At 60.1% G+C, this 56,862-nt stretch carries 51 protein-coding genes and 3 tRNA genes (2 of these 54 cut by a window edge); 22 read left to right on the top strand and 32 right to left on the bottom strand.

From position 1 onward, the window contains the following. Nucleotides 1–199, top strand: the 3' portion of a protein-coding gene (locus ASE94_RS16225) for an aldo/keto reductase (protein ID WP_062631244.1). It extends 644 nt beyond the left edge of the window; the window shows 199 of its 843 coding nt (coding positions 645–843); its start codon lies beyond the left edge, outside the window; the stop codon is at nt 197–199. A gap of 8 nt (nt 200–207) precedes the next feature. Here the strand turns inward: ASE94_RS16225 and ASE94_RS16220 are convergent, their stop codons facing one another. The 9 genes from ASE94_RS16220 to secE form a co-directional block, all read right to left on the bottom strand. Further along, the gene (locus ASE94_RS16220) at nt 208–1,014 is read right to left on the bottom strand and encodes a GGDEF domain-containing protein (RefSeq protein WP_062631243.1); all 807 of its coding nucleotides are present in this window, start codon (nt 1,012–1,014) and stop codon (nt 208–210) included. Between the two features lie 127 nt (nt 1,015–1,141). Beyond that, nucleotides 1,142–5,326: a DNA-directed RNA polymerase subunit beta' gene (gene rpoC / locus ASE94_RS16215; RefSeq protein ID WP_061906846.1), complete on the bottom strand. Its 4,185-nt coding sequence runs from the start codon at nt 5,324–5,326 to the stop codon at nt 1,142–1,144. 79 nt (nt 5,327–5,405) lie between these two features. Continuing rightward, nucleotides 5,406–9,539: a DNA-directed RNA polymerase subunit beta gene (gene rpoB, locus ASE94_RS16210; RefSeq protein WP_062631242.1), complete on the bottom strand. Its 4,134-nt coding sequence runs from the start codon at nt 9,537–9,539 to the stop codon at nt 5,406–5,408. A 455-nt stretch (nt 9,540–9,994) separates the two neighbouring features. Then, complete coding sequence (rplL, locus tag ASE94_RS16205) at nt 9,995–10,369, bottom strand: 50S ribosomal protein L7/L12 (protein ID WP_061906848.1); 375 nt, start codon at nt 10,367–10,369, stop codon at nt 9,995–9,997. Between the two features lie 57 nt (nt 10,370–10,426). After that, nucleotides 10,427–10,945, bottom strand: coding sequence for a 50S ribosomal protein L10 (rplJ, locus tag ASE94_RS16200; RefSeq protein ID WP_061906849.1), 519 nt, complete (start codon nt 10,943–10,945; stop codon nt 10,427–10,429). Nucleotides 10,946–11,253: 308 nt separating this feature from the next. After that, the gene (gene rplA / locus ASE94_RS16195; protein WP_061906850.1) at nt 11,254–11,946 is read right to left on the bottom strand and encodes a 50S ribosomal protein L1; all 693 of its coding nucleotides are present in this window, start codon (nt 11,944–11,946) and stop codon (nt 11,254–11,256) included. Between the two features lie 5 nt (nt 11,947–11,951). Continuing rightward, complete coding sequence (gene rplK / locus ASE94_RS16190; protein ID WP_061906851.1) at nt 11,952–12,380, bottom strand: 50S ribosomal protein L11; 429 nt, start codon at nt 12,378–12,380, stop codon at nt 11,952–11,954. A 176-nt stretch (nt 12,381–12,556) separates the two neighbouring features. Continuing rightward, nucleotides 12,557–13,087 (bottom strand): transcription termination/antitermination protein NusG, encoded by a 531-nt coding sequence (gene nusG, locus ASE94_RS16185; RefSeq protein ID WP_035080778.1) that lies wholly within the window; start codon nt 13,085–13,087, stop codon nt 12,557–12,559. Between the two features lie 36 nt (nt 13,088–13,123). Beyond that, complete coding sequence (secE, locus tag ASE94_RS16180; protein ID WP_061906852.1) at nt 13,124–13,318, bottom strand: preprotein translocase subunit SecE; 195 nt, start codon at nt 13,316–13,318, stop codon at nt 13,124–13,126. A 258-nt stretch (nt 13,319–13,576) separates the two neighbouring features. On the opposite strand from secE, the gene ASE94_RS16175 reads away from it, so the two are divergent. The 4 genes from ASE94_RS16175 (at nt 13,577) to ASE94_RS16160 (ending at nt 15,081) form a co-directional block, all read left to right on the top strand. Beyond that, on the top strand, nt 13,577–13,843 hold the full coding sequence (locus ASE94_RS16175) for a hypothetical protein (RefSeq protein WP_062631241.1): 267 nt from the start codon (nt 13,577–13,579) through the stop codon (nt 13,841–13,843). Nucleotides 13,844–13,923: 80 nt separating this feature from the next. Then, nucleotides 13,924–13,999, top strand: a tRNA-Trp gene (locus tag ASE94_RS16170). Between the two features lie 122 nt (nt 14,000–14,121). Beyond that, nucleotides 14,122–14,757, top strand: coding sequence for a hypothetical protein (locus ASE94_RS16165; protein ID WP_062631240.1), 636 nt, complete (start codon nt 14,122–14,124; stop codon nt 14,755–14,757). A 120-nt stretch (nt 14,758–14,877) separates the two neighbouring features. After that, nucleotides 14,878–15,081 carry a hypothetical protein gene (locus tag ASE94_RS16160; protein WP_062631239.1) on the top strand — a complete coding sequence of 68 codons (204 nt, stop codon included), beginning with the start codon at nt 14,878–14,880 and terminating at the stop codon, nt 15,079–15,081. A 67-nt stretch (nt 15,082–15,148) separates the two neighbouring features. On the opposite strand, the gene ASE94_RS16155 is transcribed toward ASE94_RS16160, so the two are convergent. Beyond that, nucleotides 15,149–15,233: transfer RNA gene (locus tag ASE94_RS16155), tRNA-Tyr, on the bottom strand. A gap of 198 nt (nt 15,234–15,431) precedes the next feature. Between ASE94_RS16155 and ASE94_RS16150 the strand changes: the two genes are divergently transcribed. The 3 genes from ASE94_RS16150 (at nt 15,432) to ASE94_RS16140 (ending at nt 16,785) form a co-directional block, all read left to right on the top strand. Then, nucleotides 15,432–15,505: transfer RNA gene (locus ASE94_RS16150), tRNA-Gly, on the top strand. A gap of 138 nt (nt 15,506–15,643) precedes the next feature. Beyond that, a complete protein-coding gene (rlmB, locus tag ASE94_RS16145; RefSeq protein ID WP_062631238.1) occupies nt 15,644–16,399 on the top strand; it encodes a 23S rRNA (guanosine(2251)-2'-O)-methyltransferase RlmB in 756 nt (251 codons plus the stop codon). Beyond that, nucleotides 16,396–16,785 (top strand): hypothetical protein, encoded by a 390-nt coding sequence (locus ASE94_RS16140; protein ID WP_061906857.1) that lies wholly within the window; start codon nt 16,396–16,398, stop codon nt 16,783–16,785. Before rlmB ends, ASE94_RS16140 begins: the two co-directional genes overlap by 4 nt. Before the next feature lie 186 nt (nt 16,786–16,971). On the opposite strand, the gene ASE94_RS16135 is transcribed toward ASE94_RS16140, so the two are convergent. The 3 genes from ASE94_RS16135 to ASE94_RS16125 all read right to left on the bottom strand — a co-directional run bounded on the left by ASE94_RS16135 (nt 16,972) and on the right by ASE94_RS16125 (nt 19,535). Then, nucleotides 16,972–17,592 carry a hypothetical protein gene (locus ASE94_RS16135; RefSeq protein WP_156352176.1) on the bottom strand — a complete coding sequence of 207 codons (621 nt, stop codon included), beginning with the start codon at nt 17,590–17,592 and terminating at the stop codon, nt 16,972–16,974. 468 nt (nt 17,593–18,060) lie between these two features. Then, complete coding sequence (locus ASE94_RS16130; protein WP_062631236.1) at nt 18,061–19,029, bottom strand: TerC family protein; 969 nt, start codon at nt 19,027–19,029, stop codon at nt 18,061–18,063. Nucleotides 19,030–19,031: 2 nt separating this feature from the next. Further along, a complete protein-coding gene (locus tag ASE94_RS16125) occupies nt 19,032–19,535 on the bottom strand; it encodes a TerB family tellurite resistance protein (protein ID WP_062631235.1) in 504 nt (167 codons plus the stop codon). Nucleotides 19,536–19,892: 357 nt separating this feature from the next. Between ASE94_RS16125 and ASE94_RS16120 the strand changes: the two genes are divergently transcribed. The 3 genes from ASE94_RS16120 (at nt 19,893) to ASE94_RS16110 (ending at nt 23,583) form a co-directional block, all read left to right on the top strand. Next, nucleotides 19,893–20,588, top strand: a complete 696-nt coding sequence (locus ASE94_RS16120) for a superoxide dismutase (RefSeq protein WP_061906861.1) — start codon at nt 19,893–19,895, stop codon at nt 20,586–20,588. 241 nt (nt 20,589–20,829) lie between these two features. Further along, the gene (locus ASE94_RS16115; protein WP_244484134.1) at nt 20,830–22,008 is read left to right on the top strand and encodes a PQQ-dependent sugar dehydrogenase; all 1,179 of its coding nucleotides are present in this window, start codon (nt 20,830–20,832) and stop codon (nt 22,006–22,008) included. 174 nt (nt 22,009–22,182) lie between these two features. Next, the gene (locus tag ASE94_RS16110) at nt 22,183–23,583 is read left to right on the top strand and encodes an FAD-containing oxidoreductase (protein ID WP_244484074.1); all 1,401 of its coding nucleotides are present in this window, start codon (nt 22,183–22,185) and stop codon (nt 23,581–23,583) included. A 31-nt stretch (nt 23,584–23,614) separates the two neighbouring features. Here ASE94_RS16110 and ASE94_RS16105 read toward each other — a convergent pair whose 3' ends face one another. The 9 genes from ASE94_RS16105 to murQ all read right to left on the bottom strand — a co-directional run bounded on the left by ASE94_RS16105 (nt 23,615) and on the right by murQ (nt 33,135). Further along, nucleotides 23,615–24,733, bottom strand: coding sequence for an anhydro-N-acetylmuramic acid kinase (locus ASE94_RS16105; protein ID WP_062631233.1), 1,119 nt, complete (start codon nt 24,731–24,733; stop codon nt 23,615–23,617). Nucleotides 24,734–24,743: 10 nt separating this feature from the next. Next, on the bottom strand, nt 24,744–25,736 hold the full coding sequence (locus tag ASE94_RS16100; RefSeq protein WP_062631232.1) for a serine hydrolase domain-containing protein: 993 nt from the start codon (nt 25,734–25,736) through the stop codon (nt 24,744–24,746). 9 nt (nt 25,737–25,745) lie between these two features. After that, nucleotides 25,746–26,654, bottom strand: a complete 909-nt coding sequence (locus tag ASE94_RS16095) for an ATP-binding cassette domain-containing protein (RefSeq protein WP_062631231.1) — start codon at nt 26,652–26,654, stop codon at nt 25,746–25,748. Beyond that, nucleotides 26,651–27,469: an ABC transporter ATP-binding protein gene (locus tag ASE94_RS16090; protein WP_062631230.1), complete on the bottom strand. Its 819-nt coding sequence runs from the start codon at nt 27,467–27,469 to the stop codon at nt 26,651–26,653. Before ASE94_RS16090 ends, ASE94_RS16095 begins: the two co-directional genes overlap by 4 nt. Further along, nucleotides 27,466–28,344: an ABC transporter permease gene (locus ASE94_RS16085; RefSeq protein WP_062631377.1), complete on the bottom strand. Its 879-nt coding sequence runs from the start codon at nt 28,342–28,344 to the stop codon at nt 27,466–27,468. The genes ASE94_RS16090 and ASE94_RS16085 overlap by 4 nt, the downstream gene beginning before the upstream one ends. Before the next feature lie 13 nt (nt 28,345–28,357). Continuing rightward, complete coding sequence (locus ASE94_RS16080; RefSeq protein WP_062631229.1) at nt 28,358–29,335, bottom strand: ABC transporter permease; 978 nt, start codon at nt 29,333–29,335, stop codon at nt 28,358–28,360. A 135-nt stretch (nt 29,336–29,470) separates the two neighbouring features. Further along, nucleotides 29,471–31,138, bottom strand: a complete 1,668-nt coding sequence (locus ASE94_RS16075; RefSeq protein WP_062631228.1) for an ABC transporter substrate-binding protein — start codon at nt 31,136–31,138, stop codon at nt 29,471–29,473. A 30-nt stretch (nt 31,139–31,168) separates the two neighbouring features. Further along, the gene (locus ASE94_RS16070; protein WP_062631227.1) at nt 31,169–32,188 is read right to left on the bottom strand and encodes a glycoside hydrolase family 3 N-terminal domain-containing protein; all 1,020 of its coding nucleotides are present in this window, start codon (nt 32,186–32,188) and stop codon (nt 31,169–31,171) included. An 11-nt stretch (nt 32,189–32,199) separates the two neighbouring features. Further along, nucleotides 32,200–33,135 carry an N-acetylmuramic acid 6-phosphate etherase gene (gene murQ, locus ASE94_RS16065; protein WP_062631226.1) on the bottom strand — a complete coding sequence of 312 codons (936 nt, stop codon included), beginning with the start codon at nt 33,133–33,135 and terminating at the stop codon, nt 32,200–32,202. A gap of 204 nt (nt 33,136–33,339) precedes the next feature. Here murQ and ASE94_RS16060 point away from each other — a divergent pair, with 204 nt between their 5' ends. The 7 genes from ASE94_RS16060 to ASE94_RS16030 all read left to right on the top strand — a co-directional run bounded on the left by ASE94_RS16060 (nt 33,340) and on the right by ASE94_RS16030 (nt 40,114). Continuing rightward, nucleotides 33,340–34,191, top strand: coding sequence for a MurR/RpiR family transcriptional regulator (locus ASE94_RS16060; RefSeq protein WP_061906871.1), 852 nt, complete (start codon nt 33,340–33,342; stop codon nt 34,189–34,191). A 126-nt stretch (nt 34,192–34,317) separates the two neighbouring features. Then, complete coding sequence (gene ugpC, locus ASE94_RS16055) at nt 34,318–35,382, top strand: sn-glycerol-3-phosphate ABC transporter ATP-binding protein UgpC (protein WP_062631225.1); 1,065 nt, start codon at nt 34,318–34,320, stop codon at nt 35,380–35,382. Between the two features lie 51 nt (nt 35,383–35,433). Beyond that, nucleotides 35,434–36,672: an extracellular solute-binding protein gene (locus tag ASE94_RS16050; RefSeq protein WP_062631224.1), complete on the top strand. Its 1,239-nt coding sequence runs from the start codon at nt 35,434–35,436 to the stop codon at nt 36,670–36,672. Between the two features lie 67 nt (nt 36,673–36,739). Next, complete coding sequence (locus tag ASE94_RS16045; protein ID WP_062631223.1) at nt 36,740–37,660, top strand: sugar ABC transporter permease; 921 nt, start codon at nt 36,740–36,742, stop codon at nt 37,658–37,660. Next, nucleotides 37,657–38,520, top strand: a complete 864-nt coding sequence (locus ASE94_RS16040; RefSeq protein ID WP_061906875.1) for a carbohydrate ABC transporter permease — start codon at nt 37,657–37,659, stop codon at nt 38,518–38,520. Before ASE94_RS16045 ends, ASE94_RS16040 begins: the two co-directional genes overlap by 4 nt. Then, the gene (locus ASE94_RS16035) at nt 38,517–39,182 is read left to right on the top strand and encodes an N-acetylmannosamine-6-phosphate 2-epimerase (RefSeq protein ID WP_062631222.1); all 666 of its coding nucleotides are present in this window, start codon (nt 38,517–38,519) and stop codon (nt 39,180–39,182) included. The genes ASE94_RS16040 and ASE94_RS16035 overlap by 4 nt, the downstream gene beginning before the upstream one ends. Further along, complete coding sequence (locus ASE94_RS16030) at nt 39,179–40,114, top strand: BadF/BadG/BcrA/BcrD ATPase family protein (protein WP_062631221.1); 936 nt, start codon at nt 39,179–39,181, stop codon at nt 40,112–40,114. The genes ASE94_RS16035 and ASE94_RS16030 overlap by 4 nt, the downstream gene beginning before the upstream one ends. Nucleotides 40,115–40,189: 75 nt before the next feature. Here ASE94_RS16030 and ASE94_RS16025 read toward each other — a convergent pair whose 3' ends face one another. Genes ASE94_RS16025 through ASE94_RS16015 form a run of 3 tightly spaced genes read right to left on the bottom strand, consistent with a single transcriptional unit; the run spans nt 40,190 to nt 42,689 of the window. Next, nucleotides 40,190–41,017, bottom strand: coding sequence for an inositol monophosphatase (locus ASE94_RS16025; protein ID WP_062631220.1), 828 nt, complete (start codon nt 41,015–41,017; stop codon nt 40,190–40,192). Continuing rightward, nucleotides 41,014–41,838 carry a glycerophosphodiester phosphodiesterase family protein gene (locus ASE94_RS16020; protein WP_062631219.1) on the bottom strand — a complete coding sequence of 275 codons (825 nt, stop codon included), beginning with the start codon at nt 41,836–41,838 and terminating at the stop codon, nt 41,014–41,016. The genes ASE94_RS16025 and ASE94_RS16020 overlap by 4 nt, the downstream gene beginning before the upstream one ends. A gap of 23 nt (nt 41,839–41,861) precedes the next feature. Continuing rightward, nucleotides 41,862–42,689, bottom strand: a complete 828-nt coding sequence (locus ASE94_RS16015; protein ID WP_062631218.1) for a glycerophosphodiester phosphodiesterase family protein — start codon at nt 42,687–42,689, stop codon at nt 41,862–41,864. 152 nt (nt 42,690–42,841) lie between these two features. Here ASE94_RS16015 and ASE94_RS16010 point away from each other — a divergent pair, with 152 nt between their 5' ends. Both ASE94_RS16010 and ASE94_RS16005 read left to right on the top strand, forming a co-directional pair. Next, a complete protein-coding gene (locus tag ASE94_RS16010) occupies nt 42,842–43,897 on the top strand; it encodes a family 43 glycosylhydrolase (RefSeq protein ID WP_062631217.1) in 1,056 nt (351 codons plus the stop codon). Between the two features lie 7 nt (nt 43,898–43,904). Next, entirely contained in the window at nt 43,905–44,240 is a 336-nt protein-coding gene (locus tag ASE94_RS16005) for a hypothetical protein (RefSeq protein WP_062631216.1), read from the top strand. A gap of 2 nt (nt 44,241–44,242) precedes the next feature. On the opposite strand, the gene ASE94_RS16000 is transcribed toward ASE94_RS16005, so the two are convergent. Continuing rightward, nucleotides 44,243–46,306, bottom strand: coding sequence for an ATP-dependent helicase (locus ASE94_RS16000; RefSeq protein WP_062631215.1), 2,064 nt, complete (start codon nt 46,304–46,306; stop codon nt 44,243–44,245). 162 nt (nt 46,307–46,468) lie between these two features. On the opposite strand from ASE94_RS16000, the gene ASE94_RS15995 reads away from it, so the two are divergent. Beyond that, nucleotides 46,469–47,218 (top strand): exonuclease domain-containing protein, encoded by a 750-nt coding sequence (locus ASE94_RS15995; RefSeq protein WP_062631376.1) that lies wholly within the window; start codon nt 46,469–46,471, stop codon nt 47,216–47,218. Nucleotides 47,219–47,248: 30 nt separating this feature from the next. Here ASE94_RS15995 and ASE94_RS15990 read toward each other — a convergent pair whose 3' ends face one another. The 5 genes from ASE94_RS15990 to ASE94_RS15970 form a co-directional block, all read right to left on the bottom strand. Beyond that, complete coding sequence (locus ASE94_RS15990; RefSeq protein WP_061907258.1) at nt 47,249–48,061, bottom strand: carbohydrate ABC transporter permease; 813 nt, start codon at nt 48,059–48,061, stop codon at nt 47,249–47,251. 68 nt (nt 48,062–48,129) lie between these two features. After that, a complete protein-coding gene (locus tag ASE94_RS15985) occupies nt 48,130–49,011 on the bottom strand; it encodes a sugar ABC transporter permease (protein WP_062631214.1) in 882 nt (293 codons plus the stop codon). 151 nt (nt 49,012–49,162) lie between these two features. Continuing rightward, on the bottom strand, nt 49,163–50,437 hold the full coding sequence (locus ASE94_RS15980; RefSeq protein WP_062631213.1) for an extracellular solute-binding protein: 1,275 nt from the start codon (nt 50,435–50,437) through the stop codon (nt 49,163–49,165). 75 nt (nt 50,438–50,512) lie between these two features. Next, the gene (gene ugpC / locus ASE94_RS15975) at nt 50,513–51,595 is read right to left on the bottom strand and encodes a sn-glycerol-3-phosphate ABC transporter ATP-binding protein UgpC (protein WP_062631212.1); all 1,083 of its coding nucleotides are present in this window, start codon (nt 51,593–51,595) and stop codon (nt 50,513–50,515) included. A 272-nt stretch (nt 51,596–51,867) separates the two neighbouring features. Continuing rightward, nucleotides 51,868–54,648: a glycoside hydrolase family 2 gene (locus ASE94_RS15970; protein ID WP_062631211.1), complete on the bottom strand. Its 2,781-nt coding sequence runs from the start codon at nt 54,646–54,648 to the stop codon at nt 51,868–51,870. A gap of 208 nt (nt 54,649–54,856) precedes the next feature. On the opposite strand from ASE94_RS15970, the gene ASE94_RS15965 reads away from it, so the two are divergent. Continuing rightward, nucleotides 54,857–55,882: a LacI family DNA-binding transcriptional regulator gene (locus ASE94_RS15965; RefSeq protein WP_061906887.1), complete on the top strand. Its 1,026-nt coding sequence runs from the start codon at nt 54,857–54,859 to the stop codon at nt 55,880–55,882. Here the strand turns inward: ASE94_RS15965 and ASE94_RS15960 are convergent. Beyond that, a protein-coding gene (locus ASE94_RS15960; RefSeq protein ID WP_061906888.1) for a LacI family DNA-binding transcriptional regulator crosses the window boundary here: on the bottom strand, nt 55,879–56,862 show its 3' portion. The gene runs 105 nt beyond the window's last position; only the last 984 of its 1,089 coding nucleotides appear in the window; the start codon falls outside the window, past its right edge — the gene reads right to left on this strand; its stop codon occupies nt 55,879–55,881. The two genes, ASE94_RS15965 and ASE94_RS15960, sit on opposite strands and share 4 nt — an antisense overlap.

The following is a 56,862-nucleotide window of genomic DNA, read 5'->3' as shown; positions in this document are numbered from 1 at the left end:
AGCGCAGGTGATCATCCGCTGGCATTTGCAGCAGAACCTCATCGTCCTGCCAAAGAGCAGCAAGCCGGAGCGGGCCAAGGACAATTTCGATGTTTGGGATTTCGTGTTGTCCGGCGATGACATCGCCAAGATCGATGCGCTTGATCGGCCCGATGGGAAAACTTTGCCGCAGCCGGACGAGAACAACCAGTTGTTCTAGGTTTTAGGTTATGACGGTTGGGAGGCCGCGAGGAGACGATTGCGGCCTTCTCTTTTGGCGCGATAAAGCGCGTGGTCGGCGTCGCGCAGCATCATTTCGGCGGTTCCCTGCGTCGGGAGCGCTGCAGCACCGCCACTGGCGGTGACGGAAAGCGTCTCGCCATCCGGTAGCGACACGGGCGCCATCGCGATCTCCTCGATGAGGCGCATGCCGAGAGCGGCCGCTTCGGCCTCGGAGGAATTGGGGGCGATGATGACGAACTCCTCCCCCCCATACCGGATTACAGTATCGGAGAGGCGCGCCTTCTGGACCAGCAACGACGAGATGTGGCGCAGGACGATATCGCCGATCGCGTGGCCATAGACGTCGTTGACGTGCTTGAAGTGATCGACGTCAAACATGAGCGTTGCGAGCGGATGACCCTCACGCCGAGCGCGGGACACTTCCTCGTCGAGCTTCATGGTGAGGTAGCGCCGATTGAAGACCCCGGTCAGAGGATCGACGAGGGCGTCCCGTTCGAGCGAGGCGATGCGGACGACATCGGTTGTGGTTGTCAGAGACAGCCGCGTGACGATGAAGACGAAGATGCTACCGCCGAAGAGAATGGTTTCAACGATCAGCGTGATGAGCGTCGGGCCGCCTGACGGCCGCACGGCGAGAAACGCGGCATAGCCGATGATGAAGCCGACGATCAGAACGCCGAGCGCAATCCATTGGCGGCGGAGCGAACCGCCGCGCACCAGTTGAATGATCCGCCTGATCGGCCACAACGAGAGGGCCAAAAAGACGATTCCGATAGCGACGAGAATCTGCATGGGCCGATCATCCCTGCCAAGCCTGAACAGAACCCTGACAGAATAGATAAACCTTTACGGATGTCCCTGTCATCCAACAAAAAAAGGGGCCCCGGAGGCCCCCTTACGTATTGGTCTTAGGCTTAGCTTATTCGGCGGCAGGCGCCGAGAGCTTGACGCTCTCTGCCTGACGGCGGCGTTCCTCGAGAATGAGGTCGTCGCGCTTGGCGGCGATAAGCTTGGCCTTGGTCTGGCCCGCGCCGGTACCGGCCGGGATGAGACGGCCGACGATGACGTTTTCCTTGAGGCCTTCGAGAAGGTCGGCCTTGCCGGAAACGGCAGCTTCAGTGAGGACGCGCGTGGTTTCCTGGAAGGAAGCCGCGGACACGAAGGAGCGAGTCTGCAGTGACGCCTTGGTGATGCCGAGCAGAACCGGGTTAGCGGTTGCCGGCTTCTTGCCTTCGGCGATGAGCGCGTCGTTGAGTTCATCGAAGTCGAGCTTGTCGAGCTGCTCGTCCTTGAGCAGACCCGAGTCACCCGGCAATACGATCTCGACCTTCTGCAGCATCTGGCGAACGATCACCTCGATGTGCTTGTCGTTAATCAACACGCCCTGCAAACGATAGACTTCCTGAATCTCGTTGACGAGATAGCGTGCCAGTTCCTCGACGCCCTTGATGGCAAGGATGTCGTGCGGAGCGGGATTGCCGTCCAGGATGTATTCGCCCTTTTCGATGGTGTCGCCTTCCTGGAGGTGGAACGGCTTGCCCTTCGGGATCAGGTATTCAACCGGATCGCCACCGGCCTCGGTCGGCTCGATAATGACTCGACGCTTGTTCTTGTAGTCGCGGCCGAAGCGGATGGTACCATCGATCTCAGCGATGATGGCGTGATCCTTCGGACGACGCGCTTCGAAGAGTTCAGCAACGCGCGGCAGACCGCCGGTGATGTCCTTGGTCTTGGCCGATTCGAGAGGAATACGGGCCAGGACGTCACCCGGAGCAACCTTTTCACCCGGCTCGACGGCGATAACCGCGTCAACGGAGAGCAGGTAACGGGCATCGCCACCACGGTCGACCTTGGCAACCGAACCGCCGCGGGCAATGGCGAGTGCGGGCTTGAGGCCCTCACCACGCTGGTTGCCGCGCCAGTCGATGACCACGCGCTTGGTGAAGCCGGTGGCTTCGTCGGTGTTTTCCGCAACGGAAGCACCGTCGACCAGATCCTCAAACAGGACCTCGCCTTCGACTTCGGCCAGGATCGGACGGGTGTACGGATCCCATTCAGCCAGACGCTGGCCACGGCGAACCGTGTCGCCTGCCTTGACGAGGAGCTTGGAGCCGTAGGTCACCTTGTGGGTCGCACGTTCCTTGCCTTCGCCATCGAGGATGGCGAGGGAGACGTTACGGGCCATGACGACCTGCTTGCCGCCTTCGACATTAGCGAGGTTCGGGTTGCGAACTTCGATCGTGCCCTCAGCACCGGCTTCGAGGAACGAAGAGTCGACCACCTGAGCCGTACCACCGATGTGGAACGTGCGCATGGTGAGCTGGGTGCCGGGTTCACCGATTGACTGCGCGGCGATAACGCCGACAGCTTCACCGATATTGACCGGGGTACCGCGAGCAAGGTCACGACCATAGCACGCAGCGCAGCAGCCCTGGCGGAGATCGCAGGTCAGCGGCGAACGAATGCGGATCGACTGGATGCGAGCCTCTTCGATGACGTCGACATGCTTTTCTTCGAGCAGCGTGCCCTTCGGCGCGATCAGGTCACCCGTCAATGGGTGGAACACGTCGTCGGCCGTGGTACGGCCAAGCACGCGCTGACCGAGCGAAGCCACGATCTGGCCTGCGTCAACGATCGGCTCCATGGTGAGGCCGCGTTCGGTACCGCAATCCACCTCGATGATGATGGCATCCTGTGCCACGTCAACGAGACGACGGGTCAGGTAACCCGAGTTTGCGGTCTTCAGAGCGGTATCAGCCAGACCCTTACGGGCACCGTGGGTCGAGTTGAAGTACTCGAGAACGTTGAGGCCTTCCTTGAAGTTCGCGGTGATCGGCGTTTCGATGATGGAGCCGTCGGGCTTGGCCATGAGGCCACGCATGCCGGCGAGCTGCTTCATCTGTGCCGGTGAACCACGAGCACCGGAGTGGCTCATCATGTAAACCGAGTTGATCGGCTTCTGACGACCCGTTTCCTTATCGAACTGAACGGCAGCGATGCCCTTCATCATTTCTTCGGCGATCTTGTCACCGCACTTGGCCCAGGCGTCGACAACCTTATTGTACTTTTCGCCCTGGGTAATCAGGCCGTCATTGTACTGCTGTTCGAATTCTTCGACCAGCTTACGGGTTTCTTCGACGATGGTGTACTTGGACTGCGGGATGACCATGTCATCCTTGCCGAACGAGATGCCGGCGTCGCAAGCGTTCTTGAAGCCAAGCTGCATGACGCGATCACAGAAAATGACCGTCTCCTTCTGACCGCAACCGCGATAAACGGTGTCGATCATCTTGGAGATCATCTTCTTGGTCATGAGCTGGTTTGCCGTCGCAAACGGCACAGCCGGGTGCTTTGGCAGGATCTGACCGATGAGCATGCGGCCCGGGGTCGTTTCCACGATCTCGGTGATCTGGTTGCCATTCTCGTCCCAAGACGGCACGCGGGCCTTAATCTTGGTGTGGAGCGTGACGACCTTATTGTCGAGCGCGTGTTCAAGCTCGGCATAGGAGCCGAACGCCATGCCTTCGCCCGGCTCGCCATCTGCAATGATCGACAGATAGTAGAGACCGAGAACAATGTCCTGGCTCGGCACGATGATCGGCTGACCATTCGCGGGATGCAGGATGTTGTTGGTCGACATCATGAGAACGCGCGCTTCGAGCTGGGCTTCCAGCGAAAGCGGAACGTGCACGGCCATCTGGTCGCCGTCGAAGTCAGCGTTGAAAGCCGAGCAGACGAGCGGGTGCAGACGAATAGCTTTGCCTTCGATCAGGATCGGCTCGAACGCTTGGATGCCAAGACGGTGCAGCGTCGGCGCACGGTTCAGAAGAACCGGGTGCTCGCGGATGACCTCGTCGAGGATATCCCAGACTTCGGGCTTTTCCTTCTCAACCAGCTTCTTGGCCTGCTTGACGGTCGAGGACAGACCCTTGGCTTCAAGACGCGAGTAGATGAACGGCTTGAATAGCTCGAGCGCCATCTTCTTGGGAAGACCGCACTGGTGGAGCTTGAGGTATGGACCAACGGTGATCACCGAACGGCCGGAATAGTCGACGCGCTTGCCGAGAAGGTTCTGGCGGAAGCGACCCTGCTTGCCCTTGAGCATATCGGACAGCGACTTGAGCGGACGCTTGTTGGCACCGGTGATGGTGCGGCCACGACGGCCGTTGTCGAACAGCGCGTCCACAGCTTCCTGCAGCATGCGCTTTTCGTTGCGGATGATGATGTCTGGGGCACGGAGCTCGATCAGACGCTTCAGGCGGTTGTTGCGGTTGATCACACGACGATAGAGGTCGTTGAGATCGGACGTGGCGAAGCGGCCGCCGTCCAGCGGGACGAGCGGGCGGAGTTCGGGCGGAATGACCGGAACGATGGTCATGATCATCCATTCGGGCTTGTTGCCCGAAACGATGAACTGCTCGACGATCTTGAGGCGCTTGGCCAGCTTCTTTGGCTTGAGCTCGGTGGTCGATTCAGCGATTTCGACGCGCAGATCAGCCGCGATCTTTTCAAGATCGAGGTTGAGGAGGATATCGCGAATGGCTTCGGCGCCGATCTTGGCGGTGAAGCTATCGGCACCGTATTCGTCCTGCGCATCCAGATACTGTTCTTCGGTCAGAAGTTCGTTCTGGGTGAACGGGGTGAGGCCGGCATCGAGAACGACATAGTTCTCGAAGTAAAGGATGCGTTCGATATCCTTGAGCGTCATGTCGAGCAGCAGTGCGATGCGGCTCGGCAGGGACTTCAGGAACCAGATGTGGGCAACGGGAGCGGCCAGTTCGATGTGGCCCATGCGCTCGCGACGAACGCGGCTCAGGGTGACTTCAACACCGCACTTTTCGCAGATGACGCCCTTGAACTTCATGCGCTTGTACTTGCCGCAAAGACATTCGTAGTCCTTCACGGGGCCAAAGATACGCGCGCAGAAGAGACCGTCACGCTCAGGCTTGAACGTACGGTAGTTGATGGTCTCGGGCTTCTTGATCTCGCCATAGGACCAGGAAAGGATCTTTTCCGGGGAGGCGATGGAGATCTTCATCTGATCGAAGGTCTGCACCGGGACGGCCGGGTTGAACGGGTCCATGACGTGGGAATGATGGTTCATCAATTCTCTCCTCTATCCGCCCCGACCGCAGCCAAGCTGACGGTCGGTTTGGAAGGTGAATGGGGGTGGAAGTGCCGGATTATTCCGCCGCTTCCTGAGGAGGTGCGAGCTCCGCCTGATCGGGGTCTACCACTTCGCGCATGTCGAGTTCGACATTGAGACCGAGCGAACGGATTTCCTTGACCAGAACGTTGAAGCTCTCGGGGATGCCCGCTTCGAAGGTGTCGTCGCCACGGACGATCGCTTCGTAGACCTTGGTACGACCAGCAACGTCGTCCGACTTGATGGTGAGCATTTCTTGGAGCGTGTAGGCGGCGCCATACGCTTCGAGGGCCCATACTTCCATCTCGCCGAAACGCTGACCGCCGAACTGCGCCTTACCACCAAGCGGCTGCTGGGTGACGAGCGAGTAAGGACCAATCGAACGCGCGTGGATCTTGTTGTCCACGAGGTGGTCGAGCTTGAGCATGTAGATGTAGCCAACCGTCACCTGACGATCGAACTGTTCACCCGAACGGCCGTCATAGACGGTCGACTGACCCGAAGCCTTGAGGCCTGCCTTTTCGAGCAGAACCACGATGTCGGCTTCCTTGGCACCGTCGAAAACCGGCGTCGCGATCGGAACACCCTTGGAGAGGTGCTCGCCGAGACGGACCATGCCATCGTCATCGAGATCGGTGATGGCGGTATCGCCAGCAAAGAGCTCCTGAACTTCAGTCCGCAGCGGCTTCAAGTCGCCATTGCGCTGATAGGCGCGGACCATCTGGTCGATCTTCTTGCCCATGCCGGCACAGGCCCAACCCAGATGGGTTTCAAGGATCTGGCCGACGTTCATGCGCGACGGCACGCCGAGTGGGTTCAGCACGATATCAACCGAGGTACCGTCTTCGAGGTACGGCATGTCTTCGACAGGAACGATGCGGGAAACCACACCCTTATTGCCGTGACGGCCGGCCATCTTGTCGCCTGGCTGGATCTTGCGCTTGGTCGCGATGAAGACTTTCACCATCTTCATGACGCCAGGAGGCAGCTCATCGCCACGCTGGAGCTTGTCGACCTTGTCGATGAAGCGCTGTTCGAGCAGACGACGGCTTTCTTCATACTGAGCATGGAGAGCTTCCATTTCAGTCATGACCTTGTCGTCTTCGATGGCGAACTGCCACCACTTCGAACGCGGCTGCGCTTCAAAGATCGAGTCATTGAGCTTGGTGCCAACGACATAGCCCTTCGGACCTGCCGTCGCGGCCTTGCCGAACAGCATTTCCTTGAGACGGGCATAGACGTTACGGTCGAGGATCGACTGTTCGTCGTCGCGGTCCTTGGCGAGACGCTCGATTTCTTCGCGCTCGATGGCCATGGCGCGCTCGTCCTTGTCGATGCCGTGGCGATTGAACACGCGCACTTCAACGACAGTACCAGCATCGCCCGGCGGAACGCGGAGCGAGGTATCACGAACGTCCGAAGCCTTTTCACCGAAGATGGCGCGGAGGAGCTTTTCTTCCGGCGTCATCGGGCTTTCGCCCTTGGGGGTGATCTTGCCGACGAGGATGTCGCCCGGCTGAACTTCAGCACCGATGTGAACGATACCGGCTTCGTCGAGGTTCTTCAGCGCCTCTTCCGACACGTTCGGAATGTCGCGCGTGATTTCTTCAGGACCAAGCTTGGTGTCGCGGGCCATGACTTCATATTCCTCGATGTGGATCGAGGTGAAGACGTCCTGCATCGCGATTTTTTCGCTCAGCAGAATGGAGTCTTCGAAGTTGTAGCCATTCCAGGGCATGAAGGCGACGAGCACGTTGCGGCCGAGAGCGAGATCGCCCAGTTCGGTCGAGGGACCATCGGCGATGATGTCGCCCTGGTTGACGTGATCGCCGACGACGACCAGCGGACGCTGATTGATACAGGTCGACTGGTTCGAACGCTGGAACTTCATCAGGTTGTAGATGTCGACGCCCGACTTCGACGCATCGGTTTCTTCCGTTGCGCGAATAACGATACGGGTCGCGTCCACCTGATCGACGACACCCTTGCGCTTGGCAACGATGGCGGCGCCGGAGTCACGGGCAACCACTGGCTCCATGCCGGTGCCCACGAACGGGGCTTCGGCGCGCAGCAGCGGCACAGCCTGACGCTGCATGTTCGAGCCCATGAGAGCACGGTTAGCGTCGTCATTTTCAAGGAACGGGATCAGCGAAGCAGCGACCGACACCATCTGCTTGGGGGAAACGTCCATAAGGTCGACGTTTTCCTTGGGCGTCAGGCCGTTGTCACCGGCGTGGCGAGCCACGACCAGGTCATCGGACAGCGTGCCGTCAGCATTCACCTTGACGTTGGCCTGAGCGACGTAGTGCTTGGCCTCTTCCATTGCGGAAAGGTAGACGACGTCGTCCGTAACCTTGCCATCGACGATCTTGCGATACGGGGTTTCGATGAAACCGTACTTGTTGACGCGCGCAAAGGTCGAGAGCGAGTTGATCAGACCGATATTCGGGCCTTCTGGCGTTTCGATCGGGCAGATACGGCCATAGTGCGTCGGGTGCACGTCGCGGACTTCGAAGCCAGCGCGCTCACGGGTGAGACCACCAGGTCCAAGAGCCGACAGACGGCGCTTGTGGGTGATTTCGGAGAGCGGGTTGGTCTGGTCCATGAACTGCGACAGCTGGGACGAACCGAAGAACTCGCGCACAGCGGCGGCAGCCGGCTTGGCGTTGATCAGGTCCTGGGGCATGACCGTGTCGATTTCGACCGAGCTCATGCGCTCCTTGATGGCACGTTCCATGCGGAGCAGGCCAAGACGATAGGAGTTTTCCATGAGTTCGCCGACGGAGCGAACGCGGCGGTTGCCGAGGTTGTCGATGTCATCGATTTCGCCACGGCCATCGCGCAGATTGACGAGGGTGCGAACGACTTCGACGATGTCTTCCTTGCGCAGAATGCGCATGGTGTCCGGAGCATCGAGCTCGAGACGCATGTTCATCTTGACGCGACCAACGGCCGAAAGGTCGTAGCGTTCGGCATCAAAGAACAGCGACTGGAACATCGCCTCAGCGGTGTCGACGGTCGGCGGCTCACCCGGACGCATGACGCGGTAGATATCGAAGAGCGCGTCTTCACGGCTCTCGTTCTTGTCCACGGCCAGCGTGTTGCGCAGGTACGGCCCAATGGTGATGTGGTCGATATCGAGGATCGGCAGCTCGTCAAAGCCGAGGTCGACCAGCTTGGTCAGCAGCTTTTCGTCGAGCTCGTCGCCGGCTTCAGCGTAGATTTCACCGGTCTTGAGGTTGACGATGTCCTGGGCGATGTAGGCGCCAAAAAGATCGGCATCGGTCGCGAGGAGGTGGGTCAGGCCGTTTTCAGCCAGCTTCTTGGCCTGACGGGCCGAAAGCTTCTTGCCACCTTCATGAACGACGTCGCCGGTCTTGGCGTCGATGAGATCGTGGCTTGGCTTGGCGCCCTTCCACTTCTCGGCGTCGTAAGGCACGCGCCAGCCATTGTCGGTCTTTTCGTAGTTCAGCGTGGTGTAATAGGTGTCGAGGATTTCCTCGGCATCCATGCCCAGCGCCTTGAGCAGCGAGGTGACCGGAATCTTGCGGCGACGATCGATACGCGCATAGACGATGTCCTTGGCGTCGTATTCAATATCGAGCCAGGAACCGCGGTACGGGATGATACGGCCAGCGAACAGGAGCTTGCCCGAAGAGTGGGTCTTGCCCTTGTCGTGATCGAAGAACACGCCAGGCGAACGGTGCATCTGCGAAACGATGACGCGCTCGGTGCCGTTGACGATAAAGGTGCCGTTCGACGTCATGAAGGGCATGTCGCCCATATAGACGTCCTGCTCCTTGATGTCCTTGACCGAGCGCGCGCCGGTTTCTTCGTCCACTTCGAACACGATCAGGCGCAGCGTGACCTTGAGCGGGGCAGCGAAGGTGATATCGCGCGCACGGCACTCGTCGATGTCATACTTGGGCTGTTCGAATTCGTAGCGCACGAATTCGAGCGATGCGGTGTTCGAAAAGTCGGTGATCGGGAAGACCGAACGGAAGACGGACTGAAGCCCTTCATCACCGCGACCGCCCTTGGGCTCGTCGACCATGAGGAACTGATCATAGGAAGCCTTTTGGACTTCGATCAGGTTGGGCATCTCCGTGACTTCGTGGATGGAACCGAAGGACTTGCGTACCTTGCGGCGGCCGTTGAACGTGGTAGCCATGAAAGCTCCTGTTTCTGGTTTCGCGCCCTGCCCTTTCAGGCTCAGCGCTCCACTTTTTTGCTTTGTCTCGGAGGCAGATATCCAAAGACCCGACTATCAGCCGTCGGCGCTCGGGATATATGCCTGGTAGTCATTTTGCAGCGACGTCATTGCGGGAACCAGTTTCCCACCAAGACGGTTTAGTCAGGCCCGGTCGATATCGCATTCAAGCGACCCGGCAGACCCAGCCAGATCGATCACAGCTTCGTGAGAAACAGCTATAGACCCGATTTGGGAACGGCCCAAAGCGAGGTCAACAGAGGCTCCACGAGGCCCGCGACATCAAAAATCGTCATATATTTCCGCAAATTGGCGCCAGACCCATCCAATCGGCCCGGCGAATCGTCCCGTAGAAAACGGGAAAGCGAGATGGCACATATAGCGCCACCTCGCTCAAATCAAGTGCTAAAGCGAACTTACTTGAGTTCGACCTTGGCGCCAGCGTCTTCCAGCTTCTTCTTGATGTCTTCGGCTTCGGCCTTGGTGGCGCCTTCCTTGACAGCCTTCGGAGCGCCTTCAACCAGAGCCTTGGCTTCGCCGAGACCCAGGCCGGTGATGGCACGGACTTCCTTGATGACGTTGATCTTGTTGTCGCCGAACGAGGCGAGGATCACGTCGAATTCAGTCTTTTCTTCAGCGGCCGGAGCAGCAGCGCCACCGCCAGCAGCGGCAACAGCAACTGGAGCGGCGGCGGAAACGCCCCACTTTTCTTCCAGCATCTTGGACAGTTCGGAAGCTTCCAGAACGGTCAGGGCAGAGAGATCATCAACGAGCTTGGCGAGATCGGCCATTTTTTACTCTTTCCAGAATGTGTTTCAGTTCGAACAGATAGTGTTTGTCGGAACGGCTTATGCCGCTTCGCTCTTTTCGGCGTGAGCCTTGAGTACACGGGCGATGCCGGCACCTGGCTGCACGAGAATGGAAGCAATGTTGGTCGCCGGCTGCTTGACGAGACCTGCGAGCTTGGCGCGCAGTTCGTCGAGAGACGGAAGAGTTGCCAGAGTCTTGACGCCATCGACATCAAGAGCGGTCGCACCCATTGCACCACCGAGAATGACGAACTTTTGGTTCTTCTCGGCGAAAGCTGCTGCGATTTTCGGCGCAACGATGGGATCTTCCGCATAGGCAATCACGGTCGGGCCTGTGAACAGACCCGAGATGTCCGCGACATCGACTTCCTTAAGAGCGAGCTTGGCAAGGCGGTTCTTGGCGACCTTGACCTTGCCGCCTGCCTTCTTGACCTGCACGCGCAGATCAGTGAACGCAGCAACGGAAAGACCAACGTTCTGCGCGACGACGATCGATCCAGCGCCCGCGAGGGCTTCCTGGAGCGAAGAGACGACTTCGCGCTTTTCCGCTTTTTCCATGCTAGTCTCCACTAGACTAGGCCCAGTATGCCCGAGGGCATGCAGGGACCATTGCCAATTGCTGCCCCCTCCCCTTTTCAGGTTCGGAGAGCAACGGTTAGTGCCTGCCAACCAGGAGTCACGGTGGACTATGGTCTAGGTTCGAACCGAAACCGAAATTTCGGTGTCTCACCCCGTCTATTGCTGGCTCCGGATGGAATTATCGACCCGAGGGGCGACCGGCAGTCTCGGACAGGACTTCTGCCACTCTATTCGAGAGGCGACACCGGGCGGCCTAGACCGCCCGGAATTCTTGAATGCTCTAAAACTTAGAGCGCGGTACCGGGCTCGACATGGACGCCAGCGCCCATGGTCGAAGAGACGGCGACCTTCTTGACGTAGGTGCCCTTGGCGCCAGCAGGCTTGGACTTCACGACAGCGTCGGTGAAGGCCTTGATGTTCTGGAGAAGTGCTTCTTCCGAGAACGAAACCTTACCGATACCAGCGTGGATGATGCCGGCCTTTTCGACGCGGTATTCAACAGCGCCGCCCTTGGCTGCACCGATCGCACCCTTGACGTCCATGGTCACGGTGCCGACCTTGGGGTTCGGCATCAGGTTGCGTGGCCCGAGGATCTTACCGAGACGGCCGACGAGCGGCATCATGTCCGGGGTGGCAATGCAGCGATCGAAATCGAGCTTGCCGGACTGGATGGTCTCGAGCAGGTCTTCTGCACCGACGATGTCGGCGCCAGCGGCCTTGGCTTCGTCAGCCTTGGCGCCACGGGCGAACACGGCGACGCGAACGGTCTTGCCGGTGCCGTTTGGCAGGGAAACAACGCCACGAACCATCTGATCGGCGTGACGCGGGTCAACGCCCAGGTTCATCGCGATCTCGACGGTTTCGTCGAACTTGGCCGAAGCCTTCGACTTGACGAACTTCACCGCTTCTTCGAGCGAGTAGAGCTTGGTGCGGTCCAGGCCTTCACGACCAGCGGCGACCTTCTTTGCGATCTTTGCCATAACTATCAGCCCTCGACCTGGATGCCCATGGAACGGGCGGAGCCGGCGATCATCGAGATTGCGGCCTCGACGTTGTCGGCGTTGAGATCAACCATCTTCTTCTCGGCGATTTCACGCAGCTGAGCCGTCGTGATCGTGCCAGCAGAATCCTTGCCCGGAAGCTTGGAGCCGGACTTGAGGTTTACGGCCTTCTTGATGAAGTAGGTTACCGGCGGCTGCTTCATCACGAAGGTGAAGCTCTTGTCGGCATAAGCGGTGATCACGACCGGAATCGGAGCACCCTTTTCGATCTCCTGCGTGGCCGCATTGAAGGCCTTGCAGAATTCCATGATGTTCAGGCCGCGCTGACCGAGCGCAGGGCCGATCGGCGGAGATGGGGTTGCCGAACCAGCGGCAACCTGCAGCTTTACGTAGCCAACGACTTTCTTTGCCATTTTCTATCCTCTTAATGCCGAAACCGGCAGTTGAGCCGTGGTGCGGTTTCCTGACGCCGGCAAAGCGCCATCCCCTTCCACGGGTTTCAGCACTCAGCTTGCGCTGAACACTGGTGCGATTTCGGCTTGAGCCGAAACGCTGACGCGATTTTTGGCTGACGCCAAAAACGCTGAGATCAGACTTTTTCAACCTGACCGTATTCGAGCTCCACCGGAGTGGGGCGCCCGAAAATCGAAACTTCCACCTTGAGGCGGGAGCGCTCTTCGTCGACTTCTTCCACGATGCCGTTGAAGCTGGCAAATGGACCATCGGACACGCGAACGCTTTCGCCAACCTCGAAGCTGACGGAAGGCTTTGGATGCTCGACGCCTTCCTGCACCTGCTGCAGGATCGACATGGCTTCCTTTTCGGAGATCGGCATGGGCTTGTTATCAGCACCAAGGAAGCCGGTCACCTTTGGAGTATTCTTGATCAGATGGAAGGTCTGATCGGTCAGGTCCATCTTCACCAGCACATAGCCGGGGAAGAACTTGCGCTCCGTATCGACCTTACGGCCGCGACGGATCTCAACGACCTTTTCGGTCGGCACGATGACGTCGTCGAACAGATGCTCGAGCTTGGTCTGGGCGACCTTTTCCTTGATCGCGTCCGCAACCTTGCGCTCGAAGTTCGAGTACGCCTGAACAATGTACCAGCGCTTGGCCATACCGCCTCGCCGCTCCTCGTTAGTCGCCTGATCCGCTTAGCGGATCGAAAGCATCAAAGACACCAGCCACGAAATGATCTGATCGGCGGCCAGGAAGAAGAGGCTCGCGAAGATCACCAGTACCAGGACCATGATGGTCGAGATGACAACCTCGTTGCGACTCGGCCAAGTGACCTTCGATACTTCCGTGCGAACCTGCTGGAAGAAGGTGATCGGATTGGTGCGGGCCATAGGCAGTCGATTCCGGTTGTCTTGGTGCAAAACCAAAGGCCGCGCAGGACTCCCGCACGGCCGGATCGGGGCTATCTAGTCAATCTTGGCGGCAAATGCAACCGTCATTAACGGAGCCTCCACCTTTGCCGGACCCCGCGGCTCATCATTTGTGTAAAGCATATCAGCAGAAAACTGTGGAATCTTCTTGCTTCCCCAAGCTGGTTGGATTTGGATCGAATTGCGGCCAAAACGTGACGCCTGAGGAGAGGCGGATCAATGTCGTTCGAGATCAAAAACTGCCAGCTCATGCACTTTGGCCCTCACAGGACCATTGCTGGCCGCATTGTGGGCGTCGTCCGCGTCAAGATCGCCGAAGAGTTTCTGGGCACGTTCACCAACTATACGCTCGATCTCAAGGTCAAGGCGGATGTGGGGGTCGTCAGCTCCGAAGCCGTGCGCCATGCCCTCCTCGCCCATGCGGCGCGACAACTCAACAAGCTCAAAGTCCGGCACCAACAGCGGCTGCCCGCAGCCGCTGAATAGAAGTCCTATTCAAGCCTGTGCAAGTTGGTCCGCCCCACTTGCACAACACACGGTTTGCCGTTAGACACACCCTCGCCTGAAGGGGTTTAGCTCAGTTGGTAGAGCATCGGTCTCCAAAACCGAGGGTCGTGGGTTCGAGTCCCCCAGCCCCTGCCAGGCACTCAGTTCGGACATTGCCGAACCCGATACTTCCAGAACATCGCTGAAATTCTCTCGAAGACGGATGTCGTTTTCGTGCGTTGCGTTGAACTGCGCATCCAAAACCTTATCTTAAGCCCATGCCCGCGAAGAAAAAGCCCTATGACGGTCCCGTCCTGACAGCGGAATGGCCCCTGCCCGCTGCGGCGACGCTCGGATCGTCCGTGCGGGCCAAAGGCATCCTGCTAGAGGTGCGCGCCAAGCTTGCGTCTGCCGCTAAGAAATCGATCGATGTGCGCGGCAATGTCCTGGTGCTGACAGTGCCGGAAAACGAGCCGCAGCAGTTCAAGGCGACGTCCGCTATCGTGACGCGCACGCTCGACGGCATCGAGAACCTTCAGGTCATTCCGCGCGAAATCGAGGATATCCTCACCATCAAGACCAGCGAGCGGCATCGGTGGCTGAAGGATGGCCGGCTGCAAAGCGCCGGCACGCGGACGGTAAAGCTGCGCGGGCGAGCTCGAAAAATCACGTTTCATGTCTTCGACCCGCGCTTTGTCGAAGCCGTTCTCAACGACGACCTCGTGACCACCTGGCGCGAGGATGACATCGAAACCAAAGCAGAGAATCGACGGCGGGCGAGCGAGATGCGGGCGCTGATGCGACGCCCCAAGACATCTTCGGCCAAGCCCGCGCCGGCAGATAGCCCGGAGGATGCGGCTGCTGGTGAGCTACGCGGTCTCGCAGAATTTCTGCGTGAAGGCTTTCTGCGCTGACCGGACCGCACCACTTCGGGACGATCTTAACCTTATTGCTTAAGCGCGATTTAAGGGACCGATAGACGAGCGCAACCGTGCGGCTATCATTGCATCTCCTCCAACGGAGTTGGCAGCACCATGGAAACGGCATTGCCAGTCATCATGCTGGTTTTGGGCGCGTCGGGTTTGGCCTGCCTCGTCTGGGTGCTGCTGCGCAGCCTTGGGCACAAAAGCGAGCCCTTTGTGACCCCGCCCAAGCGTAAATATGAGCCACCGCCGAATGACGAGGACGTCGATCGCATGGTCGCTGCCCTGCAGGCAAAGGCGCATCAGAAAGATTGATTTGGTGTTATTTCGCCGAGAAGGGCTATATCCCTAAGGCCGTGCAGTGGCTGAACTTTTCAGCCGGTGGTGGAGGGGACTGGATTCGAACCAGTGTACGCTAAGCGAGCAGATTTACAGTCTGCCGGATTTAACCACTCTCCCACCCCTCCACATTCTCGGGTGAGAACCGAAGCGCCTTGGCGTTTCGTCGGGGCGGTTTATGGTTGGCTGTCGCAAAGGTGTCAACACCCTTCCGAACGCGATGTGCAGAAATCTTGTGATAGATGAAAAAACTGGCCCTATCTTCATGCCCAGCCTTGCCTTGTTCGCCGGGTTCGCGCTAATCCATTTTCCGCCTCAGGGCCCAAGCGGGTATAGCTCAATGGTAGAGCAGCAGCCTTCCAAGCTGAATACGCGGGTTCGATTCCCGCTACCCGCTCCAGAAGCCGCCATTCGGCTTCGCACTCGAGCGCGTGGCGATTTGCGCCAGGGCCGCTTGAGTTCTTGTTTTTCGCATGTCTTTTTCCTCAAACCGATCTCCGCGTTTAGGGGACATGCCCGGAGGCGTTAGGCGCTTGCTATGAGCCGCAACAAATTCCCGCCAAAACCCAAATATGATCCCGATACCGGCCCAGTTTATCTCTATGGCCTGCATACGGTGCGCGCGGCGCTCGACAATCCGCTGCGGCTGAAGAAAGAGCTGTTGGCAACGCCGAATGCGCTTAACCGTCTCAAGGAGACTGGCGAAATCGGCAAGGTTTTCGTCAAGGAAACGACGCCGAAGGATCTCGATCGGCTGCTCGGCGGCGAAGCGGTGCACCAGGGCGTGGCGCTCGAAGTCGATCCGGTGAGCCGGTTCGGCCTTTCCGATATCAAGCAGTTGCGGCTCGTCGTGGTGCTCGATCAGTTGACCGATCCGCACAATGTCGGGGCGATCCTCCGCACCGCCTGCGCATTCGGCGCCGACGCCGTCATCACCACCGCGCGCCATTCGCCGCGCGAAACGGGCGTCATGGCAAAGGCCGCGTCAGGCGCGCTGGATCTCGTGCCGATGATCGAAGTGCGCAACCTCGCGGACGCCCTCGAAACCCTCAAAGAACGTGGCCTGACCGTCTTGGGCTTTGATTCCGAAGCCCCTGCCCCGATCAAGGCGCGCACGGACGACGCGCCGATGGCCGTCGTGCTCGGCGCGGAAGGCAAGGGTCTCCGCCAGCGGACGCGCGAACTCTGCGACGAGATGGTGCGGCTCGATATGCCTGGCCCGATCAAATCGCTTAACGTGTCGAATGCGGCCGCTATCGCCCTTTTCGCCGCAACCGCGGGGCGTCAGGCATGAGCGCGTTCGAACCCTTCGCCATTGCGCTGCGCCTTTCGGGTCTTACCGTCAGCCAGCTCGACGCAGAAACCTCGCTCAAGCAGCTTCTCGTTCGCTATGAACCCGAGGATGTTGAAGGCAGCTTTTACGGCCAGGTGGAAGTGCCAACGGACAACGCCGTCCGCGCGATTCTCGAGCTTGCAGAACGGTCCGGCTTGGCGATCGAAACCATGCTCGGCGACCGTCGCCTCGGCCGCGCCGTGCTCGACATAGCCTTCGATTACCCAGCGGAAGGCGAAGCCATGTCCGCCCGCCTGCCGGCCCATGCCGCTGCAGCCATCGCGCAGCACGGGGTCGATCTGGAATTTTCGGTCTACTTGACCGATGTCGAGGACGACGAAGAGTAAGCTTGGGTGCTCGTAGCGAGCGGGTCGGATTTCCCGATTGTTTTTTAAACCGGTTCGCTAACCACTTCCTTGCCTGATTATTTTTGGCGTTAGCTCGGTAGTCGCGTGCATGGTCAAACCATGCATGCGAATCGTCTTTCGCAACGCTGAGCGCGGCGATGCTGCCTCCTGTCCTGGACGGATATATCAAGCCTCGTAGAACTGATCGATTTCAGCCGGCAGGAGCTCATTTAGCTCCCCGATCGATCCTTCACGGATGGCAACGTAGAGCAGCGTCTGGTCGCCCGGATCCGCGCAGACCAGTTGACGGGGATCGTCATTTCTCGAAAAGCGCTTCAAATTGGCGCAAAGGTCGGCGGGCGGGTATTTCCAGAGGTAGGAGCACTCGATTGTCTCGGTTCGACCTGCAATCGAGAACGCGATAGTCGCGGTCCCCTGTCCTCCGTCTGCCGGTAGCGTGACGACGACATCCTCAGACCGCACCGGATGACCGAGTGAGGTCAGCACCGAGGCGGTGATGTCTGCCAGAAGTGATGCATCGTATTCGGTGTGCGCCGGCACAAAGGTCATGCGACCGATGCGGGTGCGACCAAGATCGTGCAGCATCGAAAAAGAGCCAATGGCTTCATAAAGGCCGATAGCCTGTCCTGGGTCTATCTCCTGCATGGCGTTCCAGAGAGACATCGCATCGACTTCGCCCGGACTGAGACCGTCGACGGCCTCGAGCGCGGCGATCGTAGCGGCAAGCACCTGCAGTTCCGATGTCGTCGGCTCGACGGGCGGCTCGCGCGAGGTCCCGGAAGGCATTCCCATCGCTAACGATGCCGTCGGATCCCCTGCGGGCGCCATATCGTCCCGTCTACCGATCTCAAATTCAGTGGTGGGTCTGCCTGGGGTCCTCGAAGGCATCCCCCTCGCGAACCCGGCTGGCTTGACCATTCCAAAAACTGCAAGCGCGACGAATGCTACGCACGCCACGAGGACGACCCACCCGACGGCATCAAGCGGTTGCCTTAGCATGACCGTCGTGGCACCCGCGAGGGCAAAGAACAGGGCGCCGGCGATAAGCTCAACTTTAGGCAAATGCGCCTCCTCAGACTGATCGAATTTATCGAGAGGAGACGATCGGAGCGAATAGGCCGACCCATCTCATCCAGCGCCTCGGTCATCAAGAACAGCGGTGTGTCATTACCAGGTCGTGACTTTCCCATCAGCGTCCTAAAACGGCCAGTCTCTAGAGCCGAAGCAAGGCGCGCCTTAGCGCGCCTTCAATGTTCAGTTTTTCTCGACGGTTCGCCACAGAGAGTAGCCGATACCAGCGGCAAGAATTGCAAACGTCACACCAAGCGACCATTCGGCCGGGAATTTGTCCCATCCCATCAGGTCGGCGACGAATATCTTCGAGCCGATGAACACCAGCAGCACCGCAAGAGCATGCTTGAGGTAGGCGAAGCGGTGGATGACGGCGGCCAAGGCAAAATAGAGGGCGCGAAGACCCAGGATCGCAAAGATGTTCGAGGTGTAGACGATGTATGGATCAGTGGTGATGGCAAAGACCGCCGGTACAGAGTCCACTGCGAAGATCACGTCCGCAATCTCGATCATGACGAGCGCCAGAAACAGCGGCGTCATGTAGCGATGGACGCGGCCGGTCTTGGGGTCTGCCTGCTGCACGAAGAACCGATCACCATGCAGCTGCTCGCTTACGCGAAAGCGCTTCTTCATGAAATTGAGCACGGGATTTTTGCTCAAGTCCGTTTCGCCGTGACCGCCCATCAGCATGCGAACACCGGTGAAGATGAGAAACGCGGCAAAAACGTAAAGCAGCCAGCCGAATTCGGAGACAAGCGTGGCGCCGAAGCCGATCATGACGGCGCGCAGGACGATCACGCCAAGAATGCCCCAGAACAGCACGCGGTGCTGTAGATGACGGGGAATAGCGAGATAGCCAAAAATCATGGCGATAACGAAAACATTGTCCAGCGCGAGACTCTTCTCGACGACAAACGCGGTCAGGTATTCGACGCCGGGTTGCGCGCCCAATTGCCACCAGACAAAGCCACCAAACGCTAAACCGAGGGTGATGTAGAAGCCGGACAGCAGAAGACTTTCGCGCACTTCGATCTCATGGCCATCGCGATGAAGGACGCCAAGATCGAAGGCGAGAAGAAGTGCGACAAGGCCGATAAAGCCGAGCCACATCCACATGGGCTGGCCGAGAAAGACTAGGGTAAAAAGCTCCATGATTAGCGCTCCTCGCCCTCTACACCACCGCTAAGGCGGTCAAATCCGAACGCCAGCTCGATACGGTGCAAAGCGCCAAGCTCGACCGGATGAACCAAGCCATCCGCGATGATCACCTTGTGGCAAATGTTGCGGATGGACTGTTTTTCGGCCGCTGTCAGCTCGAGAGCTTTCAGCGTTTCAAGCGCCCGATCTTGCGCCAGATGGGGGTCGTAACTGTAGGCTCTCGCATGGTCCGCCAGCTCTTCTGCCAGCTCGGCCACGGAGAAACCTTCAAACGCCGGACTGGCGAGAAAAGCCTCTACAAGCTTTCGACGCTCCCGAAGGTCAATACGGCCATCGGCGTGCGCGATGATCGCTGACGCAGCCACCAACGCTTCGAGATAAGCGCCAGAACGAGCACGGTCGGCCTCATACTTTATCAGACGATTGGATTGCTCATGGCGTGCGCGCAACTGCTGGCCACGCGGAAACAGGTCGTCGTCGCGAAATTTTACTTTAGACATCAAAAACTCCTCTCAAAGTGCCACTCGGGGACTGAGGGGAGTGCGTCGGAACACCGGCTTGAACGATCGGGCACCTGACGCGGTACCCTCAGGTGCCGCCAAGGTGATCCGACATCGCGGGGCAGCATCGCTGCCAGCGCCAGAGGGGCCCGGTCACGGCAAAGGAGATCGGAACGCTATTTCAAAAGTTCAAGTGCCACTTAGCGGTGTCTGAGCATCCACGCGATCTACAACGTCAGTCGGGGATAGATTCTTAGTGTGGATCTTGTCTGACACGATTGTGCGCTGAGACGTCCACGCCGCCCGGAACATCGATCCGCTCCTCCCGTTGCCCAAGGGTTCAAGAGGAGTGAAATAATGCAGGTTTTGACCCGTTCGCTGACCGTCGCAGCTATCGCATTTGCGCCATTGCCGGCTTTGGCACAGACGACGTCGCCGTTTACCTTGCCGGATCTGCCCTATGAATATGGCGCGCTGGAGCCGGCAATCAGCGCTGAAACCATGGAGCTGCACCATGGAAAGCACCATCAGACCTATGTGGATAGGCTCAACGAAGCCATCGAGGGGGGAGATGCGCCGGCAACGGCAACGCTTGAGGAATTGGTGAGTGCGGCAGGTACTTATCCCCCCGCTATTCGCAACAATGCCGGCGGGCACTGGAACCACACTTTCTTCTGGGAGACCATGGCACCAGCGGATGGTGTCGGCGAGGCCAGTGCCGATCTGACCGCAGCTATCGAAACCGTCTATGGCTCGATGGACGATTTCAAAACCGAATTCGAAGCCAAGGGCGCGGCCCAGTTTGGTTCAGGCTGGGTCTGGCTGATCGTCAACGAGGCAGGCCAACTCGAGATTACTTCGACGCCCAACCAGGATAATCCTTTGATGGATGTTGCCGAGGTCAAGGGCACCCCGATCCTGGGCAACGATGTTTGGGAGCACGCCTATTACCTCACATACAACAACCGCCGGGCCGAATATCTCAGTGCTTGGTGGGATGTGGTGAACTGGTCAGAGGTGTCTGAGCGCTACCAGGACGCCCTCGCGCAATAACGTCGCGCAGCACGCGAGGGCGTTGACGCGCCCTCGCGTGCGGCTTTGCGCGCCGACTACACCGGCATGTGATCCCCTACCCTGCAACGCAGACCGTGGTGAATCCGTCTAGTCACAGGCGACTTTGCCCAATTCTATTCGAGCGTCGCTGTTCCTGATGCTCGATCACCAGCCGTCATAGGAGATACCGATGCGCCCGATACCCCTATTGCTCGCGAGTACCGCGCTTTGTGCGTCATTGATGCCAGCCTTGGCCATGGGCCAGGACAGCGGCTCGGTCGAGACCCAGGCGCCCAATGCCGCAAATCAGCAGCCGGCCTTTGACGGCCAGACCCGCGCGCCGCAGCCAGCGGAAAGGCCCGAAGTCGAGACGACGGTCATCGCGGAGAACTTGCCGCAACTCTGGGCCATGGAATTCCTTCCCGATGGCAGAATGCTCGTGACCACCAAGGCGGGCGACATGCATATCGTCACCGCGGAAGGCGAAGTTGGCGAGGCGATTTCCGGCCTGCCTGAAGTCGATGCGCGCGGCCAGGGCGGACTGCTCGATGTAGCGCTGGCGCCGGACTATGAAACATCAGGCCGGATCTACTTCTCGTTCTCCGAGCCGCGCGAAGGGGGCAATGGCACGAGTGTTGCGCATGCCGTCTTGACGCCCGATGACGCCAATGGCGGCGCACTCGAGGATGTGAAAGTCATCTTCCAGCAGATGCCTACCTACGATGGCGACAAGCATTTCGGTTCGCGGCTGGTCTTTGCGCCGGATGGCGCCCTGTTCGTTACAGTTGGCGAGCGCTCCGACGTAGAAACGCGCAACCAGGCGCAGGATATCGGCAGCGGTCTCGGCAAGGTCTTCCGCATCGATGCGGAAGGCGCGGCTCTTCCGGACAATCCCTTCATCGAGACGGAAGGCGCGCTGCCCGAAATCTGGAGTCTGGGCCATCGCAACATGCAGTCAGCGGCCCTTGATGGCGAGGGACGTCTCTGGACCGTCGAACATGGCCCCAAGGGCGGCGATGAGCTCAATCGGCCGGAAGCCGGCGTCAATTATGGCTGGCCTGAAGTGACCTATGGCATCGACTATAGCGGTGCGCCAATCGGCGAGGGTATTACTGCAACCGAGGATACGACACAGCCGGTCTATTATTGGGACCCGGTGATCGCCCCGTCCGGCATGGCCTATTATGACGGCGCTGAATTTCCGGAATGGAATGGCGCCTTCCTGATCGGTGGTCTTGTAACCAAGGGCGTCGTTATCGTGCATCTCGATGGCGATCAGGTAGCCTCGGAAGAGCGGGTGCCGCTTGAAGCCCGCGTGCGCGACGTCAGAGTCGGCTCGGATGGCGCCGTCTATGCGGTGACCGAGAACCCTGACGCCGGGACGTCCTCAATCCTACGCTTGAGCAAAGCTACTTCCTAAATGAGACACTCTGGCGAGGCGTCCGCGCCTCGCCACTTTCTTCTCGCCATTACCGCCGATTAGCTCGCGATTCCGGCCCGTTCCTTCGGTTAGACACGACCGATGCCAAGCCAACTTTCGACCGAAGCAGATTTGGCTTAGGCTCAAAACATACGAGCGATCAGGGAACGCGTCATGTCGAGCACCGAACACCAGTCTGAAAATATGCGAAGCTTCGACGCGATTATCGTCGGCGCTGGTCAGGCTGGGCCCTCTCTCGCTGGACGCCTCAATGATTCAGGGATGAAGGTCGCGATCATCGAACGCGACCTCGTTGGCGGCACCTGCGTCAACACAGGCTGCAAACCGACCAAGACCCTAGTCGCCAGCGCCTATGCTGCCCATCAGGCACGTCGTGGCGGGGATTACGGTTTTTCTCGAAGCGACGTTACGATCGACATGCCCGCGGTCGCCGCCCGGGCGCGAAAAGTCATTATGGACTCGCGTCAAAGCAACGAAGACTGGCTCTCGAGCATGCCGAATGTCGAACTGATCAGGGGGCATGCGCGGTTTGACGGACCCAAAACCATCACCGTTGGCGGCACGCGCATGACTGCGCCAAAAATCTTCCTCAATGTTGGAGCCCGGGCCTTTATTCCGGATATGCCCGGCATTGAGAACGTTCCATATCTCACCAATTCGGAGATCATCGCGCTCGACGAACTGCCCAGGCATCTCGTCGTCGTGGGCGGCAGCTATATCGGGCTTGAATTTGCGCAGATGTATCGTCGCTTTGGCGCGGAGGTAACGATCATCGAGCGCTCCGACCGGTTGATTTCTCGGGAAGACAAGGACGTCTCCGAAGCCGTTCAAGAGATCCTCGAAGCCGAGGGTATAACGGTGCGCACTGGCGTGAATTCCATCGCCTTTAGCAAGCACGATGCGGATGTCGCTGTATCCATCGAATGCCAAGTCAATTCGTCACCAATCGTCGGCAGCCACGTATTGGTGGCGGTCGGCCGCATGCCGAACACGGATGATCTCGGTCTCGACAAGGCCGGCGTCACGGTTAACGAGCGTGGCTACATCACTGTCGACGATCGGCTCGAAACCAATGTTCCGGGGATCTGGGCCTTGGGGGACTGCAACGGCAAGGGCGCCTTTACGCACACAGCCTACAACGACTTCGAGATCGTCGCCGCCAATCTGCTCGACGGGGAGGATCGCCGTGTGAGCGACCGTCTCCTTGGCTATGCCCTCTATATCGACCCTCCGCTGGGCAGAGTGGGCATGACCGATGTGGAGGCGGAAAAGACCGGCCGCCGGCTGCTCTATTCCAAGCGTCCGATGAGCCGCGTCGGCCGAGCTGTCGAGAAAGGCGAAACACAGGGATTTATGAAGGTTGTTTCCGACGCTGAAACGAACCGGATCCTCGGCGCAGCTATTCTCGGCACGGGGGGCGACGAAGCCATTCACGGCATTCTAGACATGATGAATGCAGATCAACCCGTCGAGGTGCTTCGGTGGGCAGTGCCAATCCATCCGACTGTTTCGGAACTAGTGCCAACCTTGCTGCTGGAACTTGCTCCGAAGTGATGGGCTCCGGACACCTGAAGCGTCTGAGCTACTAGCCGGCCAGCACGCCGCCGGTCATAGGCCGGGGCGCTCCGGTGGTCATGGGAAAGCTGATCGGCAGGCCGCGCAGGACGCGAACAGCCAGGAGGGCGAAACATTCCGCTTCGACGGCGTCGCCGCGCCAGCCTACCGCTTCTGCAGGGACTGCGTCGACTTGTGCGCGTGATTTGAGCATGGACATGATTGCGGGGTTATGACGCCCGCCGCCCGCAACGATAAGGCGCTCGGGGCGCTGGGGCAGGAGGTCGAGTGCTTTGCCGACAGCGCCGGTGGTGAAGGCGGTCAGGGTCGCGGCGCCGTCTTCGGCGTTGAGGCCTTCGGCCATCGAGGCAAGGAAATCGAAGCGATCGAGCGACTTTGGGTAGGGCGCCGAGAGGTAGGGATGGGTCAGGAGCTGCGCGAGCCGCTCTTCATCGACTTTGCCCCGCAAAGCCATGGTGCCATCGACGTCCATCTCGCCCAGCCCAAGACTTTTGATGAAATCGTTGATCGGCGCATTGGCTGGGCCGGTATCAAAAGCGATGAGCGTATCGGCGCCATCCCAATAAGTCACATTGGCGACGCCACCGAGATTGAGCACGGCGGTCTTGCCGTCCGTGGCGCCGATCTTGCGTAAAAGGGCTTGATGATAGAGCGCCGCCAGCGGGGCGCCCTGCCCGCCTGCGCGCACATCAGCGGAGCGGAAATCATAAGCGACGTTGATCCCCGTCAGCTCATGCATGAGCGCGCCATTGCCGAGCTGTCGGGTTGCGCCGATCCGGCCCGGTTGCGGCGCGCGATGAAGGACCGACTGACCGTGAAAACCGATGATCCCGACGTCGGAAGGGCTAAGGCCGGTTTGAGCCAAAAGGTCCAGCACTGCTGCCGATTGTGCCCGGGTCAGCGCCTCTTCGGCTTCAGCAAAGATGGCCGGGTCAGCGCCGGAAAAATTCCACTGCCGCGCCTGTGCCAGAGTTTCGGCAAGCAGGTCGCAGATCCATCGGGGATAAGGCGCCAGCGTATAGGCGCCAAATTCCGCGATGGTTTCGCCATCGGTGCGCAGCAGCGCAACGTCGATATTGCCATCGAGCACAGTGCCGGTCATCAGACCCACGGCCCAGATCGGTTCCATTCGCGTCTCTCTAAAAGGCGTTGATCGCGTCGCCCACGGCACGCCGTAGCGGCAGGATGCCGCTATCGAAATGGCGCGTCGGATGCACGCGGTTGGTCAGCAGCGTCCAGGCGTGGCCGCGCTCGAAATCGATCCAGATGCCCGTGCCGGTAAAACCAGTGTGCCCGATGGTCTCTTTGGAATTGAGTTCGCCACCGGACCATCCTTCATAGGGCAGCTCCCAGCCATGGGTGCGTCTACTCGAAAGCGCGGTTCGGATCAGCGCCTCAGGCCCTGCCGCGACCAGCTTGCCAAAGGCGAAATCGAGCACGCTCGACACGGTGCCGAAAAGGCCAGCATTGCCCGCGCCCTGGAGCGCCGAGCAATTGTCGTCATGCACTTCGCCCACAAGCACCCGGTGACGCCAATAACAGTCTTCCGTCGCGGCGGCCGTCATCTGGTCGGCAGACCAGGCGAATCCCGGCCCTGGATCCATGTCGCGGATCCATTTTCCAGCGATGCGTTCGAGCGCGATGCCAAGGAGGATGAAGTTGATATCGGAATAGACCGCCGGACCCGCCGGGAATTCATGCTGCAGCAAAAAGGTGCGAAGGAGGTCGGGGTCGCGCCCATAGGTATAGAGCGGGAAGACCGCGGGGTAAGGCGTCTGGTGACCGAGGCATTGGCGGAAGGTGATCTTCCGCTCCCAATTGTCGAGATTGTAGTGCCGATAATCGGGGATGATGCTGATGAGCGGTGCGTCGAGATCGATGCGCCCCGCCTCTGCGAGCGCCAGGATGCGCTCGTTGGTGAAGATGACCTTGGTCAGCGAGGCGAGGTCGAACCAGGTCTCTTCGGTCATCGGGCGAGCGGTCGGCGTCGTCTGCGCTTGACCGATGGCGCGCACGGCGCGATTGCCGCTGCTATCGACGATGCCCAGCACGCCGCCGGGAATGCGGCCGCTTTGAATGGCCGCTTCGAGATGCACGAATGCGCTGTCGAGTTTTGTCGCCACTGAGGTCATGCGTACCGTCTAAACCGCTGGAAAAGGACGATAGAAGTGGTTGTCGCCGGCCTGCGCGGTTTCCGGCTGCGGCCGAGCGGAGAGCGTCCGGATTTCCTCCACCCGTCCGAGTTCGTCGGCAAACCGGACATCGTTGAAACGCCGATCAGGATCGGGCACGGCTGACAGCAGCAGGCGCGTATAGGGGTGCTGGGGATCGTCCAAAACCCTGTCGACAGCGCCCCATTCGACGATCTGGCCGGCATACATGACCATGATGTCATCAGCGACATAGCGCGCCGTGGCGATGTCGTGGGTAATGTAAAGGAGAGCGAGCTTGAGCTCGGCCTTCATGTCGTTGAGGAGATTGAGAATGCCCTGGCGCACCGAAACGTCGAGCATCGAGGTCGGCTCATCGGCAACGATCACCTGAGGGTTCACGGCAAGCGCCCGGGCGATGGAGATGCGTTGGCGCTGCCCGCCCGAAAGTTCGTGCGGGAATTTCGGCATGATGAGCTGCGGGTCGAGTTTTACGCGCTCAAGCAGTTCGACGATCGCTGCCTGCCGCTGGGCAGAAGTCAGCCCCTTTTGATGCAGCTTGAGCGGGCGCTCGAGATGATAGCGGATCGTATGCGTCGGATTGAGCGAGGCGAATGGATCCTGAAACACCATTTGCACCGAGGATCGATAGTCGCGCAGCGCCTTGGCGTCACCCTTGCCGAGCGGGACGCCGCGGAAAAGGAGCTGCCCTTCGTCTGGGGTGTATTCGCGCATGATGAGGCGAGCGGCCGTGGTCTTGCCTGAGCCCGATTCTCCGACCAGCGCCAGGGTGCGGCCGGGATGGAGCGCGAAGCTGACGGCGCGCGCGGCATAGACGGGCTTGTCGGCGCGGCCGAAAACCTTGGTGACATTGTCGAGCGTCAGGATGGCGTCGCTCATAGCACTGGCTCCCGACGCGTCTGCTCGCCATGGAGCTTGGGCATCGAAGCCCAGAGCCGCTGCGTGTAGGGATGCTGCGGGTGGCGATAAATCGTCTGGGCGTCGTTGACCTCGACCAGTTCGCCTTCGAGCATGATGCCGATGCGGTCGCTGACCTGCACCATCAGGCCGAGATCATGGGTGATGAACAGCACCGAAAAGCCGAGCTTTTTGCGCAGCACGTCAATGCGCTGCAGGATTTCGCGTTGGACGACGACATCGAGCGCCGTGGTCGGCTCGTCCATGATCAGCAGCTTGGGGTTGAGCGCCAGGCAAATGGCGATGACGATGCGCTGGCGCATGCCGCCCGAACACTGGTGCGGATAATTGTCGAGCCGCTCGGGCGCGATATCGACGAGCTTCAAGAGTTCGGTCGCGCGAGCGTGGGCTTCGGCGCGGCTAATCGGGCCATGGGCGCGCAGCACATCGTAAAACTGCGCTTCGATGGTCAGGACCGGATTGAGCGAGTTCATGGCGCTCTGGAACACCATGGCGACTTCCCGCCAGCGGAATTTTCTTAAGTCCGCGTCGTTGAGGCTGAGGACGTCGCGCCCGGACACCAGGATTTCGCTGCCCGTGCGGATCAGGGCCGGTGGCCGATGGAGACGGCTGACCGCGAAGGCGATAGTCGATTTACCGCAGCCGGATTCACCGGCAAGCCCAAAGAACTCGCCGGAGGCTATGTCGAAGCTGACATTCTTGACGGCGTGAAAATTGGTTTCAGCGCCGACATAGTCGATGTTGAGATTGCGGACGGAGAGGACGGGATTGCTCATAGCTTGCCCTCGCCAAGACGGACCATGCGGGTCCAGCGATTGAGCATGCCGCCTGTCCGCAGCCGCGGATTGGCGATTTCGTCGATCGCGAAGTTGAGGAGTGCCAGGCCAAGCCCGAGGAAGGCGAGAGCAAAGCATGGCGCGAGAATATCCCACCAGGCGCCGACCGAAAGAGCGGCCGAGTTCTGCGCATTGTAGAGCATAATGCCCCAGGAGACGGTGTTGGGGTCGCCGAGGCCGAGGAATTCGAGCGTCGCTTCGGTGATGACGGCGAAGATTACCGAGCCGATGAAATTGATGCCGACGATGGAAATGAGGTTCGGGAAAATCTCGAACAGCATGATGCGCCAACTCGGCTCGCCCAGCATTTCGGCCGATTTAACGAAGTCCCGTTGCCGGATCGAGAGGGTTTCGGACCGCGTCACGCGCACGCCCCAAGCCCAGGAGGTGAAGCCGAGGATGATGGCGATCACCATCGGGCTCGCCTGACCGATGAAGGCGGCGAGGACGAGCAGCAGCGGCAGGTTGGGGATGACCAGCACCATATTGGTGAAAAAGTTGATGACTTCATCGACCACGCCACCCTTATAGCCCGAAATGATGCCGAGCACGGTCCCGATGACGGTGATCAGAAGCCCTGCCCCGAACCCGACGGCGAGCGAAACGCGGGCCCCATGGACGAGGCGCGAGAAGACATCGTGCCCAAGACGGGTCGTGCCCATCCAGTGATCCCAGCTCGGCGCCTGATGCGGCCGGCCGACGCGGCGGGTGGGGCTATATTCGGTCAGGAGCGGCGCGAAGATCGCCACCAGCACGATTATCGTCAGGATGATGAGGCCGACCAGGGCCTTTTTGTTATTGAGCAACTGCCTCAGGAGCTTCATGGCGTCAGGCCTTCTTGAGGCGCGGATCGAGCAGCACATAGCTGAGATCGACCACAAAATTTGAAATGAGCATCGCGGCGGTCATGATCAGGAGCTGGCCCTGGATCACCGGATAATCGCGCGCGATAATCGCCTGATAAAGCGTGTTGCCGAGGCCGGGATAGTTGAACACCACTTCGGTCACGAGCGAACCGCCGAGGATCGTGCCGATGGCGATGGCAAGGCTCGAAACCGTGGGCAGCAGCGCGTTGCGCGCCGCATACCAGAGCATGACATTGTTGTCGGAGAGCCCCTTGGCGCGGGCCATGACGATATAGTCTTCGCCAAGCAGGTTGATCATATTGTTGCGCATGGTCACGGCGAAGCCGCCGGTGAGCACGAAGACCAGCGTCAGCATGGGCAGTGTGCCGTGATAGAGCACGCTCGAAATATAGGTCCAGTTCCAGGCAGGATCGATCAACGGGTTTGCGGCATAGCCGTTGGGAAACCAGCGCAACGTATAGCCAAAGATAAAGAGCATGATCAGCGAAACGACCACTGCCGGCACCGAGCTCGAAAAGATCGCGCCGAGCGAGATGACGGAGTCGACGAGCCGTCCGCGGCGCCAGGCGGCAAAGATGCCGAGGAAACTGCCAAGGGTGAAGCTGATGATGGTGGCAATGCCCATGAGCCCGAGCGTCCAAAGAAGCGCACGGCCCAAGAGCTCGGTGACAGGCAGCGGGAAGTACTTGATCGATCGGCCGAGATCGCCGGTGAACACACTCTGCAGATAGGCAAAATACTGCTCGTGCAGCGGCGCGTCAATAAAGCCGAAGGTTAGCTTGAGCGCATTGAGATTTTCGAGCGATAGCTCGGCGCCGGCGCTTGCGAACATGATCTCGATGGGATCACCGGGCATCAGGCGCGGCAGAAAGAAATTGATGGTCGCAGCAACCAGAAATGCTGCGAGATAGAACGCCAATCGCCGCAACAAGAAGGCCATGCTGTGGTGTTCCTTTCTGGCCGATGTCTCGGCCGGGCGCCGACGAAGTTCCTCCCCGATTGCGGGAAGGATTGGGGTGAGTCAGCGCCTCAACGCCGCCCCGCCCCAAAAGATGAGATGAGAAAGCCGAAAACCTTACTGGGCGACCGGTTCGAGATCGAGCAGTTGCAACAGACGCGCTGGGTTCGTCACCGAGACGGCCGGCGCATATTTCGGATCTTCAGCACTGGCCCAACCGGTCCAACGGGTCGTGTTGTACTGGAAGAAGGACGGGCTGTTGTAGAGTGGGATGATCGGCAGGGCCTCGGCGACCAGAAGCTGGACCTGATCCATGATCGCCTTCTGCTCAGCCGGATCCTTGATCGTCGTATATTTCTTAAGAAGCTCGACCACTTCAGCATTTTCCCAATGCGGCGCGGTAAAGCGGCTCTTGCCGAAATCAGCAGGGTTAAACGAGCGGATATAGGGCAGATAGGGGTTCGATGCCGCCGCCAGCGAGTTGAGCGTCAACTCGAAATTGCCCGCGATCAGGTCGGACGTCCACACGGCTGCTTCCGGGGTCGAGAGCGACACGTTGATGCCGGCCTCTTGGAGCGTTTCCATGGCGATCTGCACCGCGTCGATCCAGTCGGTCCAGCCATTGGGAACCTTGAAATCGAGTTCGAGCGGCGTGCCATCGGGATTGTCGCGGAAACCGTCGCCATCGGCATCGACATAACCGGCTTCATCAAGCACCGCCATGCCGGCTTCGAGGTCGAACTTGCCGTATTGGCCGAACTGCGTTTCGACTTCGGGATTGGCGAAAGCGGCATAGAGCTCGCCGAGACCCGAGGGGTCTTCGTTGAGCAGCGGATAGCCATAGCCTGCAATGTCGACGATCGCCTGGCGATCGACCAGCATGCTGATGGCGCGGCGGAAGCTCACATCGTTGAACGCTTTGCGCGCGTTTTCGTCCGGCGAAACCTGCGACATCTGCATCGACACGAGGCTCGAGGGCGTGAACCAATATTTGTGGTGCTCGGGATCCTTCGCGACGAAGGTGTTGTCGATGTCGGGAATAAAGCTCGTACCCCAATCAAGGCTACCGTCGGCCAGAGCGGCGAGCACCTGCGGGTTATCCGCAAGCTGCGGCATGCGGAGGCAATCGACGGCGAGATTGTCAGCGTCCCAATAGTTGGGATTGCGGCACTGCTCATAAACTTGCGGGGTGAAGCGGGTGATCTCGGTCATTGGCCCAGAGCCAACCGGATTTTCATTGGCGAAGGTGACGGGATCAGCCACTTCGGACCAGATGTGTTCTGGCACGATCGGCATGCCGACAATGGTATTGGCGATCAGCGAATTGGCTTCGGTCAGATTGAAGCGCACGGTGCGATCATCGACCTTTTCGACCGATGCGATCTGTGGCGTGATCGATATGAAGTCGAGCGCCGGGAATTTCTTGATGTAGTCATAGGTAAAGAGCACGTCGTCGGCGGTGAAATCCTCGCCGTCAGACCATTTCAGGCCATCGCGAAGCGTGAACGTGATGGACATCAGATCGTCGGCCAGCTCAAAACTTTCGGCGAGCCGGTAGTTCGGCTCATTGCCCTGCAGGCGGTTGAAAACGACGAGCGGCTCGTACAGGAAATCCTGGGTCGTGTAGCGCGCCGACGTCTGGCTGAACGGGTTGAAATTGCGCACGAAGGTCGTGACCTGTTCGGACGCCAAAGTCAGCACCTTGCCGCTATCCTGCGCGTAGACCGGTGTTGCCAGGGCAAGCACGGCCAATGATGTCGTCGCAATAAAACTCAATTTACGCATCGGGGTCTCTCCTTGCTCAGCAACGCCGCCTCAGGCGAAGCCGTTCTCCTCGAAAATTTTCTCCACCTCGGCGTGGAGGGCTTTGGTATCGGCACGCCTGTTGCCGAGTTGCTGTTCTGCGCGAGCGACACGCGCAAGAGTGGCATCCGACATGACACGGGCTGCTTTTGCGGCAGCTTCACTCGCCGCAAGATCGCCTTGGCTGTGGAGGGCGATGTCGTAACCGGCATCGAGCGCCGCGCGGACGCGATCGGACCAACTGCCCGAAAGAGCATCCATGGTCAGGCAATCGGTGATCAGCACGCCGTCATAGTCGAGCACTGTGCGAATGAGGTTGCACACGCGCGGCGAGATCGAGGCCGGCAAATCTGGATCGATCTTTGAAAAGATCAGATGCGCGACCATGGCCCAGGGGCTGTCCTTGAGCCGGATGAAAGGCAGGAAATCGCTGTCCATCATTTCGTCGACGCTCGCGTGGACCACGGGCAGATCGTGGTGCGGGTCGACATCGACGCGGCCATAACCGGGTATGTGCTTGATGATAGGCATGGAGCCCACTTCGAGCAAAGCGTCGACCACAACGCGGCCGAGTTCGGCAACCAGCTTGGGATCGGCGCTGAAAGAGCGGGACGAGATGATGTCATGCGTGCCGGCGCGCGCGAGATCGATAACCGGCGTCGCGCCGCTGCCGATCCCGAGTTCGGTCATCATCGCCCCCATCGCGAGAGTGGACTGCCTTAGCGCATGTTTGGCGATGTCCAGATCCTTCTTGGCCAGAGCGCCGAAGTGACCGATGGGGCGGAAGAGAGGCCAATTGCCGTTGTCGAGCCGCTGCACGCGGCCACCTTCCTGATCGATATAAACAGGCGCATCTTCCCGGCCGACGGCCTCCCGGAACTGACCGACGAGGCGCCGGATTTGCTCGGGATTATCGAGATTGCGCTTGAAGAGAAAAAGGCCAAAGGGATTGGCTTCACGAAAGAAGGCGACTTCCGAAGCCGAGAGTTCAAGCCCGGGCATACCGACGAAAAGGGCGAGTGGTTTCGACATTTTCAGCGACCTCACCCAGCCGCGCGCGGCAATTGCTGCGCGGCGGCCCGGCGCAGGAAGCCGTCGGCATGAACGAGCGCGGCCTCACCCTCTGCCGCGTTCATTCCGGTCAGCGCCATAAGGATGGCGAGTTTGACGTTGTTCTTGGCGGACTTGAGGAACTGCTCCGCAGCCTCGGCCGAGCAACCGGTGGCATCGATCAGGATGCGGCTGGCGCGGGCGAGCAGCTTTTCATTACTGACTGAAAGGTCGACCATCAGGTTTTCGTAGGATTTGCCGATCCGGATCATGCTGGCCGTAGTCAGCATGTTGAGCACCAGCTTTTGTGCCGTGCCTGACTTGAGCCGGGTGGAGCCAGTCAGTGCCTCCGGGCCGACGACGGGCGAGATCGCGATATCGGCCATCGCCGCGATCACTGAATCCGGATTGCAGGATAGCGCCACCGTGACCGCGCCGATGCTCTTGGCATGGTCGAGACCGCCGATGACATAGGGGGTGCGACCACTGACGGCGATGCCGACGACCACGTCCCTTTGGGTCACGCCGATCTTTTCAAGATCGCGCCGCCCTTCATCGCGCGAGTCCTCCGCGCCTTCGATCGGATGGCGAAGTGCACGATCGCCGCCGGCGATTAGTCCGATAACCATGCCTTCGGGCACGCCAAAGGTTGGGGGGCATTCGGAGGCATCGAGAACGCCGAGGCGCCCGCTGGTGCCGGCGCCCATATAAATGAGACGCCCGCCATGGCGGAATGCCTCGACCACATGATCGACGGTCGCGGCGACTTGCGGCAGCACTTTCTGCACGGCGTCGGCTACATGATGGTCCTCGCGATTCATCGCGCCGACGATCTCGATCGAGCTCATCAGGTCGATCTGCATCGTCTCGGGATTGCGCGCTTCGGAAACGAGCTGTTCCAGCTCAGCCATCAGCGTAGTTCTTGCCATGTGCTCAATGCTCTCGTTCGCTGGCAAGGCTAGAAGCGATTATTCCGACTGTCAATTCCATATGGAATATTGTATTCCATCAACGGATTGTTCTACAGGCTGGCAGCGCGATAAGCCGCTGCAATGCCAGTTGCATTTTGAAACGTCTCGGCTTTAGTCCTCCCCGGCGGGGACCAGGGTCGGCGCCGGTTCGAGGGAAGTCGCATGTCTGTTCTCAAAGTGTTGAGCGCCCAACTCGACAGCATGACCCAGGCCGATCGGCAGATCGCGCAGTTCATCATCGAAAACCCCGAAAAGATGCTGACGCTCTCCTCCGCAGCGCTGGCGGAAGCGACGGGGCGCAGTCAATCGAGCGTCGTCAAGTTTAGCCAGAAACTTGGCTATGGCGGCTATCAGCAGCTCAAGCTTGCTGTGAACAAAGCCAAGGCCATGGAGTGGCACACGCCGGGTGGCGTCATCCACGGCACGATCGAGGCGGCCGACAGCTACGTCACCATTTTGCAGAAGCTGATCGGCTCGAAACTGCTTTCGATGCGCGAAACGCTGGCGGCCAACAACGAGAAAACCATCGATTCCGCACATGAAGCCCTGGTCAGCGCCCGAAAGATCCAGCTTGCCGGGGTCGGCGCATCCTCTCTGGTTGCCAAGGATTTTTCCTACAAGCTGCTGAAATTAGGCCGGATCGCGCTGATCGACAGCGATAGCCATATTCAGATTTCCAATGCTTCGGCGCTGAATGAAGCGGATGTCTTGCTGGCGCTCTCTTATTCCGGCCGCAGCATGGAAACCCTGCGCATTGCCGAGATTGCCAAGCAACGCGGCGCGAAAGTCATTTCCATGACAGGGCTGCAGCCCAATCCCCTGCTCGACCTTGCCGATATCCACCTCTTCACCGTCGCCGACGAAGAACGCGTCCGCTCCTCCGCCATCACCTCGCGCGATGCGCAGCTCATGCTGATGGACATGCTGTTCATCCTAATGGTGCGGCAGCAGACCGACGCTCACGACTTCATCCACAATTCGGAAAACGCGGTCACCGTGCTCAAGGTCCGTTGACCGCCCGCGACTCTGTAATCGGATATTCTTGACACGATCGATTTTAGGAATTTAGTATTCCTCCCGACAGATCAGCAATGATCCTGTCGAGGATCTGCGTGGGGCGGATCGGGATGGAGAGAATACGTGGCCCAGCTGTCGCTTCGTCGCATCAAGAAGCGTTTTCGCGATACCGAAGTGCTGCACGGCATCGATCTCGAAATCGGCGACCGCGAATTCGTCGTTTTCGTCGGCCCCTCGGGATGCGGCAAGTCCACGCTGCTGCGCCTGATCGCCGGCCTCGATCCCATCAGCGACGGCGAGTTCGTTCTCAACGGCCACCGCATGAACGATGTGGCCCCATCCCGGCGCGGTATTGCCATGGTGTTCCAGTCCTACGCTCTCTATCCGCACATGGACGTCTATGAGAACATGGCCTTCGGCGCCCGCCTCATGGGCCTCGACAAGCCCGAGGTCGAGCGCCGCATCGCCGAGGCGGCCCAGATGCTGCGGCTTGAAGCGCTCCTCAAGCGCAAGCCGCGCGAACTTTCCGGCGGACAGCGCCAGCGCGTCGCCATCGGCCGCGCCTTGGTGCGCAAGCCCGACGTGTTCCTCCTCGATGAGCCGCTGTCTAATCTCGATGCAGCTCTCCGCTCCGAGGTGCGGCTCGAAATCGCCAAGCTCCATCGCGAGATCGGCGGCACCATGATCTATGTGACGCATGATCAGGTCGAGGCCATGACCCTCGCCGACAAGATCGTCGTCATGAACAATGGCCGGATCGAACAGGTCGGCTCGCCCCGCGACCTCTACGAGACGCCTGCCAACACCTTTGTCGCGACCTTTATCGGCTCGCCGCGCATGGCCTTGGTGGACGTGACGCGCGACGGCGATCGGCTGGTCCTTGCAAATGGCGGCTCGATTTTCGTCGGCAACCTTCCTGGCCCCAAAACCCTGAAGCTGGGGCTGCGGCCGGACACGGTTCACCTTATCCGAGGCGCCAGCGCCGAAGGCTTCGCCGGTCGCGTCGAATATACCGAATATCTCGGCGACAACGCCTATGTCTATGTGCGCCTCGCCGATGGCAAACTGCTGTCGGCCCGCACCGCCCCCAATGTTCTCTATGCGCCCGACGAGGCCGTAACCGTGACGGTCGCGCCTGGCGCCGCGCATTACTTTTCTGCCGAGGATGGCCGACGGCTGACACCCTGATCCGGTTCGCCTGAGACATCTGCAAGACGTTTTCAAGGGAAGGGAATACAGATGAAAACCATAGTGCGTGCCGGAACTCTACTCAGCGCCTTACTCGTTGCCGCCCCCGCCTTCGCCCAGGACCTGACGTTCTGGAGCTGGCGCCAGGAAGACCGCGCTGCCTACGAGCAGTTCATCGACACATTCGAAGCGGAAAATCCGGGCATCACGGTCAAGTTCGAGACGTTCGAGGCGACCAATTACAACACGATCCTCTCGACCGCCCTTGCAGGGGGCACAGGTCCGGACGTGATGATGGTGCGCGCCTATGGCGGGCTCGAAAACGTCGCCGTCGCTGGCTACCTCGAAGAGCTGACGACTGAAAGCGTCCATGCCCTTGCCAATTTTGCCGAACCTGCACTTGCCGCGGAAAGCGTGCGGGCCGATGGCAAGATCTACGCTGTGCCATTCGCCAGCCAGACCCAGCTCGTCATCTACAATTCCAAGATTTTTGCCGATAACGGCATCGAAGAGCCCCAGACCTGGGATGACCTGATGGCCGCGAGCCAGAAGCTCAAGGACGCCGGCATCATCCCCTTTGCCAATGGCACCGCCACCGCCTGGCAGAATGAGACCGTGACCTTCGGTCTCGGTTCCTCGCTCATGGGCAAGGCCTTTTACGACGAGCTGATGGCCGGCACCGCGGACTTCACCGATGCCCGCTTCACTTCGGCTCTCGCGTCGGTCAACGAACTGGCCCAGGACTATTTCCCCGATGGCTTCATCGGCCTCGACTACCCCTCGGCCCAGCAGCTCTTTTCGTCGGGCATGGCCGCCATGTTCGTTGGCGGCTCCTATGAACTGGCAACATTCAAGGCGCAGAACCCGGATATCGAAATGGGCGTCTTCGCCGCACCCGGCAAGACTGCGGAGGACGCCAAGCTCGTCGGCCTTTATTTCGATGGTGGCTATGCCGTCAATGCCGCCTCGCCCAACAAGGAAGCGGCGATCACCTTCGTCAATTATCTGGCGAGCCCGGAATTTGGCCAGGCCTTTGCCAATACGCTCAACAATATCTCGACCATTCCGGGCGTGACGTTCGACAACCCGCTGCTGGCGGAAGTCAACGACCTCAACAAGTCCTCGATCCCCTACCTGATGCTCGCCCATTTCCGTTATGGCGAACCCTCGGGCTCGGTGCTGATCCAGGGTGAAATGCAGAAGCTGTTCTCGGGTGAAACGACGCCCGAAGCCATCGGCGAAGCGCTGACCACCGGCCTTGCTGCCTGGTACGAGCCCTTCAAGAAATAAGGCGGCCCTCCCTCCGCCTCGGGGGTGGCCATAAGGTCACCCCCAATCCCATCTGAGCGAGCCTTTGATGCCCCAATTTCGGATGACCGGCCGCGGACTTTGGATCACGGCACTGATCGTGCCGCCGCTGTGCTTCGTGGCGCTCTTTATCGTTTATCCGATCATCTCGGCTTTCGCTTATGCCTTCTTCGACTGGCAGGGATTGAAGCGCCTCGAATTCGTCGGCCTCGAGAATTTTCACGCGGTGCTGTTCGTCGAGCCCTATCGCAGCTGGACGCTCAACGCCTTCAAGAACAATATCATCGTCTTCTTCGCGCTCATGGTGCTGCAAAATGGGCTCGGCTTCATCCTCGCCTATGCGCTCTGGCGCGAACTGCCCGGCGCGCGCTTCCACCGCATCGCCGTTTTCCTGCCGGTGGTGCTCTCGACGATCATCGTCGCCTATCTCTTCAAGCTCTTTTATCACCCGCTCTTTGGCGTGGTGAATATCAGCCTCAAAAGCATTGGCCTCAGCGAATGGGCCCAGCCCTGGCTCGGCCAATCCGGTACCGCCCTCTGGAGCATCATCGCAGCGCAGGCCTGGCACATGGTCGGCTTCCCGACCCTGGTGTTCCTCGCCGGCATGCAGCGGATTCCCAGCGAAATTCTCGATGCCGTGCGCATGGAAACCGAGAGCGAATGGGTCAAGATCACCAAGATCGTCTGGCCGCTGGTCGCCCCGAGCGCCACCATCGTGTTCACTCTGCTCTTCGTCGGCGCCTTCAACTGGTTTGAGCTGCCCTATATCATGGGTGGGCTCGATGGGTCGCCGTTTGGTTCGACCGACGTGCTGGGGCTCTATTTTTACCGCACTGCCTTTGGCAATGTCTCTTCCGGCCAACAGGACTTCGGTCTGGGTTCTGCGCTGGCCGTCCTCATCTTCATCTTCATCGCGGCCATTGCCGCTGTCATCACCACCCGCCTGCGCGCCCGGGAAATTCAGCTATGAGCGTGACGACGACCAACTACTATGATCGCAAGGGCATTCTCGGCACGCTTGGCCGCGATGGCCTTTTGCAGATCATCCTTATCGCCAACACCATCCTGATGCTGGCGCCGATCGTCATCATGGTGTTCTCGGCCTTCAAGACCACACCGCAGATTTTTCAGTCGCCGTTTGGCATTCCCGATTTCACCCAGGTCCAGAACTTCATCAAGATCTGGTCGGAAACCAACTTCCTGCGCTACCTGCTCAATTCCTTCGTGGTTACCGGCGCATCGATGGTGCTGATCCTGACGCTGGGCACCATGGCCGCCTATGCCATCGGCCGCTATGCCTTTACCGGCGCCAACTTCATCCTGATGTTTTTCCTGGCCGGGCTAACCCTGCCGTTAAAACTCGCCATCATCCCGCTCTTCATGTTGATGCGAGACCTGTCGATCCTCAATAATCAACTGAGCCTCATCTTCGTCTATACCGCCATGGGCCTGCCCTCGACGGTCTTCATCATGACCGGCTTCATCCGCACCCTGCCCAATGAACTTGAGGACGCCGCTCGCATGGACGGCGCTTCGGAAGCGCGCATCATGTGGTCGATCATGCTGCCGCTGGTGCGCCCGGCTATGGTCATCGCCGGTATCCAGAATATCGTGCCGATCTGGAACGACTTCTTTTTCCCCTTGGTCTTTATCCAGAACGACAGTTTGAAAACCCTGCCCCAAGGCCTCACCACGTTCATGGGCGAATACACGACCGACTGGGGCGTGCTGTTCTCGGGCCTAACGCTTTCGGCCGCGCCGATCATCATCATCTACATCGTCCTGTCCCGCCAGTTCATTGCGGGCATGACATCGGGCGCCATCAAATGATGCTGCAGAAGGGACTGGTCGTCTCCTGCCAGGCGCGTGCGGACAATCCCCTGCATGGGGCTCAATTCATGGGCGCTATGGCGCTTGCCGCACGCGATGGTGGCGCTGTCGCCATCCGTGCCAATGGTCCGGACGACATTGCGGTGGTCACCAAAGCCGGCCTGCCTGTGATCGGGATACACAAGGTCTTCTCGGAACATCACCCGGTCTACATCACGCCCGATTTTCAAACCGCAGCCGCTATTGTCGAAGCCGGAGCCAATATTGTTGCACTCGATTGCACTGAGCGGCCACGCGATGGCGAGCATCCGAGCGTCATGATCCGTCGCATCAAGGCGGAGCTGGGCGCTGAGGTCTTTGCCGATATTTCGACGGTGGAAGAAGGACTGAAAGCCGCTGACTGTGGCGCCGATTACGTCGCCACCACGCTTTCCGGCTATACCGAGGCCACCATGCCCAAACCAAGCGAACCGGACCTAAGATTGCTGGAAAATCTTGCTGCGCGCCTCACGGTGCCAGTTGTGGCCGAGGGTCGCTACAATACGCCCGATCTCGTGCGCCAGGCCTTTTCGGCGGGCGCGCATGCGGTGGTTGTTGGCACCATGATCACAAATCCCCGGGAAATCACGCGCAGTTTCGTGCAGCAGGGCGTGCCACGGTGAGAGAGACCTATCTCGGCCTTGATGTCGGCGGCACGGCAAGCCGATGGGTGGCCTGCGATAAGGCTGGGCAGGTGGTTGCGCGCGGCAGCGTCAATGGCGCCACCGCCCATGTTTTCAACCCGGCCGAGCGGGAGCGTCTGGGCACGGCTTTAGCGCAGATCGGCAACGCGCTTGCCGCTGAAAACCTTCAGCCGATCGGGCTCGTGGGCGGACTAACCGGCTTTGGAGCCGTCGCCACAGGGGAAGTCCACGGCCTCATAAATCACGCCATTGGGCTGAGGCCGGAGCAAATTCTCCTGACCGACGACATCGTCCTTGCCTTTGCAGCGCAATTCCAGCCGGGACAAGGGCATCTGGTGTCCGCCGGAACCGGTTCCATCGGCGTTCACGTCGCGGCCGATGGCAGCATGACGCGCGTCGGCGGCAGAGGTATCCTCATCGATGATGCCGGCTCGGGCAGTTGGATTGCCCTGCATGCCCTCGACATCATCTACCGAACCCTCGATCGCACCGGTTCGTTCTCCGACGTTCAAGCCCTGGCCGACGCGCTCTTTGCCCTGGTCGGCGGCAGCGAATGGCATCACGTCCGCGAATATGTCTATGGCGGCGATCGTGGCCGCATTGGCGCGCTGGCTGTCGGCGTGGCCCAGGCAGCGGAAGCCGGTGACGCGACGGCCCTCGCTATCCTCACGCAGGCTGGCGCCCATCTGGCGGAACTGGCTCAGGCCCTGCAAACCAGAGTTGGAGAACGGCCCGTCGCCTTCATCGGCGGTGTCTTAAAGCTTCACCCAGCAATCGGCGCTGAAATGAGAAAGCAGTTGCCCGGCATCACGGTCTCGGAACCAGCCACGGATACTGCTCTCGCCGCCGCACAACTCCAAACCAATGAGACCGGGCGTCTTTGGCGGCCCATCCTCTCCCACAACGCCTGAGCGCCGCGAGAGAGATTTGGACCGTTACCGGCAGCGATGAGTTTGTCTCGCTCCCTCACCGGAAGCCTCTCATTATCAGGCGAACAGAGTATCCCGGATGTGTGTCCAGCTTTCCGCATCGGTCGCGGTGAGCAAGAAGCCCTTGTTCTGATCCGCGCTATACGGTTCGTCGCTCACGAACGCAGCATGACCGCCCGCTTCGGCGTGGATCAGCACGCCCGCCGCGTGGTCCCAGGGCATGACGCTCGCATTCAGGCAGAAGCTCATCGCCCCGGTCGCGAGCATGCGATATTCCCAGGCCGAGCAGCCCCATGTCGTGGTGCGCGAGAAGCGCAGGACGCGCTGCGAAAGCTCTGGCTGTAGTTCAGGCGCGAACATATGGAGCGGAACAAAACCATGCAGGTCCGCAATGGGTCGGGACTTGGCCACCGCAAGGCGACTCGCCGCGCCATCGGCCGCAACATGCCAGGCGCCCTGACCGGGCCGGGCGACGATAAAATCGCCCAGCACCGGATAGTGGATGATGCCGGCAATGGTTTTGCCATCCTCGACAATGGCAAGGATCGACCCGAATGTCGGCGCGCCATGGGCAAAGTTCCAAGTGCCATCGACAGGGTCGATAATGGCGACAAGCCGGGAGGCTCCAATACCATCAAGGACGGATTTATCCTCGGACACCGCCTCTTCCCCGACCACCACGGCGCCCGGGAGCCGCTCCACGAGCAGGCGGCTCAGGGCGTGTTCTGCGGAAATATCGGCATCGGTCACTAAGTCATCGGGCGCAGTCTTCGCGCGCATGCTGTCCGACGTGATCGCCTGAAATCGGGGCAAGATCTCTTGTTCCGCCACCGCCCGCATATCGGCCATCAGGGTTTTGAGCAGGTCGTCGCTGATTTCGGTCATGCACGTTTCTCGAGGTAAGCTTTTAGTGCCGCCGGCTGGTCGGTCTGGATGGCGCTAATACCAGCATCGATCAACCGTCCCCAGGTTTTATCAGGGTCGGCCAATGCGACGGTATCTGTCCACTCCCCGCTACTCGCCATATCGAGCGTATTCTTCCAAAGCGCCATGCCCGCTGCCTCGAACGCCGCACGATTGCTCTCGATAGTCTCGATGTGATCGAAGCTGATTTCGCTCATGAAGGGTTTGATGCCGGACAGGAGCGCCAGCGTGTCACCGGTTCCGGTCTCGGTAAAGCGCGTCATGGCCAGAAACGGCACTCCGGAAATATCCTGCGCCCTGACCCAGTCGACGTGTTCTTGTGTGGTGACCGTCGTCTTAAGGTCCACATAGTCCGCAGCATTCATATCGCGCGCGCAGGCAGCCACTTCGGAAAATAGGCCTCGATCCTTCAAATCGAGATCGGCAAAGATATGCCCGCGGATGATTTCGAGCGCCTGCTTGAGGGTCGGCACGCGCTGGTCCGTCAGCGCCCGGCCGTCGCCGCCATCATCGGCACGAAGCGCGATAGCCTGCAGCTCAGCGATCGTAAAAGTCTCGGCATCGCGATCGATCCCCGCCATGCGCAGCAGCGTATCGTCGTGCATCAGGAAGAGTTCGCCATCAGCGCTCTTGCGCACGTCCAGTTCGACGATGTCGACGCCGATAGCGATGGCATTCTCGATCGCCGCGAGGCTGTTTTCCGGCGCACCATGCCAGGCGCCGCGATGGGCAACGATGGCGCAACGGCGCGTGGGATCGGCGATATAGTCTTTGTAGGCCATTGGTCTTGCTTTCTTGGGAAATATCAGCGGCGCGTGGCGAGATAGGCTTTGAGAGCCGCCGCTTCGTCGGTCTGGATGGCGGAAACGCCTGCATCGAGGAGGCGTCCCCAAACCGCGTCGGGATCCTCGAGTGCCGCGCTGTCGGTCAGCCCGGCGCAGGAGACATCATCGAGCGTATTGACCCAAAGGCTGATGCCCGCCGCCGCAAAGCGATCCCGATGCGCAGCGAGTTGCTCGATGGAATCGAAGTAGATTTCGCAGATCAGCGGCTTGAGCCGAAACACCAGTTCGGTCTGAAGTTCCGCACCCGGCACATTGAGCCGCGTCTTGGCGATGAACGGGACGCCGTGGGCCATGATGTTGCTATTGATCCAAGCGAAGTCGTCTCCGTCTCGAAGGGCGCTCCAAAAGTCGACCTGCTGATCGACGCCGGCGGCCTGGGCGGCGGCGATGACCTCGGGAATAAGAAGCCGATCCTTGACGTCGAGATGGATGAAGATGCGATCCCGGGTGAGATCGAAAACATCGCTCAGACGCGCGAGTTTCTGATCGGTCAGCGCATTCCCCGCGCCACCATCGCGATTGCGCAGGTGCAGCGCAGCCAGCTCCGAGGCCGCAAGCTCTTCCACCGCGGCGTCGTGCCCCGTCATCCGCTCTAGACTATCGTCGTGGCAGAGGAACAGCGCGCCGTCGGCGCTACGGCGCACATCGATCTCGACGACGTCATAGCCGCCGGCAATGGCCGCTTCGATCGCCTGGAGACTGTTCTCCGGCGCATCCCGCCAGATGCCGCGATGCGCGATAATGGCGCAATCCCGGCCCGGTCTCGCCATGAAATCCTTGTAGTTCATGCCTGAGCTTTCGTTGGAGACGCGTTGACGATGGCCGACGACGCGGTGAAAAATGGTCGCGTTGCGATCATGACGAGCGCAAATATCGAAACGACGACAGCGCGGCGATAATCAGTGGAAATCGGACGCCGCGACATTTTTGGGAGGGGACGATGCCGAATTGGATTGGCGGCCTGGCGGTAACCTGGTTTCTTGCCGGCGCGATCTCCGCCTCGGCGCAAGATGCTCCGGCGCCTCTCGGCGACACGGGCATTTACTCAGCGGACCCCAGCGTCATTCACACCGACGACGGCTTTGTGGCCGTCGAATCGCGGCGCGGCGATAGCCTCGTGGTGCGTGTCGCACGGAGCCTTGATACCCTTGCCCAAGCGCGCGGCTTGCGGATCTGGTTCGATCGGGACCGGCTCGGCGAAGTCTGGGCGCCGGAGATCGTCTATAGAGATGGGCTCTATCGCGTCTATTTCGCCGCCGGCGTCGGCGAGGCGCATCGGATGTATCGCATCACCTCGACAGAGCCGACATCCGACTACGGCCCCGCGGAGGAAATCGATCTGCCCGAAGACAAGTGGGCCATCGACGGCATGCCCTTTAGTTTCGACGGAGATGATTTCTTCGTCTGGTCCGGCTGGCAGGGCGATAGCGATGTGCAGCAGGATATTTTCATCGTGAAGCTGCAGGGTGATGACGCGCCTGACGCGTCACGGGCGGTCATCTCGTCTCCCGATCAGCCCTGGGAAAACGTTGCGAACGAGACGCCGTCGATCAACGAGGGCCCCCAGCCGATCGTGGACCCAGCGGGACAGTTGCACGTGGTCTATTCGGCCAATGGTTCATGGGGCCCGAACTATTGCCTCGCCGATCTGCGATTGCGCGCTGACGGCGTTCCCCTGGTGGCCGAGGATTGGTCCAAGTCGGACGGGTGCCTCTTTGGTGCCAATGCCGAAACGCTGTCCGATACAGGCACCTTAGCCACCGCGGCAAAAGGCGTCGGCCACCATAGCTTCATCACGGGTGAGGACGGGACGGGTGACGAGGGCGTGAAAAATCCCCTGCCCTTTCTCTATCATGGCGTGCCGGCAGCCGAAGAACCGAGCAATTTCTGGTCGGCCCGAAAGTGGTTCTTTGGGCGGTATCAGTGGGTCCCTGATGTCGACTACCGCTCCCCTTCGGGTAGCGATCGCGGATGGAGTCTCCGTTTCTCCGAGTGACGAGGCCATGGCTACCAAAGAGGTAAAGCACTATCCGACCACACCAGACGGGCGATATTTCGTCGTGCGCGGCCGGCTCTGGCGCAAGAGCAATCCTTCACTCAGCGAGACTGACCGCACACATTGGGTCCAAAAATTGATGGCCGCGCGACGCGTCGTCGGTCTCGCAAAAAATGATGATGCGGCGCGAAAAGCGGCGCGCGCTGCTGTCGATGAAGCCAAGGTCGCGCTTGGCGAGCGTGGCCCTGTCTGGTGGGACGATGGTGCGCCGGATTACAACCGACATCTCGCGCGCAACACGCCCTATGCCGAATGGTACGCTGCGCTCGGAAACGACACCTGACACTACCACATGCCGCGCATCTTGGCGGCGATGTCGACGACCGCTGGCCGCGCCGGGCCGACGCCTTCGCGGATTGGCGTAACCGGCGGCCATAAGATGTCATCGAAAAATGCGGTCATCGACCGTGGGATGAAGCGGGTGCGTTGCGCATAGAGGTGGCGATCGCCATTCCTCGTCTGCTGGGTCACATAGAAGCGCTGCGGCACGAGCAGATGCAATTCGTCCTTGGCGCGGGTCATGGCGACATAGAGAAGCCGGCGCTCTTCTTCGATCTCATGCGTGGATCCCGTGCCGAGATCGGACGGAATGCAGCCATCGACGACATTGAGAACATGCACCGATTTCCACTCCTGCCCCTTTGCCGAGTGGATGGTCGAGAGAATGAGATAATCCTCGTCGCGCAAGGGCACGCCGGGCTGGTCGCTGGTGGCGTCGGGAGGATCAAGGGTCAGTTCAGTGAGAAACCGGTCGCGGCTCGGATAGCCAGAGGCGATCTGTTCGAGCTGGACGATGTCAGCCGACCGGATAGCTGCATCTTCGTAATTGGCCTCCAGCAGCGGCTCGTACCATTGGCGGATATAAGCCATATCAAGCGGCCAAGAGATTTCGCGCGCCGAAAGCCGGCCGACCATGCTGACGAGATCAAGCCAATGCTGGCCGGCCTTGATAGGCGGCGGAACCTCGGAAAAAGCCCATGCGGGATCGGCATGGGCGGCGATGGCATCAAGGGCTCGGCCAGCCGTTCCCGGCCCGACGCCCGGCATGAGTTGCAGCACGCGAAAACCGGCAACCCGATCTCGCGGGTTTTCAACCCATCGCAAAAGCGCCAGCACGTCCTTCACGTGGGCCGCGTCGAGAAATTTCAACCCGCCGAATTTGACGAAGGGAATGTTACGGCGGGTCAGCTCAATTTCGAGCGGCCCGGAATGGCTCGATGTGCGGAACAGCACGGCCTGTTCCTTGAGCGCAGTGCCCGCCTCGCGCGCCTCCAGAATAGACTTGGCGATATAGCCTACCTGATCGGCCTCATCCTTGACGGTGACGAGGAAAGGCTTGGCCTCGGAGTGCCTTTCGGACCAGAGATTTTTGGTAAAGCGCTCGCTTGCCTGCTCGATCACGGCATTGGCCGCGGCAAGGATCGTTTGGGTGGAGCGATAGTTGCGATCGAGTGTGACGATCTCTGCGGTCGGCGAAAAGGCGCTCGGAAAGTCGAGGATATTGCGCACGGTCGCGGCGCGGAAAGAATAGATCGATTGCGCATCATCGCCGACCACCGTCATGCCGCGCCCGTCCGGACGCAAAGCGAGCAGGATCGAGGACTGTAGCCGGTTGGTGTCCTGATACTCATCGACGAGGATATGGTCGAAAAGGCTCGACATCTGCTCGGCAATCATCGGCTCAGCCATGATCCCGGCCCAATAGAGCAGGAGGTCGTCGTAATCGAGAACATTCTGCTGCTGCTTGGCTTCGACATAGGCGCTGAAAAGCTGACGCAATTCGGCAGACCACATGGCGCACCAGGGAAAGACCGATTTCAAAACCTCGTCGAAGTCGGCCTGCGCATTGACCACACGCGAATAGATAGCAAGGCAGGTGCCCTTGGTCGGAAACCGCGTCTTGGTTTCGCTAAACTGCTGTTCATGACGGACGAGGTTCATGAGATCGGCGGAGTCTTCGCGATCATGGATCGTGAAAGCAGGGTCGAGACCGATCTGATGCGCATATTCGCGCAGCAATCGCGCGCCGATCCCGTGAAAAGTCCCGGCCCAGGTCAGAGCATCAGCGACTGCGCCTTCCCCAATGCCGAGAACACGACCCGCAATGCGCTCGACACGCCGGGCCATTTCGCTGGCGGCGCGGCGCGAAAAGGTCAGCAACAGTATGCGCCTGGGGTCTGCGCCATTGGCTATGAGATGCGCTACGCGGTGCGCCAGTGTATTGGTCTTGCCCGAGCCGGCCCCCGCGATGACCAGCAGTGGGCCGGGCTTTGCTTCCCCAACCCCATGCACAACAGCCGCCCGCTGATTGGTGTTGAGCGCATCAAGATAGGTGGTGTCGGCAAGCACGAATCGATCCCCGCAATAAGCCGACAGGGGATGATATTCTCTTTTTGTTCGCAAGCCTTCCTTGGGCTCACGCCATCACGATATCGACGTGATCGCAGCAACCGGGCTTGTGCATCCTAGTGAGCAATGGTCCGTTATGGCTTCATGCAGCAAGGATCGGTCATGTCCATCAGGAGGATACGGGTCATCGACCTCGAGACATCGGGCGATGCGGCTACGGATGTCTGCGAGATCGGTTGGCAGGATGTGGTGTCCATCGAGGGCGGCCCCTGGCAGGTCAACGACGAGCGCGGCGCGCTTTTCGTCAATCCGGGCCGTCCCATCACACCCGAGACAATGGCGATACACCATATTCTCGATGCCTTCGTCGCCGATGCGCCTTTCTGGCGTGACATAGCCCCGACTGTTTTGCAGCCGCAGGATGGCGTCATCGCTTTGGCGGCGCATCGCGCAGCCTTCGAACAGCGCTATTGCACGCCGCGTTTAACGGGCGGCGCGCCGTGGATCTGCACCTGGAAAAGCGCCTTGCGCGTTTGGCCCAAGCTTGAAGGCTTTTCCAACCAGATGCTGCGGTATCAGCGCATGCCCGAGGGCCTCGTGCACGAGATCGGCCTCCCAGCCCACCGCGCCATGCCGGACGCGTATGTGACGGCGCATCACCTGCGCGATATGCTCAATGAAACTTCAGCCGAACAGTTGATTGCCTGGAGCAAGCTGCCGGGCCTTCTGCCACGGGTGCGTTCCGGTCCGGAACGCGGGAAAGCCTGGGAGCAGATTTCACTCGATGCGCTCGACGAGTTGGCGCGCGACCGCGACATCGACACGCGCTTCAGCGCCGAGCAGGAACTGAAGCGCCGCGGCGAAGCGACGCCGCAAGCGCCAAAGCCTAAGGCGCAGCAAAGTCTTTTCTGAGCGGCCATTGTCTCTATCGCGCGCAGGGGTTCAACCCTTGACCCCTGCCGAGAGCATGATGGCCTGCGTCACGCGCTTTTGGAAGATGAGGTAAAGGACCGCCACAGGCAGACCGGCAACGACGGCCGAGGCCATCAACTTCCCATAGACAATGCCATAGGCATCCTTCACCTGCGTGATACCCACGGGAACGGTCATCGTCGCTTCGCCGGTCGCGGCAAGGAAAGGCCAGAGGAAGGAATTCCAGGCACCGATAAAGGTGATGATCGCCAATGCGGCCGTTACGCCCCAGTTCATCGGCAGATAGATGCGGAACAGGATCTTGAGGTGCCCCGCACTATCCATCTGCGCCGCCTCGCGAAATTCCTTCGGCACGCTATCGAAGAACTGCTTATAGACGATGATCACCACCGGCACGATCAGCTGCGGCAGGATGATACCGGCCCAGGTGTTCAACAGCTTGAACTGCGCCATCAGCACGAAGTGGTTCACGATCAGCGCCTGCATGGGCACCATGAAACAGGCCAGGATCAGCACATAGATCACCCGCCGCCCGGGAAAATCGAGCTGGCTCAGCGCATAGGCGCAACCGGCCGAGGAAACAATCACCAACGCCGTAATGATCAGCGAAGTCACCATCGAGTTGATGTACCAGATGCCGATATTGGTGTTGTTCCAGATGTGGATATAGCTGTCGAACACCACCCGATTGGGGATCAGCGAATTGCTCCCCGAAATCACCTCGCCATCGGGTTTGATCGACGTGATCACTGCCCAATAAATTGGGAAGAACGAGGCGAGCGCGACGAGTAGTGTGATGACAGTCAGGGCCAGCCCGATCATGTCGATGGGGCCATCGCCCCGGCTCCGCGCTGAAACCATGGTGTCGCGGTTGGGAATTGCTTCGGCGCTCATTTCTCACCTCGTGCACGCAAGACCTGGTATTGCAGCACCGAGAGAATGATGATCATCCCAAAGAGCAGCATGGCGGCCGTCGCAGCCTCGCCGCCCTTGTTCTGCTGGAAGGCCAGCTTGTAGACATATTGAACCAGCGTAATCGTCGCGTCCTGCCGCCCGCCGATCGAGAACAGATAGACCTGATCGAAAATTTTGAGCTGAGCGATCAACTGGATGGTTAGGACCAGCGCCGTCACCGGCCAGATCAGCGGCCAGGTAATTTTCTGGAACTGCCGCCACCGGCCAGCACTATCCAGCGCCGCCGCCTCATAGATTTCCGGCGAGATGTTCCTCAAGCCGGCAATAAAAAGCAAAATATTGAACCCCATCGTCCACCAGACCGTGACGAAGGCGACGGTGGGCATGAAGAGCGGAATGGTGCGCGTCAGCGAGATCGGTTTGCCGCCATTGAACAGCGCCACCAGCCCCTGCACGAGCCCATATTGCACGTCGATGATCCAGTTCCAGGTAAGGAACACCACCGATACCGGCAGGATATATGGCAGGAAAAAGCAGGCGAGCACAAAGCCCTGCACCGGTCCCTTGAGCCGGTTCACCGCCATGGCGATGACGAGGGAAACCAGCGTGCTCGGAATTACCGTCAGGACAACGAAATAAGCCGTGTTCCAAAAGGCCGAGTGAAACAGCTTGTGGCTGAGGATCTTCGTGTAATTATCCCAGCCCACCCAGTCACCCGAGCCGATCAGCGGCGCCTTGGTAAAACTGAGCATGGCCATCTGGATCGTCGGCCAGACAAACAGCCCGCCATAGATAAGCACAAACGGCCCCACCAGCAGCAGCGCCACGAGATATTCCTGCCGTTTATCCCTGAGCATCGCATAGAACTCCCTGCATCCACAACCACCGGCGGACACCTCCCCCTTGACGGGGGAGGACGGGAGGGGGTGTCGGGAGCCACGATATCTTGGCCCAAGTCCCCCTCCCCAACCCTCCCCGCAAGGGGGAGGGTGCCCATCGGGTCTAGTCCTAAAGCTGCCCGTTCAAATCATCCCGCATCTGCACGGCGGCATCCGCTGGCTCGATTTCACCCGTGGTGGCTGGATTGATGTAGTTGCTCCACGCATCACCAAGCGGCGCGGCGGGCCCGGCGAGCACGGTGCGCGGATCGAACACGGCCGTGTCGGCAAAGCCGGCATAATCGGACTGCGGTTTCAGCGCCTGGAATTCGGCGCTTTCACGCACGGCGTTGAAGGCCGGGATATGACCCGCGCCAGCCCAGTCGAGCGAATGCTGGTCCATCCAGGCAATCACCTTCATCACCGCCGCGCGCTTGTCCGCATCAGCTTCCTTGCCGGCATTGGCGGGAATAACGAAGGCATGCGAGTCAGACCATGCGGCCTTGTTTTCGAACAGCGTCGGCAATTCTACCGCGCCCCATTCGAACAGTTCGCCCTTGGCATGGAGATCGACCATGGTCGGGATTTCCCAATTGCCCATGATGAAGAACGGCGACTGGCCAGAGGTAAAGAGCGCCAGCGCCGCCGGGCTTTCGACCTGCACCGGCGTATAGCCGCTATCGACCCAGCCCTTCACCACATCGATGGCGTTGGTGAGCTTGGTGACGTCCTCGTCCGTCGGGAAGAAACCGCCCGCGGCTTCATCGAACATCGTGCCGCCCTGCTGGCCGAACAGCGAGTAGATCGTGCGGTAGCGATCGCCCGTCGGGGTCGAGATGCCGTACTTTCCGTCCTTGGTGAAATCAGCCAGGATCTTGTTGAAATTCTCGAGCCCATCAAGACCCGCGGGCAGGCCATCGTCGCCGATCAGGCCGGCTTCGGCGAGCATGTCCTTGTTATAATAAAGAATGAGCCCGTGCTGATCGAACGGTACGGCATAGCGCGTGCCATCGACCTTGCCTGCATCCGAGGCGGCCGTCGTAAAGTCCGCATCGGAAATCCCTGCGCCCGACATATCCTCATCGGTGATCTCGCTCAGCGTGCCGCTATCGACGGCGAGCGGAATGCGGCTGAGGTGATAGGTCGCGATATCGGGACCTTCCCCGATCGCCGCCGAGGTTTGCAGCTTGGTATAGAATGGCGTGCCCCATTCGAGCGTCGTGTTCTCGATTGTGATCTCGCCCTGATGCTCGGTGTTGAACTGGTCGATCAGCGCCTTCATGCGCACGCCGTCGCCGCCGGCGAGAAAATCCCACCAGACCACATTCTGCTGGGCCGCAGCGGCATGGGTCAGCGCCATCAGCGCCGTCGACACCAAAGCCAGTCGCTTCAAAGTCTGTTTCATACTTTCCTCCCAAACATGCCCAATGCATGCATTCATCCAGCCGGGCGCTTGTTGTTTTCCCGGCGGAAACTCTCCTCAGTCGGCGTGATAGGCCTTCCCTTCGGCATCGAAGAGATGGACTGCCGAACCATCGACCTTGAGCCGCACCGACTGCCCGGCTTCGAGGGTCGACTTGCCGATATCGTCGCCGACGACCACCGTGCCGTCTTCGAGCCGCGCATGGATCAGCGTCCGGTCCCCCAGCCGCTCGACCAGCGCAATGGTCCCGGCCACCTCGCCGTCCGCCGCCACGCGCAACGCATCGGGCCGCACGCCAAAGGTCAGCCCCTGCCCCACGGTCGGCGCAAGCGCGGTCGGAATAGTCGTCGCAATCCGCGTTCCACCCGCCGTCACCGCGACGCGCCCGCCTTCATCGGCCAGCGCCGTCACCGGCAAAAAGTTCATCGAGGGCGAACCGACAAAGGCCGCCACGAACCGGCTCGCGGGCTTCGAATACACCTCCATCGGCGTGCCGATCTGCTCCACCTTGCGGTTGTTCATGACGACAATCCGGCTCGCCAGCGTCATCGCCTCGGTCTGGTCGTGGGTCACGAAAATCATCGTCGTGCCGATGCGCTGATGCAGTTGCGCCAGCTCCACCCGCGTCCGCACCCGCAGCCCCGCATCGAGATTGGAAAGCGGCTCGTCGAGCAAAAACGCCTTGGGCTCGCGCACAATCGCCCGCCCGATGGCAACGCGCTGCCGCTGTCCACCTGAAAGCTGCGCCGGCCGCCGATCGAGCAGCGCCGTGATCTCGAGCATCCGCGCTGCCTCGTCGACCCGGCGCGCAATCTCGGCCTTGTCGGTGCCGATATTTTCGAGCCCAAAGCTCATGTTCTGGCGCACCGTCATATGCGGATAAAGCGCATAATTCTGGAAAACCATCGCCACTTCGCGCTGGTTCGGCGGCAGGGTATCAACACGCTTGTCGCCGATGTGGATTTCCCCGCCATTGACCGCCTCAAGCCCGGCAATCATCCGCAGCAGCGTCGATTTCCCGCAGCCCGAAGGCCCGAGGAAAACGATGAACTCACCCGAGCGAATATGCATGCTGACGCTGTCCAGCACCTGCACGGAGCCATAGGACTTGCTGACATCCCGAAGGACGATATCGGCCATCTCTTTCCTCCTCTTCAACCAGCGCAGCTTTGCTGTCTTCTGGTCTCGCGCCGCTCGACTAGCGGCCTGCATCCTCGTCCTCTCCCCACCCACCGGCGCTCCCTCGCCCCTTGAGGGAGAGGGACAGGATTTTCGCGTCCAGCGAAAATCCAGGGTGAGGGGTATCTATCCTCCGCAGAGGAGCGAGTTATTGGCTCCGCATACCCCTCATCCGCCCCTTCGGGGCACCTTCTCCCTCAAGGGGAGAAGGAAAGCTGGTGGTCGCTAAGACTTCAGAGCGCCCCCTCATCCACCTTCAACTCACTTGCCGTCGCCACCAACCCATCAAACAGCGCCGCCGCCACCGGATCAGCCCCCGGCGCCTCGCGCGTCAGCCTGAACGTCGTCGCGACAACGCCACCCCGGCCAACGCGCTTTTCACCAATGATCGCCGCCGGCTTGTGCACCCAGCCGCAGACCATCCCCGCGATGACATTGTTGCCAAATTCCCAAGGCCTGAACCCCGTAAGCAGGTGATGCGGCACAACATCGGAAAAGCTCAGATCAAAGATCGGCCCACCCGGAATGTTCGCAAACGCCCCCTCGCGGCGCACCCACGAGAACCCGGCAATCCAGTCGCCCCGCCAGATCGTCCCGTCACGCTCGACCAGGCTGATGCCCGGCAAATGCTGATCGAGGCTTGGCCTGAACGTCTTGCCATCCGCCACGATCGAGCGATGCGGCAGTTCCCCGTCCGGCATGTCCGTCCGCAGGTTCTTGTTGGTCTCCACCGTCCCATCGGCGAGGATCAGATAGCGCGCGCCCGCCTTGATGGCCTCGACATCGTCGCCATCCACCGCATGCACCAGCACCACATCGGCCCCGGCAGCCGGTACCACACGGTAGCCGAGGCCGCTGGCATAACTTGCGAGGGAGGAATCGGCCGCGGCGATGGAGGGGCGCCCGGCCGTATCGCGCTTTTGGTAAAGCGCGATCTCGCAAGTGTTGCGCGAGAGAACCGATCCACCGGCCTCCAGCACAAATTCTATGGATAGAACACGGTTGTCGCCGCCCTGCGGCAGGGCAAAGCCGATCTTGCCCAGATCGGCCGTCGACACTTTTCCGGTCGCCGGCACATCGACCGATCCCGAAACCTCGCCGCTCCAGCGCAGCACGGCGCCGGCCGGAATAGTCTCGCCACCGGTCCCGATTTTCAGCTCAATATCGAGCGTTTCGCCAAGATAGGCCGAGTAGCGCGCCGGGCGCGGCACGATCACCACGTCGGTATTGATCGTCCCAAACACATCATGGAACACGCGCGGATTCCGCTCGATATCCAGGAGGCCATTTGCCTCCCAATGCACGTCGGTCAGCTCGGTGATCACATAGCCCATGATCGAGGAATAGCGGCGCATTTCCTCGATTTCGTAGCGCAGGTTCATGAACTGATACCACTGCACGTTCTCGATGAAGGCATCGAACGAGCCGAAGGTTTTCGCCAGATCGAGCGCACCAAAGCGATCCTCAATGCCATGCGGCAGCGCCACGCCATCGCCCCAGAGCGAACCCGTCTCGAACCAGTCCGGCTCCGACCCATCTTCACGGCGCAGTTTTTTGGGGTCAGGCAGACCCCAGACGCCGAATTCGGAAACGATCAGCGGCTCGTCACCCTTGCGCTCGGCATCGCCGAGGCTCGAAAAAGTCCAATCAGCACCGGCCGCGAACTGCGCGGTGATGTCGTCCCATTCCTGTCGGCGTTCCGGCACCGAGCGATAATAGTGGTAGTCGTTGAGGTCGGTCTTGACGTGGAAGTTGGGGAAGCAAGCCGAGTTGTCGACCACAAGGCGCGTCTTGTCCTCGGCCTTCAGCCAGTCATAGGTGTCCTTCACCCACTGCCGATGCTCGGCATTTTCGAGCATGCGGGTGCCCCAGTCCTCGTTGATGATCGTCCAGGCGATGATCGAGGGATGGTTGCGATCGCGCTTGAGTATCCCTGTCATCGTGTCGCGCATACGCTTCGCCGATTTCGAGGTAAAATTCGCGACGTTCGGAATTTCGGTCCAGACGAGCAAGCCATAGCGATCGGCCACGTCATAATAGCGCGGGTCCGGCACCTTGATGTGGCAGCGGAGCGTGTTGAGGCCAAGCTCCTTGGCTTTCTTGGCCTGGTCTTCCAAAAATTCCAGCGAAGGCGGCGTGTAGATGCCGTCAGGATAGTAATCCTGATCGAGCGCACCGCGCATGAAGATCGGCTCGCCATTGATGAGGATCTTGCCGTCCCGCGTTTCAACCGAGCGGAAGCCAAAGCGCTCTTCGACGACATCGACGTCGTCGCCAAGCGAGACAGTCAGCGTATAGAGATTGGGCTGATCGATACCCCAAAGCTTTGGCGCCGTTACGGCCAGTTCGACCGCAACCGAAGCCGCTGCTGTCACCGAACTTTCGGCTACTACATTGCCACCGGCATCGCGCACGGCGAGCTTGACCGGCAGGCTCGCGGCCGCAGCGGAAAAGTCCAGCTCGGCCTTCACAATACCATCGGTACCGGCCGTAATGACCACGGCCTCAAGCCGCCGTGCATCGCGCGCCTGCAGCGTCACCGACTGCCAGAGGCCACCAATCCGGCCATACCAGGAAATCTTGCCATGCGGCACTTCACCAAACGGGAAGTCAGGGAAGGCGCGATGATCGGCCGACGGCATCGTCACGCGCACCTCAACCTCATTGCTCGGGCGCAGCAGCTTGCTATCGAGCACGAACTCAAACGGCAGGAAGGCGCCTTCATGGCTGCCCAGCTTCTGCCCATTCAGGAACACTTCGCAAAAATAGCTCACCGCGCCAAAGTGCAGCACCAGCTCCTGCCGATCCCAGCCGGCCGGCACAGCAAAACTGCGCTTGTAGACGGCATGGCCAAAGGTATCGACGAGGTCGGAGAATTCAGCCTGCCAAGGCTGGGGCACATGCGCCTCGCGCCATGCGCCATCCTCGTGCTTGAACTGCCAGACACCGTCCAGCGACAAGCTCTTGCGTGGTGCGCCGACTTCCTCCGCGGCGACTGCACGACCAAGGTTCATATTCCCCACCCTTAAGCGTATTAGTTATATTATTATCAGAGTAGGGCGAAAAGCCCGCGCTTGGCAAGTGGGCGAAATCAAGGGCGCCGCGATCCACACATCCGTAACCAACTCGCAGAAAACCAACTCTCGAAGCTAACGGACTGCTAACGGAATGGGCACGCTTTCGAATCCGGGTTAGAGAATTATCCCGCACTTCGGAGAGACGATGGAAAAGCGCGCAACAATGCACGACGTGGCCGAGCGTGCCGGGGTCTCGCAGGCCACCGTGTCGCTTGTTCTCAATGGCGTTCCCAATGCGCGCGTATCGAAAACCACCCGCCGCCGCGTGCAGGAAGCCGCCGAGCAATTGGGCTATCGCCGCGGCAAAACCCATCCGGTGCCCGCCGGGCGCCAGCGCGTCATCGGCCTGTTCATCGATGAAGTCTCGACCACGCCCTTCGCCGCGCAATTCCTCGAAGGCGCCCGCGACGAGGCCGCGCTGCAGGATGTTACTGTCGCCACTTTTTGCACCGGCAACAGCCCTGCCCTTGAACAAGCCGGCCTCGACATGCTTGTCGCCCAAAAGGCCATCGGCGCTATCTATACGACACTTATGACTCGCGAAGTCATTGTTCCTTCAAGTTTTTCGGCGCTGCCCCTAGTGCTTCTCAACTGCTACGAAAAGCGCCTCCACCACCCGTCCGCCGTGCCCGGCGACATCGTTGGCGGCTACTCGGCAACTGACGCCCTTATCAAAGCGGGCCACACCCGAATCGCTCACCTCGCGGGCGAGCACCAGACCGCCGAAGCCGCCTGCGACCGCGAGAAAGGCTTCCGCCAGGCCATGGCCAAGGCGGGCATTGCGGTTGACGAATCCCTCGTCACCCTCGGTGGCTACTCCATCCGCGCCGGCCGCGAACGCGCCCTAGAACTGCTCTCTCGCCCCGATCGCCCCACGGCAATCTTCTGCTTCAACGACCGCATGGCCATCGGCTGCTATGAAGCCGCCCGTATCCTGGGCCTCAGCATCCCAGGCGATCTCTCCATTGTCGGCTTCGACAACGAAGACATCTCGGCCAATATGGACCCGCCGCTTTCGACCATGGTGCTTCCCCACGACGAAATGGCACGCTGGGCCGTCGGCCAATTGCTCGATGGCTTTACGGACCTGGACGCCGATGAAGGCATGCAAAAGCTCAAGATCGAATGCGAATTCATGGAGAGGAATTCGATAGCATCACCAAAGTCTTAAGGGCGAGGCTTACCTACCGACGCACGCTCTACGAGAGGGCATTCGAGCTTGGTCAGCGGATACCTTGCCTCGACCTGGCCATCAGCCAATTGCTCGGCAATCCACTGCCCCATAGCCCGATGCGGCAGCACCGATGTCGTCAATTGTGGATGGAGATGGCGCGCGATCTCTTCGTCGTCATAACCCACCACCGACATATCGCGCGGGATCTGATATCCCGCCTCTTTCAGCGCCTCATAACAGCCGATCGCCATACGGTCGTTCTGGCAAAAGATCGCGGTCGGAACCTCAGGCAAATCAAGGATTTTCCGCGTCGCTTCATAGCCAGCACTGGCCGACCAGTCCCCGGCAAAAACCAGATCGTCGTCAAACGGAATATCCGCCGTCGCCAGCGCACGACGATACCCCTTCAGACGATCCTGCGCGGCCTCCATCCACGCCTCGCCGGTGATCGTCGCAATGCGCTGATGGCCCTTGGAAATCAGATGATGCGTCGCCCTTTGCCCTCCGGCGATCTCACTCGGCACCACCGCGGGAACGGCCTGCCCCACAGCATAGCAGTTGAGCAAAAGCACAGGGATATCAAGATCTTGTAGTATCTTCGGCAGCTTCACCTCGCGCGTGAAGATAGTCATATAGACAAGTGCCGTGGCACCCTGCCGGACAAAGGCCTCGACCAGATCGCGCTCCGTCTCCTCGTCCCCGCGGCTCTGCGCCACAAAGACCAGCCCCCCAGCCGCCTGCGCCGCCTGGCTTAACCCCTCGATCGCCTGCACAGCCTCCGGGCTCGTCGCCAACTGATCGACCAAGAATGCAATATGCTGCCCCCGCCCCGGCCGCCCACTCTCAACCGTCCGCGCCGCCGATGGCACGTCATACCCAATCCGCCGTGCCGTCTCAAATACCCGCCGCCGCGTTTCATCCGAGAGCCGAATGCCAGGCGCATTGTTCAACACAAACGACACAGTCGCCTGCGAACA

The sequence above is a fragment of the Devosia sp. Leaf64 genome (assembly GCF_001421945.1).
In the GTDB taxonomy this organism is placed as follows: domain Bacteria; phylum Pseudomonadota; class Alphaproteobacteria; order Rhizobiales; family Devosiaceae; genus Devosia.
Note: the sequence above shows the minus strand (reverse complement) of the source record. Positions and strands in the feature narration are given on the sequence as shown.

What these genes read in the sequence shown, in the direction of transcription:
- ASE94_RS16110 (WP_244484074.1), top strand. Translation starts at nt 22,183, where the DNA reads ATGTCGAGCACCGAACACCAGTCTGAAAATATGCGAAGCTTCGACGCG.
- ASE94_RS16135 (WP_156352176.1), bottom strand. Translation starts at nt 17,592, where the DNA reads ATGCCTTCCGGGACCTCGCGCGAGCCGCCCGTCGAGCCGACGACATCG.
- ASE94_RS16075 (WP_062631228.1), bottom strand. Translation starts at nt 31,138, where the DNA reads ATGCGTAAATTGAGTTTTATTGCGACGACATCATTGGCCGTGCTTGCC.
- ASE94_RS16045 (WP_062631223.1), top strand. Translation starts at nt 36,740, where the DNA reads ATGCCCCAATTTCGGATGACCGGCCGCGGACTTTGGATCACGGCACTG.
- rplA (WP_061906850.1), bottom strand. Translation starts at nt 11,946, where the DNA reads ATGGCAAAGATCGCAAAGAAGGTCGCCGCTGGTCGTGAAGGCCTGGAC.
- ASE94_RS15985 (WP_062631214.1), bottom strand. Translation starts at nt 49,011, where the DNA reads ATGCTCAGGGATAAACGGCAGGAATATCTCGTGGCGCTGCTGCTGGTG.
- ASE94_RS16125 (WP_062631235.1), bottom strand. Translation starts at nt 19,535, where the DNA reads ATGTCTAAAGTAAAATTTCGCGACGACGACCTGTTTCCGCGTGGCCAG.
- rplK (WP_061906851.1), bottom strand. Translation starts at nt 12,380, where the DNA reads ATGGCAAAGAAAGTCGTTGGCTACGTAAAGCTGCAGGTTGCCGCTGGT.
- ASE94_RS16160 (WP_062631239.1), top strand. Translation starts at nt 14,878, where the DNA reads ATGGAAACGGCATTGCCAGTCATCATGCTGGTTTTGGGCGCGTCGGGT.
- ASE94_RS16095 (WP_062631231.1), bottom strand. Translation starts at nt 26,654, where the DNA reads ATGAGCGACGCCATCCTGACGCTCGACAATGTCACCAAGGTTTTCGGC.
- ASE94_RS16070 (WP_062631227.1), bottom strand. Translation starts at nt 32,188, where the DNA reads ATGTCGAAACCACTCGCCCTTTTCGTCGGTATGCCCGGGCTTGAACTC.
- ASE94_RS15980 (WP_062631213.1), bottom strand. Translation starts at nt 50,437, where the DNA reads ATGAAACAGACTTTGAAGCGACTGGCTTTGGTGTCGACGGCGCTGATG.
- ASE94_RS16140 (WP_061906857.1), top strand. Translation starts at nt 16,396, where the DNA reads ATGAGCGCGTTCGAACCCTTCGCCATTGCGCTGCGCCTTTCGGGTCTT.
- ASE94_RS15965 (WP_061906887.1), top strand. Translation starts at nt 54,857, where the DNA reads ATGGAAAAGCGCGCAACAATGCACGACGTGGCCGAGCGTGCCGGGGTC.
- ASE94_RS16165 (WP_062631240.1), top strand. Translation starts at nt 14,122, where the DNA reads ATGCCCGCGAAGAAAAAGCCCTATGACGGTCCCGTCCTGACAGCGGAA.
- rplJ (WP_061906849.1), bottom strand. Translation starts at nt 10,945, where the DNA reads ATGGAAAAAGCGGAAAAGCGCGAAGTCGTCTCTTCGCTCCAGGAAGCC.
- ASE94_RS16130 (WP_062631236.1), bottom strand. Translation starts at nt 19,029, where the DNA reads ATGGAGCTTTTTACCCTAGTCTTTCTCGGCCAGCCCATGTGGATGTGG.
- ASE94_RS15970 (WP_062631211.1), bottom strand. Translation starts at nt 54,648, where the DNA reads ATGAACCTTGGTCGTGCAGTCGCCGCGGAGGAAGTCGGCGCACCACGC.
- secE (WP_061906852.1), bottom strand. Translation starts at nt 13,318, where the DNA reads ATGGCCCGCACCAATCCGATCACCTTCTTCCAGCAGGTTCGCACGGAA.
- rlmB (WP_062631238.1), top strand. Translation starts at nt 15,644, where the DNA reads ATGAGCCGCAACAAATTCCCGCCAAAACCCAAATATGATCCCGATACC.
- ASE94_RS16100 (WP_062631232.1), bottom strand. Translation starts at nt 25,736, where the DNA reads ATGACCTCAGTGGCGACAAAACTCGACAGCGCATTCGTGCATCTCGAA.
- ASE94_RS16060 (WP_061906871.1), top strand. Translation starts at nt 33,340, where the DNA reads ATGTCTGTTCTCAAAGTGTTGAGCGCCCAACTCGACAGCATGACCCAG.
- ASE94_RS15990 (WP_061907258.1), bottom strand. Translation starts at nt 48,061, where the DNA reads ATGATCGGGCTGGCCCTGACTGTCATCACACTACTCGTCGCGCTCGCC.
- ASE94_RS16115 (WP_244484134.1), top strand. Translation starts at nt 20,830, where the DNA reads ATGCCAGCCTTGGCCATGGGCCAGGACAGCGGCTCGGTCGAGACCCAG.
- ASE94_RS16025 (WP_062631220.1), bottom strand. Translation starts at nt 41,017, where the DNA reads ATGACCGAAATCAGCGACGACCTGCTCAAAACCCTGATGGCCGATATG.
- ASE94_RS16005 (WP_062631216.1), top strand. Translation starts at nt 43,905, where the DNA reads ATGGCTACCAAAGAGGTAAAGCACTATCCGACCACACCAGACGGGCGA.
- ASE94_RS16175 (WP_062631241.1), top strand. Translation starts at nt 13,577, where the DNA reads ATGTCGTTCGAGATCAAAAACTGCCAGCTCATGCACTTTGGCCCTCAC.
- rplL (WP_061906848.1), bottom strand. Translation starts at nt 10,369, where the DNA reads ATGGCCGATCTCGCCAAGCTCGTTGATGATCTCTCTGCCCTGACCGTT.
- ASE94_RS16105 (WP_062631233.1), bottom strand. Translation starts at nt 24,733, where the DNA reads ATGGAACCGATCTGGGCCGTGGGTCTGATGACCGGCACTGTGCTCGAT.
- rpoC (WP_061906846.1), bottom strand. Translation starts at nt 5,326, where the DNA reads ATGAACCATCATTCCCACGTCATGGACCCGTTCAACCCGGCCGTCCCG.
- ASE94_RS16020 (WP_062631219.1), bottom strand. Translation starts at nt 41,838, where the DNA reads ATGGCCTACAAAGACTATATCGCCGATCCCACGCGCCGTTGCGCCATC.
- ASE94_RS16220 (WP_062631243.1), bottom strand. Translation starts at nt 1,014, where the DNA reads ATGCAGATTCTCGTCGCTATCGGAATCGTCTTTTTGGCCCTCTCGTTG.
- ASE94_RS16080 (WP_062631229.1), bottom strand. Translation starts at nt 29,335, where the DNA reads ATGGCCTTCTTGTTGCGGCGATTGGCGTTCTATCTCGCAGCATTTCTG.
- ASE94_RS16050 (WP_062631224.1), top strand. Translation starts at nt 35,434, where the DNA reads ATGAAAACCATAGTGCGTGCCGGAACTCTACTCAGCGCCTTACTCGTT.
- ASE94_RS16015 (WP_062631218.1), bottom strand. Translation starts at nt 42,689, where the DNA reads ATGAACTACAAGGATTTCATGGCGAGACCGGGCCGGGATTGCGCCATT.
- murQ (WP_062631226.1), bottom strand. Translation starts at nt 33,135, where the DNA reads ATGGCAAGAACTACGCTGATGGCTGAGCTGGAACAGCTCGTTTCCGAA.
- rpoB (WP_062631242.1), bottom strand. Translation starts at nt 9,539, where the DNA reads ATGGCTACCACGTTCAACGGCCGCCGCAAGGTACGCAAGTCCTTCGGT.
- nusG (WP_035080778.1), bottom strand. Translation starts at nt 13,087, where the DNA reads ATGGCCAAGCGCTGGTACATTGTTCAGGCGTACTCGAACTTCGAGCGC.
- ASE94_RS16010 (WP_062631217.1), top strand. Translation starts at nt 42,842, where the DNA reads ATGCCGAATTGGATTGGCGGCCTGGCGGTAACCTGGTTTCTTGCCGGC.
- ASE94_RS16040 (WP_061906875.1), top strand. Translation starts at nt 37,657, where the DNA reads ATGAGCGTGACGACGACCAACTACTATGATCGCAAGGGCATTCTCGGC.
- ugpC (WP_062631212.1), bottom strand. Translation starts at nt 51,595, where the DNA reads ATGGCCGATATCGTCCTTCGGGATGTCAGCAAGTCCTATGGCTCCGTG.
- ASE94_RS16090 (WP_062631230.1), bottom strand. Translation starts at nt 27,469, where the DNA reads ATGAGCAATCCCGTCCTCTCCGTCCGCAATCTCAACATCGACTATGTC.
- ASE94_RS16120 (WP_061906861.1), top strand. Translation starts at nt 19,893, where the DNA reads ATGCAGGTTTTGACCCGTTCGCTGACCGTCGCAGCTATCGCATTTGCG.
- ASE94_RS16035 (WP_062631222.1), top strand. Translation starts at nt 38,517, where the DNA reads ATGATGCTGCAGAAGGGACTGGTCGTCTCCTGCCAGGCGCGTGCGGAC.
- ASE94_RS15995 (WP_062631376.1), top strand. Translation starts at nt 46,469, where the DNA reads ATGTCCATCAGGAGGATACGGGTCATCGACCTCGAGACATCGGGCGAT.